General features: G+C 73.5%; 44 protein-coding genes and 2 pseudogenes (1 of these 46 only partly in view). 30 read left to right on the forward strand and 16 right to left on the reverse strand.

The window, feature by feature from the left end:
• Positions 1-475: 475 nt before the first annotated feature.
• Together groES and groL are read left to right on the forward strand one after the other, a co-directional pair.
• A complete protein-coding gene (groES, locus tag ACYVJE_RS10605) occupies positions 476-766 on the forward strand; it encodes a co-chaperone GroES (protein WP_459157310.1) in 291 nt (96 codons plus the stop codon).
• A 111-nt stretch (positions 767-877) separates the two neighbouring features.
• Positions 878-2,491 (forward strand): chaperonin GroEL, encoded by a 1,614-nt coding sequence (gene groL, locus ACYVJE_RS10610; protein WP_461144318.1) that lies wholly within the window; start codon positions 878-880, stop codon positions 2,489-2,491.
• A gap of 548 nt (positions 2,492-3,039) precedes the next feature.
• On the opposite strand, the pseudogene ACYVJE_RS10615 reads toward groL, so the two are convergent.
• Positions 3,040-3,333, reverse strand: a pseudogene (locus ACYVJE_RS10615) (WhiB family transcriptional regulator); the annotation flags it as partial.
• Between the two features lie 212 nt (positions 3,334-3,545).
• On the opposite strand from ACYVJE_RS10615, the gene ACYVJE_RS10620 reads away from it, so the two are divergent.
• From ACYVJE_RS10620 to ACYVJE_RS10635, 4 genes are all read left to right on the forward strand, one after another.
• Positions 3,546-4,724 (forward strand): MerR family transcriptional regulator, encoded by a 1,179-nt coding sequence (locus ACYVJE_RS10620; RefSeq protein WP_461144357.1) that lies wholly within the window; start codon positions 3,546-3,548, stop codon positions 4,722-4,724.
• A 273-nt stretch (positions 4,725-4,997) separates the two neighbouring features.
• Complete coding sequence (locus ACYVJE_RS10625) at positions 4,998-5,594, forward strand: response regulator transcription factor (RefSeq protein WP_459157308.1); 597 nt, start codon at positions 4,998-5,000, stop codon at positions 5,592-5,594.
• A 984-nt stretch (positions 5,595-6,578) separates the two neighbouring features.
• Complete coding sequence (locus tag ACYVJE_RS10630) at positions 6,579-7,151, forward strand: sigma-70 family RNA polymerase sigma factor (RefSeq protein WP_459157307.1); 573 nt, start codon at positions 6,579-6,581, stop codon at positions 7,149-7,151.
• Positions 7,152-8,417 (forward strand): anti-sigma-D factor RsdA, encoded by a 1,266-nt coding sequence (locus ACYVJE_RS10635; protein WP_461144319.1) that lies wholly within the window; start codon positions 7,152-7,154, stop codon positions 8,415-8,417.
• Positions 8,418-8,718: 301 nt separating this feature from the next.
• On the opposite strand, the gene ACYVJE_RS10640 is transcribed toward ACYVJE_RS10635, so the two are convergent.
• Complete coding sequence (locus tag ACYVJE_RS10640) at positions 8,719-9,126, reverse strand: DUF5319 domain-containing protein (protein WP_459160080.1); 408 nt, start codon at positions 9,124-9,126, stop codon at positions 8,719-8,721.
• Between the two features lie 245 nt (positions 9,127-9,371).
• Between ACYVJE_RS10640 and guaB the strand changes: the two genes are divergently transcribed.
• From guaB to guaA, 4 genes are all read left to right on the forward strand, one after another.
• The gene (gene guaB, locus ACYVJE_RS10645; protein ID WP_459157305.1) at positions 9,372-10,883 is read left to right on the forward strand and encodes an IMP dehydrogenase; all 1,512 of its coding nucleotides are present in this window, start codon (positions 9,372-9,374) and stop codon (positions 10,881-10,883) included.
• 136 nt (positions 10,884-11,019) lie between these two features.
• Positions 11,020-12,150, forward strand: a complete 1,131-nt coding sequence (locus ACYVJE_RS10650; protein ID WP_459157304.1) for a GuaB3 family IMP dehydrogenase-related protein — start codon at positions 11,020-11,022, stop codon at positions 12,148-12,150.
• Positions 12,151-12,361: 211 nt separating this feature from the next.
• Entirely contained in the window at positions 12,362-14,116 is a 1,755-nt protein-coding gene (locus ACYVJE_RS10655) for a GMC family oxidoreductase N-terminal domain-containing protein (RefSeq protein ID WP_461144320.1), read from the forward strand.
• A gap of 198 nt (positions 14,117-14,314) precedes the next feature.
• Positions 14,315-15,895, forward strand: coding sequence for a glutamine-hydrolyzing GMP synthase (gene guaA / locus ACYVJE_RS10660; RefSeq protein WP_461144321.1), 1,581 nt, complete (start codon positions 14,315-14,317; stop codon positions 15,893-15,895).
• Between the two features lie 27 nt (positions 15,896-15,922).
• Here guaA and ACYVJE_RS10665 read toward each other — a convergent pair whose 3' ends face one another.
• On the reverse strand, positions 15,923-16,126 hold the full coding sequence (locus tag ACYVJE_RS10665) for a hypothetical protein (RefSeq protein ID WP_461144322.1): 204 nt from the start codon (positions 16,124-16,126) through the stop codon (positions 15,923-15,925).
• A complete protein-coding gene (locus ACYVJE_RS10670) occupies positions 16,119-17,696 on the reverse strand; it encodes a PspC domain-containing protein (protein ID WP_461144323.1) in 1,578 nt (525 codons plus the stop codon). The genes ACYVJE_RS10665 and ACYVJE_RS10670 overlap by 8 nt, the downstream gene beginning before the upstream one ends.
• A gap of 120 nt (positions 17,697-17,816) precedes the next feature.
• Between ACYVJE_RS10670 and ACYVJE_RS10675 the strand changes: the two genes are divergently transcribed.
• Both ACYVJE_RS10675 and ACYVJE_RS10680 read left to right on the forward strand, forming a co-directional pair.
• Positions 17,817-19,265 (forward strand): PspC domain-containing protein, encoded by a 1,449-nt coding sequence (locus ACYVJE_RS10675; protein WP_461144324.1) that lies wholly within the window; start codon positions 17,817-17,819, stop codon positions 19,263-19,265.
• Entirely contained in the window at positions 19,262-19,945 is a 684-nt protein-coding gene (locus ACYVJE_RS10680) for a response regulator (protein WP_461144325.1), read from the forward strand. Before ACYVJE_RS10675 ends, ACYVJE_RS10680 begins: the two co-directional genes overlap by 4 nt.
• Before the next feature lie 30 nt (positions 19,946-19,975).
• Here ACYVJE_RS10680 and ACYVJE_RS10685 read toward each other — a convergent pair whose 3' ends face one another.
• Positions 19,976-20,185, reverse strand: a complete 210-nt coding sequence (locus ACYVJE_RS10685; protein WP_461144326.1) for a hypothetical protein — start codon at positions 20,183-20,185, stop codon at positions 19,976-19,978.
• Positions 20,186-20,336: 151 nt separating this feature from the next.
• On the opposite strand from ACYVJE_RS10685, the gene ACYVJE_RS10690 reads away from it, so the two are divergent.
• Positions 20,337-21,257, forward strand: coding sequence for a LysR family transcriptional regulator (locus ACYVJE_RS10690; RefSeq protein ID WP_461144327.1), 921 nt, complete (start codon positions 20,337-20,339; stop codon positions 21,255-21,257).
• 168 nt (positions 21,258-21,425) lie between these two features.
• Here the strand turns inward: ACYVJE_RS10690 and ACYVJE_RS10695 are convergent, their stop codons facing one another.
• The 6 genes from ACYVJE_RS10695 to ACYVJE_RS10720 all read right to left on the reverse strand — a co-directional run bounded on the left by ACYVJE_RS10695 (position 21,426) and on the right by ACYVJE_RS10720 (position 28,596).
• A complete protein-coding gene (locus ACYVJE_RS10695) occupies positions 21,426-23,009 on the reverse strand; it encodes a serine/threonine-protein kinase (RefSeq protein ID WP_461144328.1) in 1,584 nt (527 codons plus the stop codon).
• 529 nt (positions 23,010-23,538) lie between these two features.
• Complete coding sequence (locus tag ACYVJE_RS10700; RefSeq protein WP_461144329.1) at positions 23,539-24,984, reverse strand: serine/threonine-protein kinase; 1,446 nt, start codon at positions 24,982-24,984, stop codon at positions 23,539-23,541.
• A 512-nt stretch (positions 24,985-25,496) separates the two neighbouring features.
• A complete protein-coding gene (locus ACYVJE_RS10705) occupies positions 25,497-26,237 on the reverse strand; it encodes a hypothetical protein (RefSeq protein ID WP_461144330.1) in 741 nt (246 codons plus the stop codon).
• Positions 26,238-26,300: 63 nt separating this feature from the next.
• Positions 26,301-26,921: a hypothetical protein gene (locus tag ACYVJE_RS10710; protein WP_461144331.1), complete on the reverse strand. Its 621-nt coding sequence runs from the start codon at positions 26,919-26,921 to the stop codon at positions 26,301-26,303.
• A gap of 293 nt (positions 26,922-27,214) precedes the next feature.
• The gene (locus tag ACYVJE_RS10715; RefSeq protein ID WP_461144332.1) at positions 27,215-27,928 is read right to left on the reverse strand and encodes a PIG-L deacetylase family protein; all 714 of its coding nucleotides are present in this window, start codon (positions 27,926-27,928) and stop codon (positions 27,215-27,217) included.
• A 344-nt stretch (positions 27,929-28,272) separates the two neighbouring features.
• On the reverse strand, positions 28,273-28,596 hold the full coding sequence (locus ACYVJE_RS10720) for a hypothetical protein (RefSeq protein WP_461144333.1): 324 nt from the start codon (positions 28,594-28,596) through the stop codon (positions 28,273-28,275).
• A 196-nt stretch (positions 28,597-28,792) separates the two neighbouring features.
• On the opposite strand from ACYVJE_RS10720, the gene ACYVJE_RS10725 reads away from it, so the two are divergent.
• Together ACYVJE_RS10725 and ACYVJE_RS10730 are read left to right on the forward strand one after the other, a co-directional pair.
• On the forward strand, positions 28,793-29,602 hold the full coding sequence (locus ACYVJE_RS10725) for a 3-hydroxybutyrate dehydrogenase (protein ID WP_459157289.1): 810 nt from the start codon (positions 28,793-28,795) through the stop codon (positions 29,600-29,602).
• Positions 29,603-29,655: 53 nt separating this feature from the next.
• A pseudogene (locus ACYVJE_RS10730) lies at positions 29,656-30,976 on the forward strand (MFS transporter).
• 111 nt (positions 30,977-31,087) lie between these two features.
• Here the strand turns inward: ACYVJE_RS10730 and ACYVJE_RS10735 are convergent.
• Entirely contained in the window at positions 31,088-31,450 is a 363-nt protein-coding gene (locus ACYVJE_RS10735) for a chorismate mutase (RefSeq protein ID WP_459157287.1), read from the reverse strand.
• Positions 31,451-31,797: 347 nt separating this feature from the next.
• On the opposite strand from ACYVJE_RS10735, the gene ACYVJE_RS10740 reads away from it, so the two are divergent.
• Positions 31,798-34,287: a UvrD-helicase domain-containing protein gene (locus ACYVJE_RS10740; RefSeq protein WP_461144334.1), complete on the forward strand. Its 2,490-nt coding sequence runs from the start codon at positions 31,798-31,800 to the stop codon at positions 34,285-34,287.
• Positions 34,288-34,354: 67 nt separating this feature from the next.
• Here the strand turns inward: ACYVJE_RS10740 and ACYVJE_RS10745 are convergent, their stop codons facing one another.
• On the reverse strand, positions 34,355-35,254 hold the full coding sequence (locus tag ACYVJE_RS10745; RefSeq protein WP_461144335.1) for a M23 family metallopeptidase: 900 nt from the start codon (positions 35,252-35,254) through the stop codon (positions 34,355-34,357).
• 501 nt (positions 35,255-35,755) lie between these two features.
• On the opposite strand from ACYVJE_RS10745, the gene ACYVJE_RS10750 reads away from it, so the two are divergent.
• The 10 genes from ACYVJE_RS10750 (at position 35,756) to ACYVJE_RS10795 (ending at position 49,421) form a co-directional block, all read left to right on the forward strand.
• The gene (locus tag ACYVJE_RS10750; protein ID WP_461144336.1) at positions 35,756-37,486 is read left to right on the forward strand and encodes a hypothetical protein; all 1,731 of its coding nucleotides are present in this window, start codon (positions 35,756-35,758) and stop codon (positions 37,484-37,486) included.
• Between the two features lie 374 nt (positions 37,487-37,860).
• Positions 37,861-39,027 (forward strand): ADP-forming succinate--CoA ligase subunit beta, encoded by a 1,167-nt coding sequence (sucC, locus tag ACYVJE_RS10755; protein WP_459157283.1) that lies wholly within the window; start codon positions 37,861-37,863, stop codon positions 39,025-39,027.
• Positions 39,028-39,033: 6 nt separating this feature from the next.
• Positions 39,034-39,918 (forward strand): succinate--CoA ligase subunit alpha, encoded by an 885-nt coding sequence (gene sucD / locus ACYVJE_RS10760; protein WP_459157282.1) that lies wholly within the window; start codon positions 39,034-39,036, stop codon positions 39,916-39,918.
• A gap of 206 nt (positions 39,919-40,124) precedes the next feature.
• Positions 40,125-41,765, forward strand: coding sequence for an amidohydrolase (locus ACYVJE_RS10765; protein ID WP_461144337.1), 1,641 nt, complete (start codon positions 40,125-40,127; stop codon positions 41,763-41,765).
• Positions 41,766-41,858: 93 nt separating this feature from the next.
• A complete protein-coding gene (locus ACYVJE_RS10770; protein WP_461144338.1) occupies positions 41,859-43,319 on the forward strand; it encodes an MFS transporter in 1,461 nt (486 codons plus the stop codon).
• Positions 43,320-43,880: 561 nt separating this feature from the next.
• Positions 43,881-44,633 (forward strand): DUF5336 domain-containing protein, encoded by a 753-nt coding sequence (locus ACYVJE_RS10775; protein ID WP_461144339.1) that lies wholly within the window; start codon positions 43,881-43,883, stop codon positions 44,631-44,633.
• Positions 44,634-44,954: 321 nt separating this feature from the next.
• Complete coding sequence (locus ACYVJE_RS10780) at positions 44,955-46,358, forward strand: cell division protein PerM (RefSeq protein WP_461144340.1); 1,404 nt, start codon at positions 44,955-44,957, stop codon at positions 46,356-46,358.
• A 175-nt stretch (positions 46,359-46,533) separates the two neighbouring features.
• On the forward strand, positions 46,534-47,142 hold the full coding sequence (purN, locus tag ACYVJE_RS10785) for a phosphoribosylglycinamide formyltransferase (protein ID WP_461144341.1): 609 nt from the start codon (positions 46,534-46,536) through the stop codon (positions 47,140-47,142).
• Complete coding sequence (gene purH, locus ACYVJE_RS10790; protein ID WP_461144342.1) at positions 47,139-48,719, forward strand: bifunctional phosphoribosylaminoimidazolecarboxamide formyltransferase/IMP cyclohydrolase; 1,581 nt, start codon at positions 47,139-47,141, stop codon at positions 48,717-48,719. Before purN ends, purH begins: the two co-directional genes overlap by 4 nt.
• Before the next feature lie 246 nt (positions 48,720-48,965).
• Positions 48,966-49,421: a universal stress protein gene (locus ACYVJE_RS10795; protein ID WP_459157275.1), complete on the forward strand. Its 456-nt coding sequence runs from the start codon at positions 48,966-48,968 to the stop codon at positions 49,419-49,421.
• Between the two features lie 105 nt (positions 49,422-49,526).
• Here ACYVJE_RS10795 and ACYVJE_RS10800 read toward each other — a convergent pair whose 3' ends face one another.
• Positions 49,527-52,511, reverse strand: coding sequence for a glycohydrolase toxin TNT-related protein (locus ACYVJE_RS10800; RefSeq protein WP_461144343.1), 2,985 nt, complete (start codon positions 52,509-52,511; stop codon positions 49,527-49,529).
• 359 nt (positions 52,512-52,870) lie between these two features.
• Between ACYVJE_RS10800 and ACYVJE_RS10805 the strand changes: the two genes are divergently transcribed.
• The 4 genes from ACYVJE_RS10805 to ACYVJE_RS10820 are packed head-to-tail and all read left to right on the forward strand — an operon-like array spanning position 52,871 to position 56,305.
• Entirely contained in the window at positions 52,871-54,121 is a 1,251-nt protein-coding gene (locus tag ACYVJE_RS10805; protein ID WP_461144344.1) for an MFS transporter, read from the forward strand.
• Positions 54,118-55,095, forward strand: coding sequence for a DMT family transporter (locus ACYVJE_RS10810; RefSeq protein WP_461144345.1), 978 nt, complete (start codon positions 54,118-54,120; stop codon positions 55,093-55,095). The genes ACYVJE_RS10805 and ACYVJE_RS10810 overlap by 4 nt, the downstream gene beginning before the upstream one ends.
• 24 nt (positions 55,096-55,119) lie before the next feature.
• Positions 55,120-55,974, forward strand: a complete 855-nt coding sequence (locus ACYVJE_RS10815) for a bifunctional methylenetetrahydrofolate dehydrogenase/methenyltetrahydrofolate cyclohydrolase (protein ID WP_461144346.1) — start codon at positions 55,120-55,122, stop codon at positions 55,972-55,974.
• A 37-nt stretch (positions 55,975-56,011) separates the two neighbouring features.
• Entirely contained in the window at positions 56,012-56,305 is a 294-nt protein-coding gene (locus tag ACYVJE_RS10820; protein ID WP_459157270.1) for a DUF3017 domain-containing protein, read from the forward strand.
• 61 nt (positions 56,306-56,366) lie between these two features.
• On the opposite strand, the gene ACYVJE_RS10825 is transcribed toward ACYVJE_RS10820, so the two are convergent.
• Positions 56,367-57,248: a DUF4253 domain-containing protein gene (locus ACYVJE_RS10825; protein ID WP_461144347.1), complete on the reverse strand. Its 882-nt coding sequence runs from the start codon at positions 57,246-57,248 to the stop codon at positions 56,367-56,369.
• Between the two features lie 319 nt (positions 57,249-57,567).
• On the reverse strand, positions 57,568-57,671 hold the 3' portion of the coding sequence (locus ACYVJE_RS10830; RefSeq protein WP_459157268.1) for a DUF1918 domain-containing protein. The gene runs 97 nt beyond the window's last position; 104 of the gene's 201 nt are visible here — the last part of the coding sequence; its start codon lies off the right edge, out of view — the gene reads right to left on this strand; its stop codon occupies positions 57,568-57,570.

The raw sequence follows: 57,671 nt of genomic DNA on the forward strand, positions 1-57,671 counted from the left end.
AGCCATGTGGGTGAACCTAGGGGACCGGGACGGCTCGGGGGAAATTCGCAGGGGCTGCGGTGACATTTCACGCATGCCGATCTGCCTGCGAAGATCACGCAACGTGGATCACCTGTTACCGCTCTCGACGGCTGTGCGCACGGGCTTCACCGCGCCGGGTGGGCGAGTGGGGGTCGCGCGGGCGGCGGCGCGGTAGCGTTGCGGCATGCGCGGCCCCGCCGTCGCCGAGGGCGCCGGCGCGCGGGTGAGCGCGGGCCGGGAGCGGGGTCGGCCGCTGCGCCGGGCTCGCCCGGCCACCGCTTCGAGCGAAAACGCGGGGTTCGCCGGCGGCGGTAGTTGAGTACTGGCACTCGTGTCGGTAGAGTGCTAGACGAACGGCGCCGGAGCGCCCCGGCACCCGCGACGGCGGGGAGCCACGGTAGCCGTCGTGAATCCAGCCAATGCTTTGAAGGCCCCAGAAGGTGGAGGTCACACCGTGGCGAGCATCAAGCCGCTTGAGGACAAGATCGTTGTCCAGGCGAGCGAGGCCGAGACGACGACCGCGTCCGGCATCGTGATCCCGGACACCGCCAAGGAAAAGCCCCAGGAGGGCAAGGTACTGGCTGTCGGTCCGGGGCGGATCGACGAGAAGGGCAACCGCATCCCGCTGGATGTCAACGAGGGTGACGTCGTCATCTACTCGAAGTACGGCGGCACCGAGGTCAAGTACAACGGGGAGGAGTACTTGATCCTCTCCGCCCGCGACGTGCTGGCCGTCGTCAACTGAAGCCGAGCACCGTGCGAGTGATGCCGCCCCGGAGGTCCCCGAGCGGGATCACCGGGGCGGTTCGCGTGCGTCAATCCGCAACCGCTCTTCCACGCGAAAAGGCTGAAACACATGGCTAAGCAGATCAGCTTCGACGAGCACGCCCGCAAGGCGCTCGAAAGCGGAGTCAACCAGCTCGCCGACGCCGTCAAGGTGACCCTCGGTCCCCGCGGTCGGCACGTCGTGCTGGACAAGCAGTTCGGCGGGCCGCAGGTCACCAACGACGGCGTGACCATCGCTCGGGAGATCGAGCTCGAGGACCCGTACGAGAACCTTGGTGCGCAGCTGGTCAAGAGCGTCGCCACCAAGACCAACGACGTGGCCGGTGACGGCACCACGACGGCCACCGTCATCGCCCAGGGCATGGTCCGCGAGGGCCTGCGCAACCTGGCCGCCGGTGCCAACCCGGCTTCCCTGAACGCCGGCATCGAGGCGGCCGCCGACGCGGTCGTCGAGGAGCTCAAGGCCAAGGCCACCCCGGTCAAGGGCCGCGACAACATCGCGCAGATCGCCACCGTGTCCTCGCGGGACGAGAACATCGGCGCGCTGGTCGGCGAGGCGATGGAGCGCGTCGGCGAGGACGGCGTGGTGACCATCGAGGAGTCCTCCTCGCTGGCCACCGAGCTCGAGGTCACCGAGGGCCTGGAGTTCGACAAGGGCTACGTCTCGCCGCACTTCGTCACCGACGCCGAGCGGCAGGAAGCGGTGCTGGAGGACCCGCAGATCCTGCTGCACCAGGAGAAGATCTCCAACATCCAGGAGATGCTCCCGCTGCTCGAGCAGATCGCGCAGGACAACAAGCCGCTGCTGATCATCGCCGAGGACGTCGAGGGCGAGGCGCTGTCGACCCTGGTCGTCAACGCCGCGCGCAAGACGTTCCGCGTGGTCGCGGTGAAGGCCCCGTACTTCGGTGACCGCCGGAAGAACTTCCTGGCGGACCTGGCCGTGTCCACCGGTGCGCAGGTCGTCTCCCCGGACGTCGGCATGAAGCTCTCCGAGGTCGGCCGCGAGGTGCTGGGCAGCGCCCGCCGCGTCACCGTGACCAAGGACAGCACCACCATTGTGGACGGTCGCGGCAACGCCGACGACGTGCGCGGCCGCACCGAGCAGATCCGCAAGGAGGTCGAGGCCAGCGACTCCGACTGGGACCGCGAGAAGCTGCAGGAGCGGCTGGCGAAGTTGGCCGGCGGCGTGGCGGTCCTCAAGGTCGGCGCGGCCACCGAGACCGAGCTCAAGGAGCGCAAGTCCCGCATCGAGGACGCCGTTTCCGCGGCCAAGGCCGCCGCGGAGGAGGGCAGCGTCCCCGGCGGTGGTTCCTCGCTGATCCACGGCGCCAAGGTGCTGGAAGGCGACCTGGGCAAGACCGGCGACGAGGCCACCGGCGTCCGCCTGGTGCGCTCCGCGCTGGAGTCCCCGCTGTTCTGGATCGCGCACAACGCCGGCCACGAGGGCGCCGTCGTGGTCTCCCGCGTGCGCGACATGGAGTGGGGCTCCGGCTTCAACGCGGCCGAGGAGACCTTCGGTGACCTGGTCAAGCCGGGCGTGGTGGACCCGCTGAAGGTGACCCGTTCGGCCGTGTCCAACGCCGCCTCGGTGGCGCGGATGCTGCTGACCACCGAGAGCGCGGTCGTGGACAAGCCCGAGGAGGAGGACAACGAGGGCGGCGGTCACGGCCACGGCCACTGATCACGCCTCGTTCCCGCTCGACTTCGAGCGCTCCCCGATCCCGGCGGCCCCGGTGGGCCGCCGGGATCTTTTTTCGCCGCGGCGCGCTCGCGCGCCGCGGGCGTCCAGCTGCAGTGGCAACTGCACGTGCACCGGTGCGCTCGGACGGCGCTCGGCGCGGTGCGTCCCGCGGGGTCGCGCACCGGTGTCCGCGGGAGCACCGCACCTGCCGCGCGACCATTGAGCAGGGCCCGGCAAGCAGGTCCCCGCCTGTCAGGCCCCCGGGGGAGCACCTCGGGCGGCGGGGCCCCGCGCAGAAGGACTCCGGGCAGCCCGTGCCTGCCCGGAGTCCTTTCCGTCCGGTGTGGAGTTGTCGTGCGCGTGCGGTGGATGGCGCCCCTCGTCTGCGCGCGCTGTGCGCACTGCCATTCACCGCTGCCCGCGGGCGCGCGTGGTGGCGAACACCAGCGTCAACTCACCAACTGGGTCACGTCGTGCTCGGGCACCGCCTGCTGGGGCACCTCGGGAATCTCCTGCTGCTGACCTCCCTGCTGGGGGATCTCGTGCTGGGTCATCTGGTGCTGGCGCTTGCGGGCCTTGATGATCATCTCGCGTTCCGATTCGGACAAACCGCCCCAGATGCCGTACGGCTCCTGCACTCTCAGGGCGTGGTTTCGGCACTGCGCGATCACTGGGCAGCGTTGGCACACTTCTTTGGCCTTGGCCTCGCGGCGCGCGCGTGCCGGGCCGCGCTCGCCGTCCGGGTGGAAGAAGTACGCGCTGTCCATTCCGCGGCAGGAACCCCGTATCTGCCAGTCCCAGATATCAGCATTGGGTCCTGGAAGACGTCGAGTGTCCGCCATTGCGACAACCACCTCCTACTGGTGGGTTCCCCTCCCTGTCGGGCGCTGCCCGACCTCGCGAGATCCACCGTAAAACCGCGTCAAAGGTTGTTCAAGCATAATCGAGCCAAATATTGGTCAATCAAGCGAGTGGTGTCCGTTCGTGGGTGCTTGTCGCGGTTGCCTCGACTGAGTTGCTCTCGGCGTGCTAGAGCCGGAGCATGTCCCGCGTGATGACACGGCCGGAACGTGAGTACGACTCCGACGCCTCCCCGTCCCAGCCGGCCGAGCGCGAAGCGGCGCAGGTCGACGAATCCGATTCGCCGGAAGGGGCGGACACCGCGCGGCGGCGTTCAGCGCAGGGCGGCGAGCCGGAGGGCGAGCGGTCGCGTTCCGATGCGGACGAGTCGGCGGGGAAGTCCCCGCAGCAGCCCCGCCTGACGGTCGCCGCCGTCGCGCGCCGGCTCGGCGTCGCGCCGGCCACGCTGCGCACGTGGGACCGCCGCTACGGGCTCGGGCCCAGCGAGCACGCGAGCGGGCGGCACCGCCGCTACGCACCCGAGGACGTCGCGCGGCTGGAGCAGATGCAGCGCGCGCTGCTGCGCGGTGCCTCCCCGGCCGAAGCCGCGCGGTTCGCGCGCAGCGTCGACATCGACCCGAGCGATCCCGCCGACGCGGTCCGCGCGGAGCCGAGGTCGGGTGGCCGCGAACCGGTGCTGCACTCCGGGGTGCTCGACGACGGGCCCGTGGAGCAGCTCGACACCACCAGCACCGGCGGGCAGGGGCTGCGCCTGGCGGGGGCGGGTCCGCGCGCCCGCGGCCTGGGGCGCGCCGCGCTGGCGCTGGACGCCTGGGCGGCGCAGGGGCTGCTCCGCGAGGCGATCGACGCCGACGGCGTGGTGTCCACGTGGGAGGGGGCGCTGCGCCCGGTGCTGCGCGCGATCGTGGAGCGGCGGCAGCGCACCGGAAGCGGCATCGAGGCGCAGCAGCTGCTGGTGGACTGCGCCTCGACGGCGCTGCGCGCGGTCATCGCCGCTGCGCCGGAGCCGGTCACCCCTCGTCCCGTCGTGCTGGCTCCCGTGCCCGGCGAACCGCAGGGGCTGGAGTTAGTTGCGCTGGCCGCGGCGCTGTCGTCCGGGGGCGTGGGGCAGCTGCTGTTCGGCGCGGGAGTGCCGCGCGAGGGGCTGTGGGCGGCTGTGCGCCGGGCGGCTCCGGCGGCGGTGGTCCTGTGGGCCGACCAGCCGCACTACGCCTCGTCCCGGTTGCTCGCCGAGGTCCCCGCCACCCGGCAGAAGGCGCGGCTGTTCGCCGCCGGGGCCGGGTGGTCCACCGCGGAGCTCGCGGGTGGCACCGAGCACGTGGAGTCGCTGCGGGCCGCTGCCGACCGGGTCTCCGAGACGGTTCTCGCTTGATGTGACACAAATCACAATAACCGCTCTCATGTCGTACGAACGAGCGACAACAGGCCCCGAAAATACGTGCGAACGAGTGAGGATCGCAGGTAATCGGCTTGTGGGCGATCATGCGCCGGCGACGGGCGGCGCGATCGCGGGGGCGCGCTCTCCCGCGGCGGAGGGCCTCGAGGCGCGCGATGGACGAATTCGCCACCGGATCGGGTCAAGGTTTCCCGACCTCCCGGCGATAAGGGGAGGTGGAACGTCACTCGCCTGCAGGAAGGAGTTCCCGTGACGACGGTCCTGATCTGCGATGACCGACGGAGCGTCCGGGAAGGACTCACCCGCGTCATGTCCGCGGTGCCCGGGGTCAGCCGTATCGACTGCGTCGCTCACGGCGACGAGCTGCTCGCGCGCTACTCCCGGCAAGCTGTGGACGTGGTGCTCGTGGGGACTCAGCGCGCGGTGCCCAACGGCGTGGAAGCCACGCGGCGGCTCGTCTCGGCGCACCCCCAGGCCAATGTGATCGTGTTCGGTGCGCCGGACGACGCGGCGAGCATCGCCGCGGCGATCGCGGGAGGTGCGCGGGGCTACCTGCGTTGGGACGCCTCCCGTCCGGAACTGGTCGCGGCGCTCGCGCACACGCTCGCGAGCACCTCGGTGCCCACGCCGCGGCAGCCTTCCGACCCGGGCGTGCAGCTGACCGAGCGCGAGCTCCAGGTGCTGCGCGGCATGAGCCAGGGCAAGAGCAACGGCCAGATCGGCCGCGAGCTCTACTTGTCCGAGGACACGGTGAAAACGCACGCGCGGCGCTTGTTCCGCAAGCTCGGCGTGCGTGATCGCGCGCAGGCGGTGGCGCACGGCTTCCGGCGCGGTCTGGTGGCCTGAGAGCCCGCTCCTCGCCCTCGCGCTACTTGCGGAGGAGGTCGAGGAGCAGGCTCTGACGTGCCAGTGACCCGGCCGGGCGAAGCAGGTCCCACCGACCGGCCGGAGCCGCGCTCCTCGTGCGGCGACGGGCGTCCCCGAACCGCGAGGGGGCGCGTGCTCGGGAGTGGTTCCCGGCTGCCGCTTCGCGGTCCGCGCCGCTGTTGCCGGTGGTGCTGCCGCTGTTGCGGGTGGTGCTGGCGCCCGCTCGAAGCGTTCGCACCGGAGGTGGTTGCTGCGTCGGGGGCAGCGGCCGCTCCGGGAGGGCAGTGCCGGCGAGCGCCGTTTCCGAGGGCGCCGGGTCCGAGGGCGCCGTGTCCGAGGGCGCCGTGTCCGAGGGCGCCGTGTCCGAGGGCGCCGTGTCCGAGGGCGCCGTGTCCGAGGGCGCCGTGTCCGAGGGCGCCGGGTCGGGGAGCGCCTGTCCGCGGGCGCTGGTTCGGCCTGCCGCGAGCCCGGTGCGGCGCGAGCGGCCGGGGCAGTGCCGGAGTCTCGCCGCGCACCGTGCGCGGGCACCGGAGCGACCACCGGGCGGCCAGAGGTCACCGGTCTGCCGGTGCTTGCGGTGGTGTGACGCATGTCTCGGAACGCGGTGGTGCGGGTGCTACGTCCGGAAAGCGGGATCTGCGCGGCGCCGCTCGGGTGCGCGAAGCGGGAGGAATCGTGTGGCAACGCGGCGCGCCGCCGTCCGGGAACGAGGCGGCCGAGCGCGCGTGCCGCCGCCGTCCCGCGCCGCGCCCGGAGCTGGTGAGCTGCGGGAGATCGCAGCGCCGACCGGCGGGGCGCGTTCTCTGGTAAGTGTGAACAGGTGGTGGCGGCGGCTGCGCGCCCCGAGTCCCTGTTCAGTGGCCACTCGTGGCCCGGTACGGTGAATTCGGTGCGGCGTGCTGGAGACGACGTCCGCCGGAAATTCGAGTCGCTTAACGCGTAACACCAGGGCTGCTGTCTGCGATGACCAATGTGGGGGACGGGCTGGACGCTCTAGTAGGCGCCGCCGTCGACGGCGATCGTCAGGCGATCGAGCGCTTGCTGGCCGAAATCCGTCCTTTGGTGGTGCGGTACTGCCGCGCCAGAGTCGGACGCAACGAGCGGTCGTTCGCCTCGGCGGACGATGTCGCGCAGGAGGTGTGCCTCGCGGTGATCACCGCGCTGCCCACCTATCGCGACCAGGGGCGTCCGTTCCTGGCGTTCGTGTACGGCATCGCCGCGCACAAGGTGGCAGATGCGCATCGTGCATCCGCCCGCAATCGTTCGGAGCCCGTCGCGGACGTGCCGGAGACCCCGGAGTCGGAGGCGGGGCCCGAACAGCGAGCGATGCAGGATGAGCTCTCCGGCAGGATGGCGCAGCTGTTGCGTGTCCTCCCGGACAAGCAGCGGGAGATCCTGCTGCTCCGGGTGGTCGTCGGCTTGTCCGCTGAGGAAACCGCCGAGGCGGTCGGGTCGACGCCGGGAGCCGTGCGTGTTGCGCAGCACCGCGCATTGGCCCGGCTGCGCAAGACGCTGTCCGCGGAGGAGGTGGTCTGAATGGCTGAGCGGAAAGGGCCCGAAGGTGAGCGACCAGGGCACGAGCCCGTCGAATCCGGCCAGCAGGATGACCGCTCGCGCAGCGTGGGCGAGCGGAACGACGAACCGAACACCGAACCGAAGGGGACCGGCAGCACCGACCACGGTGACGGTGCCGCGGCGCGGGCAGTGACTTCCGAAGAGAACCCAGAACCCACGGGCCCAGACCCCGCGGGCGAGGACACCGCGGACGACTCGGCGACGGAGTCGTCCGACAACGTGCTGTCCTTCCGCCCGCCCGAAAGGACCCGGTCGGCCGAGGAGACCCGGTCGGCCGCGGACGCGGAGGAGGCCGCCTCGGAGAGCGGTGCGGCCTCGGAACGCCCCGGGACGAGCGGCGAGGCCGACGACGATCCCGAACTGCTCGAGCAGGACGAGATCGGAGAGTCCGTCGACCTCACCGCGCTGCGGGCCGATGACGCGTTACTGGACGCGCTCGGCGGCACGAATCCCGAGGTGCCCGAGCGCGCCGGCAGCGCACCGAACGTGGAGGAGCTCCTCGTCTCCTGGCGGCGGGACATCGATTCCGCCCCGGTCGAGGAGCTCGTTGATGCGGACCAGGCCGCGGAGGCGCTCGAGCAGGCCAAGAAGCCCCAGCGTCGCGGCTGGTTCCGCAGGCGCCACCTGGTGCCGGTGGCCACGGCCGCGGCCGTGCTCATGATCGGCTGCACCGGCGTGGGCGTGGCCGCGCGGGACGCGCTGCCCGGCGACATGCTCTGGGGCGTTGCCCAGGTGTTCTACTCCGACCACACGAAGGCCGTGCAGGCGGCCACGTCGGCCCGGGAGGACCTGCGCACCGCCGAGAACGCGCTGGACGGGGGGCGGACGAGCACGGCGGAGTCCGCGCTGCGCTCGGCGCAGGAGCAGATGGGCGCGGTGGACGACGAGCACGGGTTGTCGGACTTGCGGGCCGCGCACCGCTCGCTGACCGCGCGCGTGGACGAGGGCGTCGGTGAGCAGGATCCGACGGCACCGCCGGCGACCTCCTCGCAGGAACCGCCTTCCAGTTCGGTGACGGCCCCGCCGTCGAGCAGGCCGGAGCACCCGCCGACCGAGCACCCGACCACGACACCGCCGACGACCTCGGAGGGGTCGACGACCCCGCCGACGAGTTCGAGCGAGCCGAGCGGGACGTCGACGTCGGAGTCGTCCACGTCGGAGCCGGCGTGGGACCCGAGCAACCCGTTCTTCTCCGGCTCCTCGGAGGGTGATCAGCCTTCGAGCTGACAGCCCGGCAGCTGGCGGGAACCACCTCCGCCGCCCCGGTCCGACCCGCTTCGGGCCGGGGCGGTGTCGTGCGCGGGTGTCCGTGCGGAAGGCGGCCGCGCGCCGGGGACCGCGTGCCCGGGGTTGGTCGTGCGTCCGGAGTCCGGGAGCGGCGAGCTGGGCAGCGGGCGGGTCCGCCCGGTGGCCGCCGGAGGAGAGGAGCGGGGCACCGCGCGCGGCGCGGAGGATCCGGCACGCGGCGGGTGGTCAACAACCGCGGAGGCGCGGCGATCGGCGGTTGCGACCGCCCGGAGGCGCGGTGTCAGGCCTTGGGGTAGTGGCTCTCGGACTGGCTGACGCCGTCGACGAAGCCGCGGCAGTACTCCCAGGTGACGTACTGGTTCGGGCTCGGGTCGTACGCCGGTTCGTGCGGGCGCATCTTGCCGTTGTGCAGCAGCTGCTCGAGGCTGGCGCGCAGCAGGTCCCAGTCGTGGTAGTGCGCCTCGCCGCAATCGACGCAGTCCACGACGATGCCGCGGACGCCGCGGGGCTCCAGCAGCGCCTGGTACACGGCGAGGTCGGCCAGATCCGCGAGCAGCTCTGTCTGCTCCTCGGCGCCGAGCGGCGGGTCGGTCGGGTCCGGGTCGTTCTCGCCGAGGGCCATGCTCGGGTCGTCCGGATCCCCCGCGAACGGGTCGGGTGGCATCTGGTCGTGCGGCACGCACCGCACGGTACCCACCCGCGCAACGCGGTTCGGCGCGCGGGGGCCCTTCGCCGTGCGGTGTTTTGCGCCCGTCACATCAGGCGCTCCGGGCGGCGGGCCGCAGCTGCGGGTCACTATCATGGAAGGAATCCCGTTTTCCGCAGGTCGTGGTGCACTCGCGCCCCGCACGGTGCTCGTCCGTCCGCCAGTCGCGTGTGGCCGGCCTGCCCGCACTCCTTCGACCCGATCGGTAGGAAAGGCACACCGCCGCCATGACCAGTGAACTGAGCGCATCCAGCCTCCCGTCGAAGTTCGCCGCGCTGGGGCTGACCTTCGACGACGTCCTGCTGCTGCCGGACGAAACCAACGTCATTCCCAGCGAGGTCGACACGACGACCCGGCTGTCGCGCAACGTGGCGCTGCGCGTGCCGCTGGTCTCCGCGGCGATGGACACGGTGACCGAGGCCCGCATGGGCATCGCCATGGCGCGGCAGGGCGGTGTCGGGATCCTCCAGCGCAACCTGTCGGTCGAGGAGCAGGCGGCGCAGGTCGAGGTCGTCAAGCGTTCCGAGTCCGGCATGGTCACCGACCCGGTGACGTGCTCGCCGGAGGACACGCTCGCCGAGGTCGACGCGCTGTGCGCCCGCTTCCGCATCTCGGGCGTGCCGGTCGCCGACGCCTCCGGCCAGCTGGTGGGCATCATCACCAACCGCGACATGCGGTTCGAGATGGACCACACGAAGAAGGTCCGCGACGTGATGACCACCTCGCCGCTGATCACCGCGCAGGTCGGCGTCACCGCCGACGTCGCGCTCGGCCTGCTGCGGCGGCACAAGGTCGAGAAGCTGCCGATCGTGGACAACGCGGGCAAGCTGCGCGGGCTGATCACGGTCAAGGACTTCGTCAAGACCGAGCAGTACCCGAACGCCACCAAGGACGCCGACGGCCGGCTGCTGTCCGGCGCCGCCGTCGGTGTCGGCACCGACTCGCACGAGCGCGCGATGGCGCTGGTCGACGCCGGGGCCGACGTGCTCATCGTGGACACCGCCCACGGGCACTCGCAGGCGGTGCTCGACACGGTGGCCACGTTGAAGAAGGAACTGGGCCAGTCGGTGGACATCATCGGCGGCAACGTCGCCACCCGCGCCGGTGCGCAGGCGCTGGTGGACGCGGGGGCCGATGCGGTCAAGGTCGGCGTCGGACCGGGGTCGATCTGCACCACCCGCGTGGTGGCCGGTGTGGGCGTTCCGCAGATCACCGCGGTCTACGAGGCGAGCCTGGCCTGCCGCCCGGCCGGTGTCCCGATGATCGCCGACGGCGGTGTGCAGCACTCCGGCGACATCCCCAAGGCCATCGCCGCGGGCGCGAGCAGCGTCATGCTCGGCAGCCTGCTCGCCGGCACGGCCGAGGCGCCCGGCGACCTCGTGCTCGTCAACGGCAAGCAGTTCAAGGTCTACCGCGGCATGGGCTCGCTGGGTGCGATGCAGACCCGCGGGGAGCAGAAGTCCTACTCCAAGGACCGCTACTTCCAGGACGACGTGCTCAGCGAGGACAAGCTCGTGCCGGAGGGCATCGAGGGGCGCGTGCCGTTCCGCGGTCCGCTGGAGCAGGTGATGGACCAGCTGGCGGGCGGTGTGCGCTCCGGCATGGGCTACACCGGCGCGCGCACGATCCCGGAGCTGCAGGAGGCGCACCTGGTGCGCATCACCGCGGCCGGGCTCAAGGAGAGCCACCCGCACGACGTCACGATGACCGCGGAGGCGCCGAACTACACCACGCGGTGAGACCGCGGTGCGGTGCCGGTGGCGCGGCCGACCGGGCTCCGGTGCCGCACCCGGGCTTCACCCCGGTGCTGCTCATCCGGGGGAGGCAGAGAGAATGTCCCGTCGGACATCTGGGTCGTTGAGAAGGGGACTGACGGTGCGGGATCAGGTTGAGATCGGCATGGGCCGCACGGCCATGCGCGGCTACGACTTGGACGACGTGGAGATCGTTCCGTCCCGGCGTACCCGCTCGTCGAAGGACGTCTCGCTGAGCTGGCAGATCGACGCCTACCGCTTCGACATCCCCCTCGTCACCCACCCGACGGACGCGATCGTCTCGCCCGCGACGGCGGTGCGGATCGGCGAGCTCGGCGGTCTGGGCGTGCTCAACGCCGAGGGGCTGTGGGCGCGGCACGACGACGTGGAGGACAAGCTCGCCGAGGTCGTCGGGATCGCCGAGGAGAACGGTGACCCCGAGGCGGCGATCCGGCGCCTCCAGCAGCTGCACGCCGCGCCGATCCGGCCCGAGCGGCTGGCCGAGTCGATCAAGCAGGTCAAGGACTCGGGCGTGACCGTCGCGGCGCGGGTGAGCCCGCAGCACGCGGAGGAGCTCACCCCCGACCTGATCGCCGCGGGCGTCGAGGTGCTCGTCGTGCAGGGCACCATCGTCTCGGCCGAGCACGTGGCGGAGGGCCGCGAACCGCTCAACCTCAAGCGGTTCATCGGCGACCTGGACATCCCGGTGATCGCCGGGGGCGTGGGCGACTACCGCACCGCGATGCACCTGATGCGCACCGGCGCGGCCGGTGTGATCGTCGGTTTCGGGCAGTCCCGCGCGGCCACGACGACGCAGGTGCTGGGCATCGGTGTTCCGATGGCCACGGCGATCTCGGACGCCGCGGCGGCGCGGCGCGACTACCTGGACGAGACCGGCGGCCGCTACGTGCACGTGATCGCCGACGGCGCGCTCGGCTACTCCGGGGACATCGCGAAGGCGATCGCCTGCGGCGCCGACGCGGTCATGCTGGGCGAGGCGCTGACCGAGACGCACGAGGCACCGGCGCGCGGCTACTACTGGACGCCCGCGGCCGCGCACCCGAACCTGCCGCGCAGCGAGGTCATCGGCTTCGAGGGTTCGGGCGTGGACCTGGAGACGCTGCTGTACGGCCCGAGCAGCGACCCGTACGGCACGCTGAACCTGTTCGGCGCGCTGCGGCGCGCGATGGCCAAGACCGGCTACTCCGAGCTGAAGGAGTTCCAGAAGGTCGGCCTGATGCTCGGCCGCTGAGCCCCGCTCGCCCGCCGGGCACCCCGCGGTGGGGAACATTGCCCCAGGAAATCTCCCCACCCTCGCTCGGGCGGGTGAAGGGTGTCCGCGGGGAGCTCGGATCGCGGCGGGTGCTGTCCGCGCGCGGATGTCCGCGGGTGGATCGATCAACCCGTGCTGTTCGGCGGTGATGTATGGCTACTCGCCAGTAACGACGTCTAGTCTGTCGCGCATGGCTGGCTCCCGCGACCGCGACACGGATTTCGATGTGGTCGTCGTCGGCTCCGGGTTCGGCGGCAGCGTGGCCGCCCTTCGCCTCACGGAGAAGGGCTACCGCGTCGCCGTCCTGGAGTCCGGCAGGCGGTTCACCGACGACGAACTGCCCAAGACCTCCTGGGACCTGCGCACGTTCCTCTGGGCCCCTGACCTGGGCTGCTACGGCGTGCAGCGCATCCACGTGCTGCGCGACTGCCTCATCCTCGCCGGGGCGGGCGTCGGCGGCGGTTCGCTGAACTACGCCAACACGCTCTACCGCCCGATGGACGCGTTCTACCGGGACGCCCAGTGGTCGCACATCACCGACTGGAAGACCGAGCTCGCACCCTACTACGACCAGGCCAGCCGGATGCTCGGCGTGGTCACCAACCCGACCGAGACCCCCTCGGACACGGTCATCCGCCGCGTCGCCGAGGACATGGGATGCGCGGACTCGTACCACCACACCCCGGTGGGCGTGTACTTCGGCGAGCCCGGCGAGCAGGCGGAGGACCCGTACTTCGGCGGCGCCGGACCGGCGCGCACGGGGTGCACCGAGTGCGGCGCGTGCATGACCGGCTGCCGGGTCGGGGCGAAGAACACGCTCGTGAAGAACTACCTCTACCTGGCCGAGCAGAACGGCGCGCAGGTCTTCCCGATGACCACGGTCTCCCGGCTGGGGCAGGCGGCCGACGGCACGTGGCGGCTGGCCACGCACCGCACCGGCTCCAAGCTGCGCCGGGACTTCCGGATCTTCCGCGCCGACCAGGTGGTGCTGGCGGCCGGCACCTGGGGCACGCAGAACCTGCTGCACCGCTCGCGCGAGGCCGGCGACCTGCCGCACCTGTCCGACCGGCTCGGCGAACTCACCCGCACCAACTCCGAGGCGATCCTGGGTGCGCAGGTCAGCCGGGTCGACCCCGACCGGAACTTCTCCGAGGGGGTGGCGATCACCTCGTCGTTCTACCCGGACCCGGACACGCACGTCGAGCCGGTCCGCTACGGCCGGGGGTCCAACGCGATGGGGATGTTGCAGACCCTGCCGACCAGGGGCGACGATCCGCGTCCGCGGTGGCGGCAGTGGTTGGGCTTCCTCGGCAGGCATCCGCTGAAGTCGCTGCGCCTGCTGCGGGTGCACCGGTGGAGCGAGCGCACCGTGATCCTGCTCGTGATGCAGAGCCTGGACAATTCGCTGCGCACGGGACTGCGCAAGCGCTTCGGGCGGCGCTGGCTGACCTCGTGGCAGGGGCACGGCGCACCGAATCCGACCTACATCCCGGTCGGCGAGGAGGCCAACGAGCGCGCGGCGGAGAAGATCGGCGGCATGGCCGGCGGCGTGTGGTCGCAGCTGTTCGACATGCCGATGACCGCGCACTTCATCGGCGGCTGCCCGATCGGGGACACGCCCGGCAGCGGTGTGATCGACCCGTACCACCGGGCCCACGGCCACCCGGGGCTGTCCGTCGTGGATGGTTCGGCGATCACCGCGAACCTGGGGGTGAACCCCTCGCTGACGATCACCGCGCAGGCCGAGCGCGCGCTGTCCATGTGGCCGAACAAGGGCGAGACCGATCCGCGCCCGGAGCAGTCCGCCGGCTACGTCCCCGTGCCCGCGGTGCCGCCGCGGAATCCCGCGGTTCCGGAGGAGGCCCCCGCGGCGCTGCGACTGCCCGTGGTCGCGGTCGGACCGGGAGCCGGTGCCGCAGGAGCGGAGGTCGAGCGGGGCGAGTGAAGCCCGGGCGGCCGCCGGGCGGGCGCGGTCGCGGCGTGACCGAGTTCGCCCGGGGTCGCTGCCCCCGCGTCGGCGAGACCTGGGAGAATGAGGGGCGGCAAGGCGCTGCGCGGGCATCGGCGGGACCTCACCGCGGGGCTCGGCGCCCCGCTGGTGCGTTGCCGCCACGACATGTTCTGCAGGGGAGGTTGCCGCTCCGTGTCCGGTTCCGCCGGCCCCGGCCAGGGGCCCGTTCTGGTGCTCGACTACGGCGCCCAGTACGCGCAGCTCATCGCGCGCCGGGTGCGCGAGGCCCAGGTGTATTCCGAGGTGATCCCGCACGACACCCCGGTCGACGAGATCGTGCGCCGCGATCCGGCCGCCGTGGTGCTCTCCGGCGGTCCGGCGAGCGTCTACGCCGCGGAGGCGCCGCAGGTCGACCCCGCGCTGTTCGACGCGGGCATCCCCGTGTTCGGCATCTGCTACGGCTTCCAGGCGATGACCTCCGCGCTGGGCGGTTCCGTGGAGCACTCCGGGGTGCGCGAGTACGGCCGCACGGACCTGGGGGTCTCCGGCGACGGCGGCACGCTGCACGAGGACCTGCCGGCGCGCCACCCCGTGTGGATGAGCCACGGGGACTCGGTGAGCAAGGCGCCGGAGGGCTTCCGCGTGACCGCGGCGACCCAGGACACCCCGGTGGCCGCCTACGAGAACGTGCAGCGCCGGCTCGCCGGCGTGCAGTACCACCCCGAGGTGGCGCACTCGCCGCACGGGCAGGAGGTGCTGCGCCGCTTCCTGCACGACATCGCCGGCATCCGGCCGCAGTGGACGGTTTCCTCCATCGTGGACGAGACGGTGCGTGGGATCCGCGAGCAGATCGGCGACCGGCGCGCGCTGTGCGCCCTGTCCGGCGGGGTGGACTCCGCCGTGGCCGCGGCCCTCGTGCAGCGCGCCATCGGCGATCAGCTCACCTGCGTGTTCGTCGACCACGGGCTGCTGCGCTCCGGTGAGCGCGCCCAGGTCGAGCGGGACTTCGTCGCCGCGACCGGGGTGCGGTTGGTGACCGTGGACGCGGTCGACCAGTTCCTCGGCGCGCTGGAGGGCGTGAGCGATCCCGAGGAGAAGCGCCGCATCATCGGCCACGAGTTCATCCGCACCTTCGAGCGGACCGCGCGGGACCTGCAGAGCGGCGACGGCGCCGGCGGTCCGATCGACTTCCTCGTGCAGGGCACGCTGTACCCGGACGTCGTCGAGTCCGGCGGCGGCTCCGGCGCGGCCAACATCAAGAGCCACCACAACGTGGGCGGGCTGCCCGAGGACCTGCAGTTCGACCTCGTCGAACCGCTGCGCGCGCTGTTCAAGGACGAGGTGCGCCGCGTGGGCACCGAGCTGGGGCTGCCGGAGACGATCGTGCACCGGCACCCGTTCCCCGGACCCGGCCTCGCCATCCGCGTCATCGGCGAGGTGACCGCCGACCGGCTGAGCACGCTGCGGGCGGCGGACTCCATCGCGCGCGAGGAGGTCACCGCGTCCGGTTTGGACAACGACATCTGGCAGTGCCCCGTGGTGCTGCTCGCCGATGTGCGCTCCGTCGGCGTGCAGGGCGACGGCCGCACCTACGGCCACCCGGTCGTGCTGCGTCCGGTGTCCAGTGAGGACGCGATGACGGCGGACTGGACGAGGCTGCCCTACGAGGCCCTGGAGCGCATCTCCACGCGCATCACCAACGAGGTCTCCGGTGTGAACCGGGTCGCGCTCGACGTGACCTCGAAGCCGCCGGGCACGATCGAGTGGGAGTGAGCGGCTGACCGGGCCCCCGAGCCCCGGTCAGCCGCGGCGCGGCCGCAGCGAGAGCACCAGCAGCAGCACTCCGACGGCCACGATCGTGGCCCCCAGCAGCCACACCAGGTGTTCGACGAGCCCGAGCAGCACGAACGCCGACAGCGCCAGGGCCAGGCAGCCACCGGCCAGCGCCACCGGGTCCACGTCCCGCCAGGGGTGCTCGCCACCGCGGTTCGACGGTTCAGTCACGGACGACCTCCACATGTCCCGTTTCCGTGCGCGCGGTGATCGTGACCAGGCGGCCGTTGCGCGCACCCCCTCCGGACTCGGTCACCGTCTCCCGGGCCGGCGCGCCCGAACGTTCGGTGCCGAGGCAGTCCACCGTTCCGGCCCGGCTGGTGCAGTGCGCGGTGACGTCCCACGCGGGCGGCACGTGCACGGTCACGCTGCCCGCCCCGGTGCGGGCCTGCACGTGCCCGACCCGGGAGGCCTCCTGCGGAGGCATGCCGCGCAGGTCGACCGTCAGGTTCCCCGCGTCGATGCTGTGCGCGCGGTTCGCCCCGGCGGCGGTGGTCAGCTCGAGGTGCCGGTTCGCCGCGACCGGCGGGGCGGTGTGCACGGACCCGCTGTGCGGTGCTGCGCCCGCGGCGAGCACGGTCAGCACCGCGACCGGGATGGCGAGCACCACGAGTGCGCGTCCGCGGTGCAGCACCGCGCCGCCGAGCATCCCGAGCCCGAGCACGCCCAGCACGGCGGCCAGGATCTGCGCCGGGGGCAGGGAGAGGTACAGCCCGCCCGCCGCGGTCAGCGCGGTCAGCAGCAGCGCGATCGGGGTGAGCATCCGGTCGAACCGGGGGCGCTCCGGCACGGGCTCGGCCGGGGGTGGTGGTTGTGGGAGTTGCGGTTCCGCGGAGCTCGCGGTGGCGGGGGGCGCGTTCCACGGGTCCACCGCGGGCGGTTGCCACGCGGTGAACCGGTCGGTCCCCGCCTCGGCACCGCCCGCCTCGGCACCGCCCGGCGCGGAGGTCCCCGCGCCGAGGCGGTCCGGTTCGGCGCGGGTGCCTTCCGCGGTCTCCGGTGCGGCAACCCCCTCCTGCGGCGCGTCCGGCCGCGCGGTCCCCGGCTGCGGGCTGTCGCTCTCGGGGCCGGGGGCTGCCCGCGCCTCGTCGCCGGAGGCGCTGCCCACCTCGGCCTCGGCGCGCGCGGTCTCCACCGGGGCAGGTTCGGCGCGGGTGCCTTCCGCGGAGGGGGTGGTCGCGTCCGGTCGCGTCCCCGCGGCCGTGTCCCAGGAGGCAGCCGTGTCGCCGGAAGACTCCTCCCCGGGCGGCGGGGCCTCGGGTGCCGGCGCCCCCGAGGCGGGTTCCGCGGAACCGGCCGCGCCGCCCGGGCCGCTGCCACCCCCGCCGGCGCCGTGCTCGGCGCGGTTGCGGTGCAGCAGGTACAGCGCCACGCAGCCGACCACCGCGCCGATCACGCCGGGCAGGTTGCGCAACGCGTACAGCGCCGGGATCAGCAGCACCGCCAGCACCACGAGCACCGGCGTCGAGGTGGTCCGGGTGCTCACCTGCCCGGAGCCGTCCCGCTCTTCGCGCGGGAAGAGCATCCACCCCAGCAGGTACAGCAGCACCCCGGCCCCGCCGTAGAGCGCGGCGACCACGAAGGCGACGCGCAGCAGCACCGGGTCGACCGCGTAGCGGTTGCCGATCGCGGCGGCCACCCCGCCCAGCTTGCCGCCCGTCGCGGGGCGCACGGGTCGGGTCGCCCAGAAGTCCCGCACGGTGGTCTCGACGCTGCCCACCGCGCTCCGCGTCTCGCTCATGCCACCACTCTCCGCGCACCGCGGGGGCGGTGACATCGGGGACGACCCTGAGGCGGTCCCCGGTCCCCGGCCCGCACGCCCCGATGTGCCGGAGGGCGTCCGCGTGCAAGCATCGATGGTGTGAGACCCCGGTTCCGGGGGCGCCGGGCGCGCACAGCCTCCCGGGCCCAGCCCGCACCCCAGCAGCAGGCGCCCCAGCAGCAGGCGCCTCCTCCGGTCTCGGCGCAGCGGCCGGCGGCGGACGGCCCGCGGAGCGGCCAGCAGGCCGCTGCGCGCGGTGCACCGGAGGTGCCGCGGCTGCACCGGTCCCGCGAGGGGCGGCTCGTGGCGGGCGTGTCCGCGGGCGTGGCCGACCACCTCGGCGTCCCGGTGATGTGGGTGCGCGCCGCGTTCGCCGTGCTGGCGGGGTTCTGGGGCGCGGGCATCCTCGCCTACGCGCTGCTGTGGGTGTTCGTGCCGCAGGACGCCACCACCCCGCGCGGGCCCGCCAGCTCCCGCGAGCGGCAGCAGGGCGCGGCGCTCATCCTGCTCGGCCTGGGGCTGGTGGTCCTGTTCGGTTCGCTGGCCGCCCTGCCGATGTGGTTCACCGTGCCGCTGCTGGTCATGCTCATCGGCGCCGCCGTCGTGTGGCGGGAGGCCGACGAGCCGCGGCGGCGCCGGTGGTTCGAGGGGCGGGCCGGTCTGCTGCGTCTCCTCGTCGGCGCCGCGCTCGTCTTCGTCGGGATCTCCGCGTTCCTCGTCGGCAGCTCCTCGCTGAGCATGATCCCGTTCCTGCTGCTGGCGGTGCTCACCACGCTCGGCGGAGCGGTCGTGCTGACCGTGCCGTGGTGGATGCGCCTGGCCCGCGACCTCGACCAGGAGCGCGCCGGGCGCATCCGCTCCCAGGAGCGCGCGGAGATCGCCGCGCACCTGCACGACTCGGTGCTGCAGACGCTCGCGCTGATCCAGAAGCAGGCCGAGGAACCCCGCGAGGTGCGCCGGCTCGCGCGGGGGCAGGAGCGGGAGCTGCGGAGCTGGTTGTACGGGCCGGGCGGCTACCGCGGGGCGCGCTCCCGCGCGGAGGAGGCCCCCGGTCCCGCCCCGGAGGGGCCGCAGCAGCCGGTGGTGCTCACCGCGGAGCTCGCGAGGATCTGCGGGGAGGTCGAGGACCGGTTCGCGGTGAGCGTGCAGCACGTCGAGGTCTCCGACTGCCCGCTCGACGAGCGCGTGCGGACGCAGCTGGCGGCGGCGCGGGAGGCGGTGACGAACGCGGCCAAGCACTCCGGCGAGCGCGAGATCAGCGTCTACGCCGAGGTGGAGCCGGAGCGGGTGTCGGTGTTCGTCCGCGACCGCGGTGCGGGCTTCGACCCGGATGCCGTGTCGGCCGATCGGCACGGGCTCTCCGACTCGATCCGCGGGAGGATGGAGCGGTTCGGCGGATCGGTGCGGCTGCGCACGGCCCCCGGTGCGGGAACCGAGGTGCAGTTGGAGATGCCGCGGGAGGCGGACGAGCAGACCCCGTCGCAGCGGTCCGAGCCGTCGGGGGGATCCGACCCGGCGGCCGATGAACGAGGAGGGCGAGCGGTATGAGCGAATCGACCGCCGGCGAGCAGGCGGCGCGTCCGGTGCGGGTGTACATCGTGGACGACCACGCCCTGTTCCGCTCCGGCGTGCGGGCGGAGCTGGCTTCCGCACCGGAGGAGGTCGACGTGGTCGGCGAGGCCGGTTCCGTCGGCGAGGCGGTCGCCGGGATCGGCCACTACCGGCCCGCGGTGGTGCTGCTGGACGTGCACATGCCGGACGGCGGGGGAGCGGAGGTGCTGCGCCGCACCCGCGGCGAGTTCCCGGACGTGGTGTTCCTGGCGCTGTCGGTCTCGGACGCGGCCGAGGACGTGATCACGGTCATCCGCGGCGGGGCGCGGGGCTACGTCACCAAGACGATCTCCGGGCGCGAGCTCGTCGACGCGATCCTGCGCGTCGCCGGGGGCGACGCGGTGTTCTCGCCGCGGTTGGCGGGTTTCGTGCTGGACGCCTTCGCCGAGGGGCCGAACGCCGCGCCGGTGGGGGATCCGGAGCTGGACCTGCTGACGCGGCGGGAGCGGGACGTGCTGCGGCTGCTCGCGCGGGGCTACGCGTACAAGGAGATCGCTGCCGAGCTGTTCATCTCGGTGAAGACGGTCGAGACGCACGTCTCCAGCGTGCTGCGCAAGACGCAGCTGTCGAACCGCTACGAGCTGTCCCGCTGGGCCTCGGACCGCCGTCTCGTGTGACGGCGCGCTGCGGGGCACCGGTGCCCGACCTCACTTCATCGGGTGGTTGCGGGCCAGCGAGGCGTAGGCCGCGGAGGTCCGCAGCAGGACACCGGCGATGCGGCGCAGCGCACCGCGCGGTCCGGCTGCTCCGCCGGCGGGAGCGGGACCGGGGTCCGCCCCCCGCCGGGGCGGAGGTGGCTGCTGCGGCGGTGACGACTGCTGGGGTGCGGGGTGCTCGCGGCACGGGGTGCTGTTCATGGCATCGCTCCGGATGTGTCGGTCCGCAGGAACGGGTCGGTGAGTTCCGCGACCGGTGGCGCCATCCGATCCACCCCGAGACTGCCCGCCCCGTCGCACAACCACAAGCGAATTGTTGTGGACCGACGTTTAAGCAGTGCTATAAAGAAGGATGCTCGACGCTCGCCGCATGCAGATCCTGCGCTCGGTCGTCACCAGCGGGTCCGTGAGCGCGGCCGCGGCCAACCTGGGCTACACGCCCTCGGCGATCAGCCAGCAGGTCGCCGTGCTCGAGAAGGAGGCCGGAACCGCGCTGCTGGAGAAGCACGGACGCGGGCTGCGGCCCACCCCGGCCGGTTCTTACCTCGCAGAGCAGGCCGCGCGGATGACCGCGCTGCTCAACGACACCGAGGCCGAGCTCGCCGACATCCGCGCCGGGCGCACCGGGAGGTTGCGGTTGCGGTTCTTCCACACCGCCAGCACCGGGCTGGTACCGCGCGCCGTGGCGAAGTTCCGCGCCGACCACCCCGACGTGCACCTGGACCTGGAGATGTTCGAGCACGGGGTGCTCGACGCGCTCGCGGAGGGGGAGGCCGACGTCGCGGTCATCGTCCTCGGCCGCCAGACGCCCGCGCGGGAAGGCGTGCGGATCGTCCCGCTCGCCGAGGACCCGTACCGGGTGGTGCTGCCGCGCGGGCACCGGCTCGCCGCCGCGGAAGCGGTCGACCTGGCCTGGCTCGCCGAGGAACCGTGGATCGACAGCAACCCCAGCACCACCGACACCTGCGCGGAGTCCCTGCAGGACGCCTACGCCAGCGCGGGGTTCACGCCGCGGACGGTGATGCGGGTCGACGGCAGCTACACCGCGCAGGGCTTCGTCGCCGCCGAGCTCGGCGTGTCGCTCGTGCCCGCCCTCGGCATGGAGATGACGCACCCGGACGTCGTCGTGCGTCCGCTGCGCAAACCCGCCGCGGTCCGGCCGCTGCACATCGCCGTGCGGGAAACGGTGGCCGACCGGCCGGCGACCGAGGCGCTGCTGCGGACGCTGCGCGAGACCGCGCGGGCCGCGCTGGAGGCCGGGCAGGGGTGGTGAGCCGCTGAGAGCCCGTTCCTCGACCTCGCGTACCTGCTGCGCGGGGCCAGCGCGGCGCCTCGCAGCGTTGTCGTCGGTTGACGTGGCTCCGCCACGCCGCCCTCCTCCGCCTCGCGATGCATCCACGCTGAACCCCGCTCGCAACGGAGGAGGTTCAGGAACGGGCTCTTAAACGACGGAGTCGGTGTTGATGCGCAGGTCGCCGTTCTTCTCGACCAGGCCCAGCCGGTGCTTCTCGGTGCTGGTCTCCCCGTCGGTGGTGGTGAACTTCAGCTTCACCGCGACCGTCTTGCCGGAGGCCTTCGGCTTGCCCTTGACCTCGACCGACTCGATGGACTTCCAGAACTCGCGGTAGCTGTCCTCGCCTTGCGAGCGCAGCTGGGGACCGAGCATGGACCAGCCCGCGTCCACGTCGCCCGGCACCGCGTCGTAGTACTCCTCGACGAGCTCGACCGCGTCCTCGGTGGCGACCTCCGAGCTGGAGGTGGTGCTCGTCGGCGACGAGGACGTCGTGGTGCTCGTGGTCGTCGTGCTGGTGCTCGTCGGAGCGGTCGTGGACGCGGCGGTGGTCGTGGGTGCGGCCGCCGTGGTCGAGGTCGCCGCGGGGCCTGCGGGCTGCTCGGACGGGGAGGCAGCGGAGTCGGAGGGCCCGCCCCCGCCGCCGAGGGCGTTGGCGCCGAGGACACCGAGCAGCACGGCCGCGATCAGGGCGAGGGCCCAGAGCCCCGCCCGCACCGGCCGGGGCAGGCCCCTGCGCGACGGTGCGGAGGCGGCGGCAGGGGCGGAGGCGGGGGCGCCCGCTCCTGTCCGCGTGGGCGGGGAAGCCTTCGTCGCGGCCGGGCCGCCGACCCGGGTGGGGTGCGGTGCCGGGGCCGCCGCGGCAGCGGCGGGGCGTTGCCAGCCGGCCGTCGGGGTGGCGTTCGGGATCGGGCGGCCGTCCACCACCGCCTGCAGCAGGTCGCGCGCCTGCGCCATCGTGGGCCGTTCCACCGGGTCGGCGCGCAGCATCTGCATCAGCGCGGGTGCCAGCGGTCCCGCCTGGCGCGGTGGTTCGACGTTGCCCTGCGCGACGCGGTGCAGCAGGCTGATGGCGTTCTCGTCCGTGCCGAACGGCGGGGCCCCTTCCACCGCCGCGTAGAGCGTCGAACCCAGGGAGAACACGTCCGAGGCCGGTGCCGGGTCGCGGCCGGTGGCGACCTCCGGTGCCAGGTAGGCCGGGGTGCCCGCGAGGATCCCGCTCTTGGTGACGGCGACGTCACCGATGGCGCGGGAGATGCCGAAGTCGGTGATCTTGGCCTGGCCGTTCTCGCCGAGCAGGATGTTGCCCGGTTTGAGGTCGCGGTGCACGATCCCCGCCATGTGCGCCGCTGCCAGCGCACCGGCAACCTGCACGCCGATGTGCGTCACGTGCATGGGGGGGAGCACGCCCTGGTCGGCGACCACCGACGCCAGGCTCTGCGAGGGCAGGTACTCCATGACGAGGACGGGCTGGCCCTCGTCCTCGGCCACGTCGAACACGAGGATCGCGTTCTGGTGCTGCAGCCGGGCGGCGATGCGGCCCTCCCGCATCGTGCGCTGGCGGGCCTCTTCGGTCTCCTCCCGCGTGTACCCGGGCTGCAGCAGCAGGAGTTTGACGGCGACGGTCCGGTGCAGCCGTTCGTCGACGGCTTGCCAGACCACGCCCATGGCGCCGCTGCCGATCCGCTCGACCAAGCGGTATCGGCCCGCGATGACCCGATCCTCGGCGCTCACCGGTGTCTCTCCCCTGGTGGCTGCTCCGACACGACTGACCGGACCCCCGTGGCCAGCTCTTCCGACTCACCGACACGTCGGTCCGAGGCTTCCGGACCGGCGACTCGTTTCACGGCATGCAACGTTACTGGGCGTTCCCAGGGGCACGACACACCGGGGTGCGCCCGCACCAGACCCGTTCACGCGCCGTGCACGGGGTGATGCCGTCACCGCGCCGGATCCCCGTGCCGTGCGCACGACGATTGCTGTGCAGCAGCGCTCCGCGGCGATCACGCGCACGACGCGTGTGAATACTCACACTACCGAGTGATATTGCGGTCCCGGCGAATCCGGCTGCGGTGCTGGACATTTCCCGCGAAAAGTTCAAAGCGCTCGAAGGGATGAGGTGCTTGCCGGACCGGGCGAAGGGGAGGTAGGGCGTTGCCTCCTGCGGAAGGCGCGCAGACCCCGCGCCCGTGAACGCGGAGCGGGGCCGGGACCCGCAGGTCCCGACCCCGCTCGAGCGTGCGACCGCGCGGGCCCGCGAGGGCTACGGCCCCGACGTCGAGGCCGCCTGCGACTCGGTGGAACCGCCGTCCGTGGTGGTCGGTTGCTCCTGGGTCGTGGTGGTCGGCTGTTCCTCGGTGGTCGTGGTCGGTTGCTCCTCGGTGGTCGTGGTCGGCTGTTCCTCGGTGGTCGTGGTCGGTTGCTCCTGGGTCGTGGTGGTCGGCTCCTCCTCGGTCGTCGTGGTCGGAGCCTCCTCCTCGGTCGTCGTGGTGGTCGGCTCCTCCGACGTCGTCGGCGCCGGCGGCGGCACGTTGTTCCGCGTCGGCGACGGCCGGTTGTTGGCGGGATCCGCGGGACCGTCGCCGTTGTTGCCGAGGAAGGCCGAGGTCAGCAGCACGCTGGCGACCGCGACCGCGAGCAGCGCCAACCCCGAGATCAGCACCGGGCGCTTGCGCTTGCGCGGCTCCTCGTACAGCGCGTCATCGCCCCGGGTGTCCGCACCCATGTAGGAGGTCGCGTTCTCGTACGCCTGCTCGGAGTACGGGTCCTCCTCGTAGGCGCCGCCCTCCGACGCGACCGCCGTGGGTGCCGGGTCCTGCTGGCCGGCCGACTCGGGGGCGAGCGCGGAGGGGATCGGGGCCGCGGCCGTCGGCACCGACGTCACCGAGTGCCCGTCCGCGACCGTCTGCAGCATCTCCACGACCTGCGCCATCGTCGGCCGGTCCTCGACCCGGGCGTTGAGCATGGCCATGAGCGGTTCGGCCATCGGCCCGGCCTGCTGCGGCGGTTCCACGCGGCCGGCGGCCACGGCGTGCAGCAGCGCCAGCGTGTTCTCGTTCAGGCCGAACGGCGGCCGGCCCTCGATCGCCGCGTACAGCGTGGCGCCCAGCGAGAACACGTCGGAGGCGGGCGTGGGCTCCTGGCCCATGGCCACGTCCGGCGACAGGTACGCGGGCGTGCCCGCGAGCATCCCCGTCTTCGTGACCTGCACGTCGCCCTGCGCCCGGGAGATCCCGAAGTCCGTGATCTTCACCGTGCCGTCGTCGCCGAGCAGGATGTTGCCGGGCTTGATGTCGCGGTGGATCACGCCGGCGGAGTGCGCCGCCCCGAGCGCCGAGGCGACCTGCGACCCGATCCGGGCCACCTCGCGCGGAGGCAGCGGCCCGTGCTCGGACATCATCTTGGCCAAGCTGGTGGAGGGCAGGAACTCCATGACGAGGACGGGCTGGCCCTCGTCCTCGGCCACGTCGTAGACCGAGATCGCGTTCGGATGCTGGAGGCGCGCGGCGATGCGCCCTTCCCGCATGGCGCGTTGCCGTGCTTCGTCAGCCTCGCCGGGATCCAGCCCGGGTTCGAGCAGCAGCTGCTTTACCGCGACAGTGCGGTGCAGGCGCTCGTCCACACACTCCCACACCACGCCCATCGCGCCGCTACCGATGCTGCGCTGCACCCGGTAGCGTCCGGCGACCAGGCGACCTTCGTCGCTCACCGACGTCTCCCCGTACTGCTATCGATGCCCGGTGGGCCGGGGTCGAGCGGGCGGCCACGCCACCCGGACCCCGGTGCCACCGGCCAAACGGCGGTCTGCACGAACCGGCCGCACCGGTCCGCGATGTACACGTTGCTGGCGAGCCCTGCGGCGACCGCACAGCCTGTCACTGGGTCGTTGGTCGCGGTCGTCCGGGGCCGCGGTACGGCAGCCTAGCCGACGCGCGTGTCGCGTAGGTCCGAAGTCCGCAGATCCCGCACACTGATTTCGCCGCGATCCGTCACGGTGCGGATTCCCGCCGGAGCACACCGCCCGGTGCGCCCGTTTGTCCAGGTAGTGCTCGGAATCACCGGGTGCGCGCCCGCGCGTGGCCGACGGCGTTCGCACCGCGCGTCCACCAGCCTACGCGCCGGAGCGGGTCGAACGGGGAGTTCGGATCCGCGGTGCAGGTTGTTGCCGCATCGTTGTCTCGCCCGGGGCGGAGGGCCCTGACCGGCTCCGCGCCGCGCGGCTCACCGCTGTTGCGTGCGGCTGGCCGACAGCAGGCGCGCGTCGGTGATCCGCGGTGTGCCCGGCTCGTTGCTGACCGCGAACGACTGCCGGAGCGTGACGCGCGAGCCGTCCGCGCAGCGCACGACCGCACTGGCGACCACGCGGCCGTCCCGGTGCGCCCGCGCGCCGGTGAGCCGGACCGCCTCGGCCCCGGACCACGCCGGCACGAGCTCGTGCTGCGCACCGGCCCGCAGCCGCGGGTGCAGCCACGGCAGGGCCGCTGCCGGATCCGCCGCCAGGGCCCGGTAGAAGCTGCGCACGGTGCGGACCGCGGAGGCCGCGCTGCCCGCGGCCGGATCGGCCACCTGCCCGGGATCGCCGGGGGAGGCGGGCAGCGGTCGTTCCGCAGTTCCCCGTCCGGGTCCCGTGCACGACGCGCCCTCGGGGTGCAGCACGTCCGGCAGCAGTGCGGGCGCACCGGTGACCGGTGCGGCCTGCGCGGGCTCCGCCTGCGCGGGCGAGGTGGCGCTCGTGCCCAGGCGGAGGATCAGGGCCATCGCCGTCGTCGCCGTGCACAGCAGCGTGACGCCGACGATCGCGATGGTCGTGCGCGCGGGTCCGGGGGAGTGCGCGGAGCCGCCGTGCTCACCGCTGAGCACGGCGCGGGCGAGCCGCTCGTAGCGACCGCTGCGGCGCAGGAGGTCGGTCACGCGCACGCCGCCGGGGCGGTTGTGGCGGGGTGTCGAGTCGGAGTCCGGCACGGTGGCCTCATTTCCCCGGATCGCGCTGTTCCACCGGATCGCGCTGTTTCGCCGGATCGCGCGTCACGCCGCGGCGTCCCCGGCCGCGGTGGCCGCCGGTGCGGCGGTGTTCGCCGGTGACCAGCCGTCGGAGCCGAGTCCGGGCTCCGGGAGCAGGGACGCCGGCAGGACTCCCCGCTGCGGCGGGAAGAGGGGCCGTTGAACGACGTCGAGCACCGGGGGTTCGGGCACCGCGGGCGGTTCCGGTGCGATGGAGGGCGGTGGCGCGGGCTCGGGCCGGGGAGCCGGATCCGGTGCCGGGGTTCCGGGAGTTGGGGGCTCGGGCGCCGGGTGGTCGGGTGCGGCGCCTGGTGGCGCGGTGGGCGCCCCGATGCCGACCGGTGGGGTCGTGCCGGGGGCGTCCGCCGCGGGCTCGGCGGTGGCGGGGCTGTTCGCGGCAGGCGCGGGCGGGGCCTGCGCGGTGGCCGGGTGCTCGGGTTCCCCCTCGCGCACGACGGTGTGCGGTGGGTGCGGCCGGCCCGCCCGCTCTCCTGCCGGCGCGTCGTCCTGCGGTGCGGCGAGCCCGAGCTGCGGGTCGCCGTGCGGGAGGCTCGGGGGCGGCAGGTGCTCGGGGGCGGGCGTCCGGTTGTGCGCGGCGGTCGCCATGACCGACATGGCGCTGAGCACGACTGCTGAGGTGGTCACGGCGAACCAGGCGGCGCGGCGGGAACTGCGCGGCGGGGTCACCGAAGCGGGCACCGTGCCGAGGTCGAAGGCGCGGAGCCCGGCGGCTTCGGCCTCCGGGCGCCCGGAGGCCGGGGGCGGTGCTCCCGCCCGGAGCGGGGCGCTCCCCGCGGGCGGGGCGTGGGGCCCTGCCGGCGCGACCAGCGCGCGTCGCGCCGCTCCGGAGGGGCCCCCGGATCCGGAGTGACCTCCGGCTCCGCTGCAGCGGGATCGCCCGTCGGCCATCGGTACCGCCTTCCACCTCGGGACGGTCGCTACCCGGTGTTGACGACCTGGAACGACTCGGCCAGCCGTCCCGGCATGCCGTGCTGCTCGGCGATGCGCGCCAACCCCGGCCGCAGCATCCCGGCCAGGTCGGTCAGGTGCGACGTCTGCGACGTGTGCGCGGCCAGTGCTGCGACCTTCGTACGGAAGTGATCGGTGATGTCGACGGCGCGGTTGATCCGACATTCAGGTGAAGCGACCAGCCACAGCTCAGGCACGCTCCACGGCTGCAGGCCCTCGGACACCAGCTCGGGGTGGGCGAAGGCGTTGCGGGCGTCCGGGTAGACCGCCGCCAGCGCCGCTTCCCCGACGGCGCGGTGGTCGGGGTGCGAGGCGGGGATGTGCTCCCAGTTGATCTCCGGCGAGTGGGTGAGCACCCGGTGCGGCCGCACCTGGCGGATCACGCGGCTGACGTCCAGCCGCAGCGCCATGTCCGGCTGCAGCGAACCGTCCCGGTGGCCGAGGAAGCGCACGTCGCGCACTCCGACGGCGGCCGCGGCCGCGCGCTGCTCCGACTCGCGCAGGTGCGGCACCGCCTCGCGCGGGGTGTCGTCGAAACCTCCGGCGTCGCCGGAGGTGCACACGCAGTAGGTGACGAGCTCCCCGGCCGCCACCCAGGAGGCGACGGTCCCGGCGGCGGCGAAGTCGGCGTCATCCGGGTGCGCGGTCACCACCAGGACGCGATCGTGATCCACGGCGCCCATGGTTCCCGGCATGCACCACCCGGGCAACTTGCGTCTCTACCCGCACCACCAGCGGAGCTCACAAGTGCCGCCGGAGCACTGGCAGTACTTTTTACGTGACTGTCGGTCGCCGCCAGGGGGCTGCAAGCGTTTCGTCATCTCGGCGCGACAGCTCGCAGCTCGCGGCTGCCTCGACCGCCGACCCCGCATCGCAGCCGGGCCCACTGCGGGTTCTCCTGTGCGGCTCTCGCGAGGAAGGCGAGACGTGGTGTAGGTGGCTACTCGAGGTCGAGCACCCGGAGCGAGAGCCGTGCGGGAGGTTCCGCCACGGGAGTCCGCACGCAAAACGGTTTGACGACGTCCTCCTAGTCGAGCTCACCGCGGCGGAACTTCGCCTGGCTGCTCTGCAGCGCCTTGAGCGAACCGAAGCCGGCCCCGCCGCCGAGCAGGATCGCGAAGATGTCCGCGCCGGCCCCGCCGCCGAGCGCGATCAGCAGCGCCACCGCCGTCACGCCGAGGCCGAGCCCGGCCATCGGATAGCGCTTGCGCGCGAACTCGGCCGCGGGCTGACCGCCCGCGCGCTTCTTCGCCGCGGCGTTCAGCATCGCGAGGTAGCCCATGTGCCCGGCCGCGACGCCGAGCGCGGCCAGCGTGATCAACAACGCGACAACACCGATAACTGCACCCATGACTCCAGTCTGCCTCGCCCGCTGCGCTTCCGGTATGGGGACTTCTCCTGAGTTCGGGGGCGAGGGGTGGGAGCGCCGCGCCGAACCGGCAACGGGTACCACGTCCGGTGGGCGGGGGACGGGGTCGTCACCGCGGAGCGGAAAAGACGCCGCCCACGTCTGGATCACCGCGGCGATCGCGCATAGTTTCCCGGTCATGACCGATCGTCGGGACCCCGGCCCCGAACCCGCGGCACCGCCCGCCGCCGCGAGCCCCGCACCCGGCAGCGGGATCGCCGGGAAGCGCGTCGTCATCACCGGTGCGGCAGGCGGGATCGGCGCGGCTCTCGCCCGCCGCTTCGCCGCCGAGGCCGACGTGCTCGTGGTCGACCGCGACGCCGAGCCGCTGCACCGGCTCGCCGCCGAGCTCGGCGCGCAGGCGCGGGTGGTCGACCTGTCCGACCCGGACAACGCGAGCGGTCTCGGCGAGGGCGCCGACATCGTCGTCAACAACGCGGGTTTCCAGCACGTCGCCCCGATCCAGGAGTTCTCCCCGGACGTGTTCGACACGCTGCTGCGCGTGGTGGTCTCCGCCGCCTTCCGGGTCGTGCGCTCCGCGCTGCCCGCGATGTACGAGCGCGGCTGGGGACGCGTGATCAACATCTCCTCGGTGCACGGACTGCGCGCCTCCCCGTTCAAGAGCGCCTACGTGGCGGCCAAGCACGGGCTGGAGGGGCTGTCCAAGACGATCGCCGTCGAAGGAGCGCGCCACGGCGTCACCGCCAACTGCATCTGCCCCGGGTTCGTCCGCACACCGCTGGTGGAACGCCAGATCGCCGAGCAGGCGGTGCTGCACCGCGTTCCCGAGGAGGAGGTCCTCGAGGACGTGCTGCTGGACCGGACCCCCACCAAGCGCCTCGTCGAACCGGACGAGGTCGCCGATCTCGCCCTGTGGCTGTGCGCCCCGGCCGCGAAATCCGTGACCGGGGCCTCGCTGTCCGTGGACGGGGCGTGGTCGGCCAACTGACCGACGCGGGCGGCCGCCGAGGAGCAGCCGGTCGCCGAGGAGAGGTGTGAGTGATGGGTGTTTCGACGCGGAGCGCCGTCGGCACGGGGCGGTTCCGGATCGTCCTGGCGAGCCTGGTCGGCACCACCGTCGAGTGGTACGACTTCTTCCTCTACGGGTCGGCCGCGGCGCTGGTGTTCAACCAGCTGTTCTTCCCCGCGGGCGACGCGCTCACCGGCACCCTGCTGGCGTTCGTGACCTACGCGGTCGGGTTCGTCGCGCGGCCGCTCGGCGGCCTCGTCTTCGGCCACTACGGCGACCGCCTCGGCCGCAAGAGGCTGCTCGTGCTCAGCCTGACGCTCATGGGGTTGTCCAGCTGCCTCATCGGCCTCGTGCCGACGTACCAGGCGATCGGCGTGGCCGCCCCGATCGCGCTGACCGTGCTCCGACTGGTGCAGGGCTTCGCCATCGGCGGCGAGTGGGGCGGTGCCGTGCTCATCGTCTCCGAGCACGAGGGCGCGAAGCACCGCGGGTTCTGGGCGTCCTGGCCGCAGTGCGGCGTGCCGCTGGGGAACCTGCTCGCCGTGGCGGTGCTGGCGGTGCTGGCCGCGGTGCAGAGCGAACAGGCCTTCCTCGCCTGGGGTTGGCGCGTGGCGTTCCTGCTGTCCGGTGCGCTGGTGCTCATCGGGCTGTGGGTGCGGTTCAGCATCGACGAGTCGCCCGTGTTCCGGCAGGCCCAGGAGGAGGCGCGCGCCACCGGGGCGGAGGCCAAACCGCCGGTGCTGGAGGTGCTGCGGCGCTACCGCGGCGCCGTGCTCACCGCGATGGGAGCGCGCTTCGCCGAGAACGTCGTGTACTACGTGCTGACGTCGTTCGTGCTCACCTACGTCGTCACGCACCTGGAACTGCCGCGGGCGATGGCGCTGAACGCCTCGCTGATCGCCGCCGTGATCCACTTCGTCACGATCCCCGGCGTGGGGCGCGCTGTCCGACCGGGTGGGGCGCCGCCCCGTGTACCTGTTCGGCGCGGTCGGCACCGGGGCGTGGGCCTTCGCCTTCTTCGGCCTGCTGGACACGGGGTCGTTCGTGCTGATGAGCCTGGCGATCACCGTGGGGCTGGTGCTGCACGGCGCGATGTACGGACCGCAGGCGGCGTTCTTCTCCGAGCTGTTCGGCACGCGGGTGCGCTACTCGGGCGCCTCGATCGGCTACCAGCTGGCCTCGATCGCGGCCGGCTCGCTGGCACCGGTCATCGCCACCGCGCTGCTGCGCGAGTTCGGCTCGTCCGCGCCGATCGTCGCCTACCTCGTCGTGTGCGCCCTGGTCACCGCGGTGACAGTGCTGCTGTCCGCCGAGACGCGGGACCGCGGCCTGACCGCGGACCACGGGCTGTGACGCGGGCGGCCGGGGCAGCTGGGACGCGCCTGCGCGGCGAACTCGCCTGATCCGCTGCTCGGCGACCGGGACGCCCGCACCGGCCGCCGCGGCCGGCGCGGGCCGGCGGCGTCAGCCCTCGGACTCAGCGCCCTCGTGCCCGAGTCGGCCCCGACCCAGCCGCAGCAGGATCATCGCCAGCTCTCGGCCCTCCGGCCCGAGCTCGCGGTAGCGGGCGAGCACGTCCATCTCCCGGTTGTAGACGATGCGGGGACCGCCCGCGGCCATGCGCTGCTCGCCGACCTGCCGGGAGATCTCGGCGCGGCGCTTGACGAGCCGGAGGATCTCCGCGTCGATGTGGTCGATCTCCTCGCGGAAGTCGGAGATCGCGGTGGCGGCCTGCTCCGGGGCGTCCGGTGCGGCGGGTGCGTTCTGCGCGGACTGCGGCGCCGAGCTCTCCGGCCGCCCCCAGTCACCGTCCACAGTGGTGTTCATGGCACGTCCTCCGGTTCATCGGGCCCGGAGCGAGCGGCCCGGATGCGCGAAAGCCCCGGGTCCGCGGACTCCGGGGCGTCGTAGATGGTGAGTGCTCACGCGTCCACGGGCGCCGGAGCCTTCCGGTGCCCGTAGAAAAAGTAGTAGCGCGCCAGCACGGCGACCAGTGTGCCACACCTCCGCGCGGCCGGAACAGCGAGCACGCCTGTACGCCTCGCCACGAGCACCTGTTCGACTCCGCCGCGCCCCTGCCTGCCCGGCCCGCGGCGGCACCCGCGATCATCGGGGCGCACCAGCGGGCCGTCTGCGCGTGGACCGTCCGCCGCGCCCGGTAACGTGGAGGCACGATGAGCACCCTGTTCGACCTTCCGCACGAGTCCGAGGGTCCGGAGTCCGCCGGTCCGGCGCCGCGCGCGGAGCGGCGCGGGACCGACACCGACGCCCTGCTGGCGGGGATGAACCCGCAGCAGCAGGAGGCCGTGACGCACCGCGGCTCTCCGCTGCTGGTCGTCGCCGGCGCCGGATCGGGCAAGACCCGGGTGCTCACCCACCGGATCGCGCACCTGCTGGCCACCGGGGCGCACCCCGGGCAGGTCATGGCGATCACGTTCACCAACAAGGCGGCCGCGGAGATGAAGGAGCGCGTCGCCGAGCTCGTCGGACGCCGCGCCGGCGCCATGTGGGTGTCCACGTTCCACTCGATGTGCGTGCGCGTGCTGCGCCGGGAGGCGAAGACCCTCGGGCTCTCGTCGAACTTCTCCATCTACGACGCCGACGACTCCAAGCGGCTGATCACCCTCATCACCCGCGACCTGGAGCTGGACTCGAAGCGCTACCCGGCGCGCACCCTCGCGGGGCAGATCTCGAACCTGAAGAACGAGCTCATCGGGCCCGAGCAGGCGGCCGAGCAGGTCGGCAGCGACCTGGAGCGCGTCGTCGCCCGGGTCTACGCCACCTACCAGCAGCGCCTGCGCGAGGCGAACGCGCTGGACTTCGACGACCTGATCATGCGCGCGGTCGAGCTGCTGCAGGACCACCCGGGCATCGCCGAGTACTACCGGCGCCGGTTCCGCCACGTGCTCGTGGACGAGTACCAGGACACCAACCACGCGCAGTACGTGCTCGTGCGCGAGCTCGTCGGCACGGAGCCGACGGACAGCGGCGTGGAGCCGTCCGAGCTGTGCGTCGTCGGCGACGCCGACCAGTCGATCTACGCCTTCCGCGGCGCGACGATCCGCAACATCGAGGAGTTCGAGCGCGACTACCCGCAGGCGCGCACGATCCTGCTGGAGCAGAACTACCGCTCCACGCAGACGATCCTGTCGGCGGCCAACGCGGTCATCCGCAGGAACCCGAACCGCTGGGACAAGCGCCTGTGGAGCGACGCGGGCGAGGGCGAGCCGGTGGTCGGCTACGTCGCCGACAACGAGCACGACGAGGCCGCGTTCGTGGCCTCCGAGATCGACCGGCTCGTCGACGAGGGGTCGGTCACGTTCAACGACATCGCGGTGTTCTACCGGACGAACAACCAGTCGCGGGTGTTCGAGGAGGTGTTCATCCGCCTCGGCCTGCCCTACCGCGTGATCGGCGGGGTCCGCTTCTACGAGCGGCGCGAGGTGCGCGACGCGCTGGCCTACCTGCGCGTGATCGACAACCCGGAGGACGCGGTCAGCCTGCGGCGGGTGCTCAACGTGCCCAAGCGGGGGATCGGCGACCGCGCCGAATCCCTCGTCGCCGCCCACGCCGAGCGCGAGCGCCTGTCCTTCGCGCAGGCGCTGCGCGCCGCCGCGGCCGGTGACATCGCCGAGCTGAACACGCGCGCCGCCCGCGCGATCAACGGGTTCGTCGCGCTGCTGGACGAGTTGCGCGAGCTGGCGGCCGAGGCCGATGTCGGCGAGGTCCTCGAGACCGCGCTGGAGCGGACCGGCTACCGCGCCGGGCTCGACGCCAGCGACGATCCGCAGGACGCCACCCGCGTGGAGAACCTCGACGAGCTGCTCACCGTTGCCCGCGAGTTCACCGAGGCGCGCTCCGGCGGCGGAACCGAGGCGGAGGCGGCCGGGGGCGCGGTGGAGGCCCCCGCCGATGGGGAGCCCGCCGGCGGGCCGGTCGGCACCGAGGCCGCCGCGGCCGCGGAGGACGCGGCCGGTGACGACGGTCTGCCGCCGGAGGACTCGCTGGCCGCGTTCCTGGAGCGGATCTCGCTCGTGGCCGACGCGGACGCGCTGCCCGAGTCCGGCGACGGCGTGGTCACGCTGATGACGCTGCACACCGCCAAGGGGCTGGAGTTCCCGGTGGTGTTCAACACCGGTTGGGAGGAGGGCGTCTTCCCGCACAACCGGGCGCTGGGCGACGAGAAGGAGCTCTCGGAGGAGCGCAGGCTGGCCTACGTGGGCATCACGCGGGCCCGGCGGCGGCTGTACGTCTCGCGGGCGCTGACCCGGTCGGCCTGGGGGCAGCCGATGACGAACCCCGCGTCGCGCTTCCTCGACGAGCTGCCCGCGGAGCTCGTCGAGTGGCGGCGGGTGGAGCCGGAGCGCTCCGCTCCGCAGGCCCGGAGCACGTGGGGCGGGCGGGCCGCCGACCGCACCGGCGCGGACTCCGCCCAGGCGCGGCTCAGCGCGGGCGGCATGCGCTCGACCGGTGCGCAGGGCTGGAAGAACGAGGTGGCGATCAAGCTCGCCGCCGGCGACCGGGTCAACCACGACAAGTACGGCCTGGGCACCGTCCTGTCCACGGAGGGCGAGGGGCCGCGGGCGACGGCGACGATCGACTTCGGGGCGAACGGCACCGTGCGGCTGATGCTCATCGGCAGCGTGCCGCTGACCAAGCTGTGAGGTGCGCTACCGCCGCCGGGCCGCGCCGCTTCGGTGCGCGGCGGCCCGGCGGCGGTCGCGGGAGGGCCTACACCGGGGAGATGCCGTGCTCCTGCATCCACGGCAGCGGGTTGACCTTCGCGCCGCTCGGGTTCCAGACCTCGAAGTGCAGGTGCGTGCCGGTGGACAACCCGCGGTTGCCCATGGTCGCGATCTGGTCGCCGGCCTGCACCTGCTGGCCCTCCTCGGCGGTGATCGTGTCCACGTGGCCGTAGACGGTGATGGTGCCGTCGTCGTGCTGCACGCGGACCCACATGCCGAACCCGCTGGCCGAGCCGGCTTCGATGACCTCGCCGTCGGCGGCGGCGACGATCGGCGTGCCCGTGGAGTTGGCGATGTCGATGCCGTAGTGGGTGGTGCCCCACCGGCCGCCGAACCCGGAGGTGAAGTAGCCCTGCGCGGGCTGCGCGAACTTGGGCCGCGCTGCCTCGGCGGCCGCGGCGGCGCGCTCCTCGGCGATGCGCTCGCTCTTGGCGAGCTTCTCGACCTCGGAGCCGGAGTCGGTGGTCTGCTGCGCGGCCGGCAGCACCTCCGCGGCCGGAGCGGCGCTGCGCTCCGAGCGCTGCTGCGACTTCTGCGCCGGCCCCGCACCGTCCGAGGCCTCGTCGTTCGAGGCCTCCTCGGAGGTGGCGGTTCCGAACGAGGCGGCGATCCCGCCGGGGTCGAAGCCCTCGCGCTCGGCGGCGTGGCCCTCCTCGCTCGCGAGGGACTGCCCGGCGGCGGCGAAGGCGCCCGCGGCGACGGCGGCGACGACGATGCGTCCGCGCCAGACCGTGGCGGGCGTGCGCGTGGCCGTGCTCGTGCGGGTGTCCACGGCCTCGCCGGGATCACCGAACGGCTCGGCGGGGCCGCTGCGTGCTGCCGGGGACGCGGCCTCCGCGGTTGCCGGGGAAGATTGTTCGCCGCTGGGGGAGCGGTATCGCGACAATGCCTGCCCTTCCGTCTCGGGGAGTCCGAACACGTCGCCGGACGGGGGTTCCGGCTCGCCGGTCGGGGAACCGGCGCGGGGTGTTGTCGTGATCGGACTGTGACAACGGACCGGAGGAAGGTAACGAAGGTGATCGTCCGGGGGCAAGTCTCCATTCGTGTGCACGCGGACGCGTTCGGTGATCGCCAGCTCTTCCGCCGGGGTGGGCGCGGTTTCGATTCAGCAGCGGTGCGTGCCCGGAAGGTGCATCTTCCTGCGACTTCACGTGCGGGCGGGGGCCGGGCGGTGGTCCGGTGCGTGTCACTCCTCCGAGGTGCTGCACGTGCCAGCTCCCCGAAAAATGATGTAGATCACCCCGAAGGAGTGGGCGTGTCGGGTGGTGCGGTCGTACCCGGTCGCACCGGCCCCTCAGGCAAGCGGGAGACCGACAGCGATGCGGCGGAAAGCGACGTGCCGGCCCTGGGCGCGGCCCGGCGGAGCGGCGCTACTAGCGTTTGCGCGGTGACTGAGCGGTCTGCTTCCCCCGCCCGCGGTTCCGCCCAGGCGGAACGGAACGAGCCCCTCGGCCGCACGGCCTTCACCGCCGCGGTGGTGCTCGCCCTGAGCGGTGCGCTGCTGCGCGGACTCGGCCCGCTCGCGGGGCTGGTGGTCCCCGATCCCGCACCCGCCTATCCCTCGTGGCCGCTGCTGCTCGTGCTCGCACTGCTCGCCCCGGCCGCCTCGCTGTGGCTGCGGGCGCGCGGGCGGGACGTCGTCGCCGCCGCCGTGCTCGTCGGGCCCGCGGCGCTCGCCCCGGGGCGCGCCGTCCACGACGCGCAGCTGGCCCTCGACGCGAGCGCGCTCGCGCGCCCGGAGCTGCTGCGGCCGGAGCGCCTCGCCGCCTTCACCCCGGGAACCGGGATGTGGCTGCTGCTGGCCGGGCACGTCGCGGTGCTCGCCGCCGGTGTCCTCGCCGCGCGGTCGATCACGCGGGACACCGCCGGTGACGGACCGCAGCGCCAGGGCCTGCTCGCCGTCGGGCTCGTCGCCGGGGCGCTCGCCGCGGTGGCCGCGCTGATGGCCTCCTACAGCTCCGATGATCCGTACGTCGTGCCCACCTCGGCCGTCGACGGCCCGCCGGCCGTGCTCGCCGGGAGCCTGCTCCTGGCGCTCGCGGTGCCGGTCGCCGCGGGGCTCGCCGTCGGATCCACCGATCCCGACGTCGCGCGCGGCGGGCTGCTCGGGCTGGCGCTGGGGCTGGTCGGCGTGTTCGCGCCCGCGCCGGTGACGGCCGCGGTGCTCGCCGACTTCCAGGCGGGCTGGGGGCCGGTGCTCGGTTCGCTCGCCGCCCTCGCGCTGGCCGCGCTCGCGGTCCCGGCCGGGCGCCGGCTGCGCGCGGCGGGGGAGCGGCGCCGGGAACTGCAACTGCCCGCGCACGGCCGGCTCCTCGCGCTGACCGCGGTGCTCGCCTGCCTGTCCGGGGTAAGCTGCCTGGTCGCGGCCGCCACGAGCCAGCTGCGGCTGCCCGGCGGCATGGAGGACCCCGCTGAGTACCCGGCGCGCCTGCTCTGGGTCGCGGGCGGGTTGCTGCTCGTGCTCGGCGCGGCCGTGCTCGTGCGCGGCTGGGCCGAACGGATCCGGCCGGTCCTGGCGGTCGCCTGGGCGGTGGTGCCGCTGTCCTGCGCCGCCGTGCTCGACTCGGTGTTCACCGCCGTGCAGGTCGCCGACGCCGCGGCCGGTCCCGGCGCGTGGGCGTGCGGGGCCGCGCTGGTGCTGGCCGTGCTCGCGGCGGTGGCCGCGGCGCTGGCCGGGGCGGTGGAACGCGACGAGGTCGACCTCACCGAGATCGCGATGCGTCGGGACGTGCTGCCGCCGTGCCTGGTGGCGCTGGTGCTCGGCGCGGGCGCGTTCAGCTTCCCGGTGGTCGACGCCCCCGACTACACCCCGCCGGGGGTGTTCAGCGCGTTCGGGACGACCTCCTGGGGGCTGCTCGTCGCGGTGATCGCGGTCGTGGGGGCGAGCGTGGTGGCCCCGCTCTCGCGGCCCGCTCGGGCCGCGTCGCTGCTGACCGGAGCGGCCTCGGTGGTGGCGGTGCGCGTTGCCCAGTACCCGCTGACCGTCGGCCGGCTCGAGGGTTCCTGGGCCGGTCCCGGACTGTGGCTGGGCCTGGCGGCGCTCGTGGTGCTGCTGGTCGCCGCGGGGCTCGCCGGGCGGGCGCAGCGCCCCGCGGCCGCGCGCCCGCCGGGGAGCTGATCGCCGGGGCGTGCGCGCGGGGCCTGGTCGCAGGCCGTGGGAGCGGGTTTCCGGCGCCGCCGCGGTGCGGGCGCGCGCCCGCCGGTGGGACACTGGCCCCGAAGGGGAGTGACCAGCACGGGGACCGGGGCGGTCCCGGTCGACCGGAGCAGGACCCGGGCGCGCCGCCCGATCGGGCGGCGCGCGGCTGTTCCGTTCGTCACGGACCAACCGCGGCGCGGTACGTTCCGCTGCGGACTGCGCCCGCGCTGCATTGATTCACCCCCGGTAGCGGGGGCCTGCGGGTGAGGCAGTTCACCGGGTGCGCTGCCCCGTTCGTCGTCGCAGGTCGATATGGTCTTCACCGTCCGACACCGACGTCGCAGGAGACTCGAGTGGACCTGTACGAGTACCAGGCGAAGGAGCTCTTCGCCGACCACGGAGTTCCCACGCTGCCTGGCTCCGTGGCCACCGATCCGCAAGGGGCAAGGGCAGCCGCTGCAGAATTGGGCGGGCCGGTCGTCGTCAAGGCCCAGGTCAAGGCCGGAGGCCGGGGCAAGGCCGGCGGCGTGAAGCTGGCCGAGAGCCCGGACGAGGCCGAGCAGAAGGCCGAGGCCATCCTCGGGCTCGACATCAAGGGCCACACGACCCGCCAGGTGCTGGTGACCAGCGCTTCCGACATCGCCGACGAGTACTACTTCTCCTTCCTGCTCGACCGCGCCAACCGGAACTTCCTGGCCATGGCATCGGTCGAGGGCGGGATGGAGATCGAGGAAGTCGCCGCGACGAAGCCGGAGGCCCTGGCCCAGGTGCCGATCGACCCGATCGAGGGCGTGGACAAGACCAAGGCGCGGGAGATCGTCGACGCCGCGAACTTCCCCTCCGACGTCGCCGACCAGGTCGCCGACGCGGTCGTCCAGCTCTGGGAGACGTTCGTCGCCGAGGACGCCACGCTGGTCGAGATCAACCCGCTGATCAAGGACCCGCAGGGCGAGGTCATCGCGCTCGACGGCAAGGTCAGCGTCGACGACAACGCCTCCTTCCGGCACCCGCAGCACGCCGAGATGGCCGACTCCGCCGCGGAGAACGCGCTGGAGGCCAAGGCCAAGGAGAAGGACCTGAACTACGTCAAGCTGGACGGTCAGGTCGGCATCATCGGCAACGGCGCCGGTCTGGTCATGTCCACCCTGGACGTCGTCGCCTACGCCGGTGAGCAGCACAACAACGTCAAGCCGGCGAACTTCCTGGACATCGGCGGCGGCGCCTCGGCCGAGGTGATGGCTGCGGGGCTGGACGTCGTCCTGGGCGACCCGGACGTCGAGTCCGTGTTCGTCAACGTCTTCGGCGGGATCACCGCCTGCGACGCGGTCGCCAACGGCATCGTGCAGGCGCTGGAGATGCTCGGCGGCGAGGCCACCAAGCCGCTGGTGGTCCGCCTCGACGGCAACAACGTCGAGGAAGGCCGTCGCATCCTGGCCGAGGCCAACCACCCGGCCGTGACGATGGTGGACACCATGGACGGTGCGGCCGACAAGGCCGCCGAGTTGGCTGCGGGGGCGTGACGCGCGATGGCGATCTTCCTCAACGAGAACAGCAAGGTCATCGTTCAGGGCATCACCGGCTCTGAGGGGACCAAGCACACCGCCCGGATGCTGCGTTCCGGCACCAACATCGTCGGTGGCGTGAACGCCCGCAAGGCGGGGCAGACCGTGGAGATCGAGGGCCAGGAGCTCAACGTCTACGGTTCGGTCAAGGAAGCGATGGCCGAGACCGGCGCGAACGTCTCCGTCGTCTTCGTCCCGCCGAAGTTCGCCAAGGACGCCGTGATCGAGGCCATCGACGCCGAGATCGGCCTGGCCGTGGTGATCACCGAGGGAATCCCGGTCCACGACGCGGCCACGTTCTGGGCGCACGCGCGGGCCACGGGCAACAAGACCCGCCTGGTCGGGCCGAACTGCCCCGGTGTCATCTCCCCGGGCAAGTCCAACGCGGGCATCATCCCGGCCGACATCACCGGGTCCGGCAAGATCGGCCTGGTCTCCAAGTCCGGCACGCTGACGTACCAGATGATGTACGAGCTGCGGGACATCGGCTTCTCCACCTGCGTGGGCATCGGCGGTGACCCGGTCATCGGCACCACGCACATCGACGCGCTGCAGGCCTTCGAGGACGACCCGGAGACCGAGGCGATCGTGATGATCGGCGAGATCGGCGGGGACGCCGAGGAGCGCGCCGCGGACTACATCGAGGCGAACATCAGCAAGCCGGTCGCCGGCTACGTCGCCGGTTTCACCGCGCCGGAGGGCAAGACGATGGGTCACGCGGGCGCCATCGTCTCCGGCTCCTCCGGCACGGCGCAGGCGAAGAAGGAGGCCATGGAGGCCTCCGGGGTCAAGGTCGGCAAGACGCCGAGCGAGACCGCTCGCCTGATGCGCGAGATCGTGCAGGGCTGACGGCTCCGCCGTCCGGTTCTCACCGGGCCGGGTGCTCCGCGGGAGCGCCCGGCCCGGTTTCGTTCGGGGCGTCGGTTCGCGCCGCTGCCCGGTGTTCTGCCCGGCGCCCGGGTCGGGTCGAGATTTCTCACGGTGCTGTGCCGTGGTGCGCTCGACGCCGAGCGGACTACTCTTTCGTTAGGCAATCTAACTAATGGGAGGTCTGCATGGCACCCACGGCTGATCTCGTGTTCACCGGCGGCACCGTGCGCACCATGTCCGCGGGAACCCCGGTGGCCACGGCGCTGGCCGTCGCGGACGGACGCGTCCTCGCCGTCGGCGACGACGCCGAAATCGCCCGGTGCGCGGGCCCGGGCACCGAGCGGGTGGACCTGGCCGGCCGCACCCTGCTCCCCGGCTTCGTCGAAGCGCACGGGCACCCGACCATGGAAATGGTCATCACCGGGCCCGACATCATCGACATCCGACCGGTCGTCCGCCCCACCGCCGGCGAAGCCCTCGCCGAACTGCGCCGGGCCATCGCCGAGGCCGAACCCGGCCGCTGGCTCGGCGCCTTCGGCTGGGACCCGCTGCTGCAGGAGGAGCTGCCCGCGATCAACCGCGCCCTGCTCGACGAGCTCGCCCCGGACAACCCGCTCACCGTCATGCACAACAGCGGGCACAGCGCCTGGGCCAACTCCGCGGTCGTCGAACGCGTCGGCCTGACCGAGCAGACCCCGGACCCGGTGGGCGCGCACTTCGAGCGGGACGCCGACGGGCGCCCCACCGGCGCCGCGTTCGAGAGCCCCGCCACGCTGCTGCTCATGAGCGGGGCGCTGCGCCGCCCCGAGGGCGAGGACTTCACCGAGCTGATGTCCGGCGAGCAGGACCGCCTCGCCCGGGTCGGCGTGACCACCACCTCCGACATGGCCTTCGACCCGGACACCCGGCGACCGCTGCGGAACTTCTACCGCACCGCCACCCCCAAGGTGCGCATGCGGGTGTACGAGAAGAGCACCGCCGAGATGCGCACCGGCGCCACGCCGGGCCAGGACGCCGGCGACCCGCTGCTGCAGCAGGTCGGCATCAAGATCTGGGCCGACGGTTCGCCGTGGGTCGGCAACATCGCCACCAGCTTCCCCTACCTGGAGACCCCGCAGACCCGCGCGCTCGGGCTGCCCACCGGTCACCGCGGCTGCGCCAACTACACCCGCGAACAGCTGGAGGAGATCGTCGCCGCCTACTTCCCGCAGGGCTGGCAGATCGCCTGCCACGTGCACGGCGACGACGTCGTCGACACCGTGCTCGACGTCTACGAGAACGCGCTGCGCGCCCACCCGGAGCGCACCGACGCCCGGCTGCGGCTGGAGCACTGCGGCACGATGACGTCCGAGCAGTACCGGCGCGCCGCGCGGCTGGGCGTGACCTGCAGCCTGTTCGTCGACCACATCTACTACTGGGGCGACGTGCTCGTGGACGGCCTCTTCGGCGAACGCGGCGAGTCCTGGACCGCCGCCGGCGCCGCCGTCGACGCGGGCGTGCCGATCTCGCTGCACAACGACCCGCCGGTCACCCCGGAGGAGCCGCTGCGCAACATCCAGGTGGCCGTCACCCGGCAGAGCCGCAGCGGGCGCGTCCTCGGTGAGCAGTACCGGATCTCGGTGGAGCAGGCGCTGCGCGCGCAGACCATCGACGCAGCCTGGCAGCTGTTCGCCGAGGAGGAGATCGGTTCGCTGGAAGCGGGCAAGCACGCCGACCTCGTGGTGCTCGACGCCGACCCGCACGCGGTCGACCCCGCTGTGATCGGCGACATCCCGGTGCACGCCACCTACCTCGACGGCGTCGCCACCCACCGGGCGGGGAAGTGATCGCCATGACCGCCACGGGCACCGGGAGCCCGGTGCCCCAGCGCTGGCCGCGCGCGGTGGTCGGGCTGCCGCACCGCCGGCGGCCTCGCGCTGGTGGCGCTGTCGCTGCTGTCAGCGCTGCAGGTGCTCGACCCCAGCGTCAACTCGCTGGCCCTGCCCGCCGTGTCCGCCGAGCTGGACATGGACCCGGGCACCACGTCGTTCGCCTCCAGCATCGGCACGCTGCTGCTGGCCGCGGCCATGCTCGGTGTGGGCATACTCGGTGACCTGCACGGCCGCCGCCGAGTGCTGCTGCTGGGCACGTGGGGCATGGTGCTCGGCGGGGTGCTGTGCGCGGCCGCCCCGCACGGGGCCGTGTTCGTCGTCGGGCGGATGGTGATGGGGGTGAGCACCGCGGCCAGCTTCGGCATGAGCCTGGCCATCCTGCCCGCGCTGTTCGGCCCCGGGGAACTGCCCCGCACCTTCGGCGCCTGGCTGGGGGTGCAGTCGGCGGTCAGCCTGCTCGGCACGCTCGGTGGCGGACTGCTGCAGTCCGCGCTGAGCTGGCGGGCGTGCTGCCTGATCATCCCCGTGCTCGGGGTGGTGTTCCTCGCGTTCGGAACGGCCACCGTGCCGGAGAGCCGCGCGGCGCACCACCGGCGGTTCGACACCGTCGGCGTCGCCACCTCCGCGGTCGGCCTGCTGTGCCTGATGGGCGGGCTCACCTTCGCCGGCGATGCGGGCTGGTCCAACCCGTTCGTGCTCGGTGCGCTGGGGCTGGCCGCGGTGCTGCTGGTGTCCTTCGGCGCGTGGGAAGCGCGCCGCCGCGACCCGGGATTCCCCGTGCGCCTGTTCGCCGTGCCCGCGTTCACCGCCGCCTGCGTGGTCGGGGTGGCGTTCAACTTCGGCAACGGGGTGGTCGCGGTGCAGCTGCCGCACGTCCTCGAGTCCACGCTCGGCCGCTCCGCCTTCGTCGGATCGCTGGTCATGGCCGCGATGTCGGTGGGCATGCTGCTGGGCACGCTCTCCGCCGGGGAGGCGCAGAAGCGGTGGCGGGTCGGGGCGCGCGCCGTGTTCACCAGCGGCCTGCTGGTCATCGCGCTCGGCATCGGACTGCTCCCCGCGATCGGCAGCACGACCGGCTCGTGGTACTTCGGCCTCGCCGCCTTCCTCGTGGGATTCGGCATCATGTGGGCGCAGAACTCCGAGTCGGCCGTGATCATGTCGGCCTCGCCCAAGGAGATGCTCGGCTCCGTGGGGGCCGTCAAACCGGCCGTCGGGCAGCTCGGGATGGGATTGGGCATGGGGGCCGTCGGACCGGTCATCCTCGCCGTCACCCGCGCGGCCTCGGACGGCGCTCCCACCACTGCGGACGCGGTGGACGGTTTCGCGCTCGTGATGGGCGGGGTGGCCGCGTTCATCGCGCTGTGCGCGCTCGCCGTGCACGTGCTGCTGGGGTGGGGCGAACGGCTGCAGAGCTCCGCCCCGCCTTCCGCCGACCCAACCCCGCCGTCCGCCGACCCCGCCCCGAGCCGGCCCGGGGTGCCAGCGGGAAATCCGGACTCGTTCCAGTGAGGAGCCGCGCGGATTGGTGGCCATGTGCTCGACCGCACCGGCCCGTCAGGCAAGCGGCGCAGCCGCTTCCTCCCCATGTATGCAGACCGAGCCGCTGCGGGTTCTCCGGCGCCGCCTCGCGAGGACAGCCCCGACGATGCTGCTCCCGTCCGCTGTCCGGGGCGGGTGGTCGGGGGCAGCTGGGAGTAGGTGGCTACCCGATGTCGGGGATCCCGGAGCGAGGTGCCGCCGGAGGTTCCTCCCAGCTACCCCCATCCACCCGCCCTCAACAGCCAATCCGCGGACTCTCTAAGCGCGGTTCTCGGGAAACGGGAAGCAGTCCCCGCACGAGTGGAGCTCGAATTCTCCCCGGGCGATCGGGCGAGTCCTCGGGTGTGTCCGGGGTTCTCGGCTGCGCTGGACGCGGAGCGCACCACCCGCAGCGCGCGGTGGTCGTCCGGGAAGACCGGCAACGGCACCAGCGGCGGGGCGCGGTTGCTGGCGCGTCGCCGGCATCACCCGATCCGGTACCGTCGCGGTGGTCCCGACAATCGAACGCTCTCCGAGGAGACAGTCGACACCATGCCCGAGCCGTATCCGCCGCCCCCGAAGGCCACCGCGTCCGGACGGTTCCAGCTCGGAACCCCCGAGATCCTGCTCCTCGTGGCGTTCGGAGGAGGAGTCCTCGGCTACCTGATCGGCTTTTTCAACGACGCTGCGCGCGCCCACTTCGCCGGCCCCGCCGGCGCGGCGTCGCTCCTCGCGGCGCTGCTGGCCGGATTGCGACTGGCGGCTACCACGTTCGGCGGCGGCAAGAGCGCCCCGAACGTGCTGCAGGCCGCGGCGCCGCTGTCGGTGTACGCCTCGCTGGCCCTGGTCCACGCGCTGTTCGGCAGCGGTTCGGTGGGCATCACGCTCGTCGTGCTCGTGCTGAGCGCGGTGCAGAGCGCCGCCCTGGTCGTCCTGCTGCTCGATGAGCTGGGGGTCACCGCGGTCAGCGGGGCGGGCTCGGACAGCTCCCAGCCGCCGCCACCCCCGTTCGCCCCGCCCGGCCAGTTCCAGCAGGGATCCGGATGGGGACCGCAGGGCAAGCCCGTGCCCGGGCACTTCGGGCAACCGCCTGCCGCGTCGCAGGGCGGGTGGGGCTCCGGCGGTCAACCGCAGGGCGCACCCGGCCAGGGCGGGCCGGCCCCGTCGGCGTCACCGCAGCAGGCACCGGGCCAGCAGCAACCCGGCCAGCAGCAACCGGGCCAGCAGGCACCGGCTCCGGGTGCGGGGCAGGGCGGCAACAGCGGCCCGCAGGGCACGCAGCAGATGCCGCATCCCGGGCAGTGATCCAGTAGTCCCGGCCTGATCTCCGCGACCCGGGGTGGTTCCGCAGCGCGGCGCCACCCCGGGCCGCTGCGTGCGGGGCCGGCACCTCCATCTCCCGCATCGCCCGATCAGGAGACATGATCGACGGAGTGGCGTGTTGCCGCCCGCCCGGAGCGCGCGCGGTGCGAGATTCACGCCGTGTCCGAAGCCGATGCACTCGCGGAACCAGCCCGGCGCACCACGGATGCGGACCCGTCGGCCGAAACCGGAGCAACCGGGACCGGGGCAGCGGGGACCGGAGCAGCTCCGGCGCGCCGGCGCGGGACGCGCGGGTGGCTGCTCGTGGCCGTGTGCCTGGCGACCCTGCTGCTGAGCTACCTGCTCGTCGCCGCACTGCTCGCCTGCGTCGTGGGCGCGGCGGAGGGGTCGCAGTTCGAACCCCCGATGATCCTGCTCGGCGCCGTGGTGGCGTGGTTGTCCTGCTTCCAGGTCCCGCTCACCCTCGACGGCCTCGCCCTGGGCGTGCTGCCGCTGCTGCCCACCGCGCTCGTCGCGGTGCTCATCGCCACCGCCGCTTCCGCGTACGCGCGCCGGTGCCGCCTGCGCCGCCCCGACCAGGCAGGACCCGTGGTGCTGACCTTCGGCGTCGGGTACGCGATCCCGGCGGGGCTGGCGGCCTTCCTCATCGGCCCCCACGCCGCGCCTGCTCCGGCGTTCGCGTGCGCGGGCCTGCTGGCCACCGCCGCGGCCGCCGCCGGCGTCGCCCCCCGCTGCGGCCTCCTCTACCAGCTGTGGGCGCACGTCCCGGAGGACGTGTGGGCGGGCGTGCGCGCCGGGCTGCTCGGGCTCGGCGCGGTCCTCGCGGCCGGTGCGGGGGTCGTGCTCGTCGCCCTCGGCGCAGCGCTGCCCGAACTGGCCGAGCTCTACGGTTCGGGCACGTGGGGCGCCGGCTTCGGGATGACCGCGCTGTCGCTGGTCTACCTGCCCAACGCGGTCGTGGCCGGCTGGTCCTTCGCCGCGGGAACGGGATTCGAGATCGGCCGCGCCTCGGTGGGCCCGTGGCACCTGGCTACCGGGGACGTGCCGCGCTTCCCGCTGACGGACCTGCTGCCCGCCGGCGGGCCGCACGCGTGGTGGTCGGCGATGGTGCTGCTCGCGGCCGCTGCCGGAGTGCTCGTGGGCGTGCTCTGCCGCCGCGCGCTGCTGGACGTGGTCGAGCGGCTGCGCGCGGCGGGAGTCGCGGCGGTGGTGATCGCGCTCGGCGTGCTGCTGCTGGCCTGGCTCGCGGGCGGGACCGTGGCGGACGGTCCGCTCAGCCCCGTCGACCTCGGGCCGGTGGTGCTGGCGCTGGCGACGTTCGGCTGGACTGCGGTGCCCGCGGCGGTACTGGCGTTCCTGCCCCCGGCGCCGGAGCTCGCCGACCCCGAGCTCGTCGGGGAACCGGAGGGCACCGGCGAGGATCTGCTCGACGAGGACGCCGCTGCGGAGGGGCCCGGCTCCGGGGACTCCCCGGCGGAGGAACTGCGCGAGGCACCGCCCGAGGAGCTCGCCCCCGAGCTCGTCGCCGAGATCCCCGCGGACTCCGCGGAGGAGGTCGCCGCAGGACCGGGCACCGCGGACGAGCCGGCCGAGGGGCCGGGAGGTGCCGCATCCCTGCGCGGTGAGAGGTTGACCACCCCGTCCGCCGCGGTCGAGCCGGAACCGGACGAACTCGATGCCGATCCGACCGATCGGCGCCTGAGCTGAGGCTTTCCGCCCCGGCGGGACCGCGACCGGTGAGACCCCTGCGCGTTCGCCCGGCGGTCGGCACCTACGCTGCATGCGGAGAACGCGTCGTGGAACGTCGTCAGGTCGCCGAAGAGGTCGGGAGTCCACGCTGAGCACCACGGTTGAACCGGGGCAGGGGAACGAGCCGCGGCGGTTGAGCACCGGAGCGCCCGCGCGCGTGGTCGTGCTGGTGTCGGGATCGGGCAGCCTGCTGCAGGCGCTGCTCGACGCCGGGTCGGACCGCTTCCGCGTCGTCGCCGTCGGAGCCGACCGCTCCGGGGTCGAAGGGCTCGCGCGGGCGGAGCGCGCGGGGATCCCCACGTTCGTGCGACGCGTGTCCGATCACGGTGCGCGCCAGGAGTGGGATCGGGCGCTGACCGAGGTCTGCGCGGAGCACGAGCCCGACCTGGTGGTGTCGGCCGGTTTCATGAAGCTGGTCGGCGAGGCGTTCCTCGCCCGTTTCGGCGGGCGGTACCTGAACAGTCATCCGGCGCTGTTGCCGTCCTTCCCCGGCATGCACGGAGTGCGGGACGCGCTGGAATATGGGGTGCGGGTGACCGGCTGCACGCTGTTCGTCGTGGATTCCGGTGTGGACACCGGCCCGATCCTCGCCCAGGAGGCCGTCGAGGTGGCCACCGGTGACGACGAGTCGAGTCTGCACGAGCGGATCAAGGCCGCGGAACGGCGACTGCTGGTGGACACCCTGGATCAGCTGGCGGAGCACGGGTGGACCGTGCAGGGACGGAAGGTGAGTATCCCGTGAGTACGAACTCCTCGCATCGTCCGGTGCGGCGTGCGCTGATCGGCGTGTCGGACAAGTCCGGCCTGTTGGAGCTGGCGACCGGGTTGCACGGCGCCGGGGTGGAGATCGTGTCCACCGGGGGCACGGCCCGGGCGCTCTCCGATGCGGGGGTTCCGGTCACTCCGGTCGAAGAGCTCACCGGTTTCCCCGAGGTCCTCGACGGCCGGGTGAAGACGCTGCACCCGCGGGTGCACGCGGGGCTGCTCGCCGACACGCGCCGGCAGACCCACGCGCAGCAGCTGCAGGACCTGGACATCGCAGCGTTCGACCTGCTCGTGGTGAACCTCTACCCGTTCGTGCGCGCGGTCGACTCGGGCGCCGACGACGAGGAGGTCGTCGAGAACATCGACATCGGCGGCCCGGCGATGGTCCGCGCCTCCGCGAAGAACCACGCCAACGTCGCGGTCGTGGTCGACCCGAGCAACTACGACTGGGTGCTGGAGCAGGTGCGCGGCGGCGGTTTCACGTTCCAGCAGCGCGCCGAGCTGGCCGCGGCCGCCTTCCGGCACACCGCCTCGTACGACGTGGCCGTGGCCTCGTGGATGAGCCAGCGGCAGGACGCCGAGGCCGAGCAGTCCGCGGAGGGGAGCCCGTTCCCCGGCTGGATGGGGCAGACCTGGCAGCGCCGGTCGCTGCTGCGCTACGGCGAGAACCCGCACCAGCCCGCGGCGCTGTACGTCTCCGGTGGGGAGGCCACGGGCCTGGCGGCCGCGGCGCAGCTGCACGGCAAGGAGATGTCCTACAACAACTACGTGGACGCGGACGCGGCGTGGCGGTCCGCGCACGACCACGACGACCCCTGCGTGGCGATCATCAAGCACGCCAACCCGTGCGGCATCGCCGTGGCCGAGGACATCGCCGAGGCGCACCGCAAGGCGCACGAGTGCGATCCGGTGAGCGCGTTCGGCGGGGTGATCGCGACGAACCGCGAGGTCTCGGTGACCATGGCCGAGCAGATCGCGGAGGTGTTCACCGAGGTCGTGGTCGCCCCGGGGTATGCGGAGGGCGCCCAGGACGTGCTCATGCGCAAGAAGAACATCCGGCTGCTCACCGCGCAGCCGCCGAAGAGCGGCCGGGTGGAGATGCGGGCCATCTCGGGCGGTCTGCTCACCCAGGGCGCGGACGCGGTCGACGCCCCGGGCGACGACCCGGCGAACTGGGAACTGGCCGCCGGCGCAGCGGTGGACGCGGCCACCTTCGCCGATCTCGCCTTCGCGTGGCGGACGTGCCGCGCGGTGAAGTCGAACGCGATCCTGCTGGCGGCGGACCGGGCGACGGTCGGCGTGGGCATGGGCCAGGTCAACCGCGTCGACTCGGCGCGGCTGGCGGTCTCCCGCGCCGGTGACCGGGTGCGCGGGTCGGTGGCGGCCTCGGACGCCTTCTTCCCGTTCGCGGACGGGCCGCAGGTGCTCATCGACGCCGGGGTGCGGGCGATCGTGCAGCCGGGAGGTTCGGTGCGGGACACCGAGACGATCGAGGTCTGCGCGGCGGCGGGCGTGGCGCTGTACCACACCGGCACCCGGCACTTCGCGCACTGAACCGGCGGAGCCCTCCCGCTCCGAACCGGCGGAGCGCAGCAACGGCCCCGGCCCCGCGGCCGGGGCCGTTCGCGTGTCCGGGGCGGGGTGGCAGCGGGCGCGGTGGATCCCCGCGGGGACCCCGGAGCAGCCCGGAACCCCTCCGCCGGCCTCGCGGTTCACCGCTGGAGCGGCGCGGTGCGCACCGGAGATTGCGAATGCGTCGCAGGCGTCGGACCCGGTGACCGCGGGCCATACCATCTTGGCGTGGCCGAACGCGACATGACCGGTTTCGAGATCGGCAAGGACGGGCTGGGCGGCATCGTCGTCGGGATGGACGGCAGCCCGGCGAGCTTTCACGCCGCGGCGTGGGCTGCGGGGCTGGCGCGGCGGGAGCGGGCGCGACTCGTGCTCGTCTACGTCGAGGCCGTGGGCGGGGTGGCCTACTGGTCGCCCATGGGCGTGGCCGTCGCCAGCGAGGCGGCGGAGAGCCTCGTGGCCGAGTTGAAGGACGAGGTGGTCGAGCACCTGCGGGACATCGACATCAACTGGGACTTCGTGCACCACCGCGGCGATCCCGCGGTGGGACTGGAGCAGGTCGCCGAGCAGTACCGGGCGGATCTCATCGTGGTCGGCCGCTCCCGCCGCCGCGGCGGGTTGCTGGGGACCGTGCCGGCCACGCTCGTCGTCGAAGCGGTGCGGCCCGTCGTCGTCGTGCCCTGACGTCCTCGCCCCGGGTTCCTGGCGGTCGAAACGCCGCCGCCCGGCCGAGAAGAGGAGCACACCGCGGAGGTCCCGCGGTGTGCTCCGGAGGTGCTCGCGTGCTCGTCACTCCATCGGCGGGCGCGGAACCTCGGTGGGGGGCATTTCCACCAGCACGCCCTCCGCCAGCAGCTCTTCGACGGAGGCGGGCAGCACGTACGCCGTGCCCCCGCCGGGCTGCTCGAACCACGGCACAGCCGAACCGCGCAGCACCTGCAGCGGCCGCTGCACGCGGTAGGCGTAGTAGTTGCGGCTCGACCACTGCGGCGGCAGCGACCGGTTGCCGTACGGCGTGCGGAACGCGTAAGTCACGTTGCCGCCCGGTTCGCCGAAGCGGTCCAGCTCGGTGCCCGGCTGCAGCATGACCTGCCGGCGGTCCCGGTACAGCGTCAGCGGCGGTTCCCCGCTCAACGGCTGGATGTTCATCTGCGCGGCCGGGTTCTGCACCGGCTGTTCGCCCGACGAGGGGTTCACCGGCGGCTGGCCCGGTGCCTGCGGCGGCTGCTGCCCCGCTGGTTGGGCCCCCGGCTGCTGCGGACGCGGCGGCACCGGTGCCTGCCCCTGCTGCGGCGGAGCTCCCAGCCCCGGCGCGCCGCCGGGGTGCACCCCGTTCGGTTGAGCCCCGTGCTGTTGAGCACCGTTCTGTTGGACCCCGTTGAGCTGGGCCCCGTTCGGCTGCTGCGGAGCGGGAGGCACACCGCCGCCGTCCTGCCGCGGTTGCCGCTTCGGCAGCGGTGGAACCGGTGCACCGTTGTTCGCGGCCGGCGGCTGGCCCGGTGCCTGCGGCGGTTGCTGCCCGCTCTGCGGGGAGGGCGGCGCGGGAGGCTGGCCGCCGTGCGCGGCGGGCGCCTGCGGCGCAGGAGGCATCCCCGGGGCCTGGCCGGCAGCGGGCGGCTGCGGTGCGGGAGCTGGCGGCTGCTGGCCCTCCTGCACTCCCGGCGGGACCGGAGGACCGTCCGGGCGCGGCGGTTGCGCCGGGGCGTCGGTTTCCAGGGCTTCGGCGACGTTCCCGACCGGCTCCGGTGGTTCGCTCGGCTGGTTGGCGGTGAACAGCGGATTGCCGCCGGAGTGCTTCGGCAGTTCCGCACCGGTACCGCCGTCGACCGCCCCCGCCGGTTCCACCGGTGCGGACGCGGCCTCCGGGCCGTCCGGGCCCCCGGCGGCCCGGAGGAGGTCCGGTTCGCCGGTCCCGGCGGCGGGGGACTCACCCGGCTGCGGCGAGTCGTGCTGGAGCAGCAGGGTACCGAGCAGGAACGCGGCGGCGTGGTCGACGCGGGTGAACCGCACCTCGGCGTCCTCGTCGGTGACGACCCACGCCGGACCGTCGGCGAACAAGCAGCGCGCCGTGTCCACGCGGCTGCCGATCCGGTACTCCTCGCTCCCCGCTCCGTGGGCGTTCAGCTTGTCGTGCAGCTGCGCGAACACCGCCTCGGGGTCGAGGTCCGGCTCGTCCGGCTCCTCTTCCGCGGCGGTCGCGCCACCAGCGGCACCGTCGAACGGGGCTCCGTCCGCGGCTTCGCCGAGCTCCGCCGCTTCGCCGAGCTCCGCGGTTCCGCCGAAGGCCTCGTGGGCCGGTTCCTCGCGTCCGAGGAGCCCCGGTTCCGCGAGCTCGCCGGTTCCCGCCTGCTGCGTTGCGGAGGAGTCCGCGGCGGTCGGGGCGCTTTCCGCGGTCTCGACCGCGAGCGACGCGGCGGCGGTCTCCGCGAGGTCGCCCTCCTCGGGGTGCCCCGCGCCGAGTTCCTCCGCGCCGAGTTCTCCCGCTGCCGGGGGCTCCTGCACCTGCGCGCCCGCGTGCGCAGCCGGGACCGGCTCGCCGTGCGCCCAGTCCTCCGATGGGACCCAGTCCTCCGATGCGGCCCAGTCCTCCGGCGCGGTGCCGTCCTGCTCCTCCGCGGCGGGATCCCCGGCGTGCGCGGTGGCGACCTCCTCGGCGGTTTCCCCGGCGGGGCCCGCAGCACCGTCGAGGAACCCGCGCACCGCGTCGAGCCGCTCCGGCGGCACCGCGGGCACGGTGAAACCGCGTTCGCGGATGTGCGCCAGCAGCTCCGGCTGCGGGGGGACGCCGTACTGGGCGAGGTAGTAGGGCACCGCGCCCGGCCAGAGCCAGACGCCGTCGGTGTGCCACGTGCCGGGCACGCTCAGCGAGCGCTCGGAGTCCAGTTCGTCGTGGTGCTCGTCCGTGCGCTGGACCAGCGGTGCGGTCTCCAGGTACTGCCGCAGCGAGGCGACCTCTTCCAGCGGCACCGGTGGGCGGCCGGAGAGCAGGGGGAGTCCCCGGTCGTCGATGTCGGCGAAGACCTCCGCGACGGCAGGGGCCCGCTCCGCGTCCGAGGATCCCCGGTCCGCGGCGGGGGCGAACCCGGAGCCCTGCCCTGGTGCGACCGCGCCGGGTGGACCGGGGCCGTCCGCGACCGCGGCGGCGCCGTCCTGCCCCGGCTCGTCCGAGTCGGCCAGTTCCGCGGGCGATGCCGGAACGGCGAGCTGCTCGGCCTCCTCGCCGCCGGGCGCCTCGGTGCCCGCGGCTCCGTCACCAGCGCGCTCGGCGGGTTGCGGGGCGGTGGGAGCGGGCTCCGCGGAGTCCGAGCGCTCCGGGGCGTCCTCCTCCGCGGAGGCGTCGGAGCCGTCGAGCTTCGCCCACATCCACTCCGGGATGTTCTCCTCGGCGCGCGGGTAGCGGCGCAGTTCGTCCGCGTACGCCCCGCGCGGCAGCGGCTGGCGCCAGCTCGGCTCGGAGTCGAAGTTGATGTCGATGCGGTAGGACGACGGGCGCTCGACCACGTACAGCGCGCTCAGCCAGGTCCCCACGTCCGGGCGGTACATGCCGTCCCGCAGGTTCTCGAAGATCCCCGGCAGCTCGGTCGGCGGTTCCCACTCCTCGGAGGTGCCGTCCTGCTTGATGATCTCGCCGAGCAGGTCGTGGTACTCACCGGTGGCGCGGTACTCCACGGTGATCTGCTGCCAGTCGTCGGGCACGGCCTGTAACAGCAGGACCCCGATCTGACGGGCGACCTGTTCCTGCTCTTCCGGGCTGATCGCTGTCGGACGCGACATGGGTGACATCCTCCCCCTCTGGGCCAAGCACAGCGTCCCCACCCCGCACTAGACGCTACTCGACACGAGTGAAGCAGTGTGCCGCGTGTGCCGTTCCGATCGTCGGTGCAGGGCACGCGCGCCTCTTGTCGGGGATGGGCGCCCGTCGGGCCGGTCCGCGGCGCACAGCTTCCCCCGTGACCGGGGTGGAACAACATCACACCACCAGGTGGGATTCGATCACAAACAGCCGGCGGCCGATGTGCACCGTCTCGCACGCGGTGCGCCGGCCCCCTTCCCCCGCCGGCCTGCCCCGCCGCGAGGGGTGCGCCGCGGAAACCGCTGGCGGCGCGCGTTCGCCGCACGCCATGGTGGAGGTCGTGTCGCAACCCCGGCTGCTCCGCCCGTACCGCATCCTGACCGGCGTGCCGCACGCTCCGGGCCTCATGGCGTTCAGCCTGCTCGGCCGCCTGCAGATGCCCGCCGTGCCGATGGTGCTCACCTTCCTGGTCGCGGAGTGGACCGGTTCCTACGCCTCCGCCGGTGTCGTGGTCGGAGCCGTCACGGTCGGCCAGGCCGCGGCGGGGCCGGTGCGGGGGCGTGCCGCCGACCGCCGATCCGTCCCGCTGCTCCTGACCGTCCTGGGCGCGCTGTACGCGGCGGGGCTGGTCGCGATCGTGCTCGTCGCCGCCGCGGTGCCCGCGCAGCACTGGTGGGCGGTGATCCCGCTCGCCGGGGTCACCGGGATGGCGCTGCCGCCGGTGGGGCAGGTGGGCAAGGCCATCTGGCCGCGGATCGCCTGGGGGACGGCCCTGGAGGCCGCCTACGCCGTGGAGGCCACGCTGCAGGAGCTGATCTACGTGGTCGCCCCGGTCTTCGCCGCGTTCGCCGTGACCCACCTCGGTGCGGACGTGGGCACGCTCGCGGTCGCGGCCGTGTCCGTCCTCGGGCCCGCGTCGTTCGCGCTGGCCCTGCGGCACGCGGGGCTGCAGCGCGCCCCCGCCCGCGCGGCGGGGGAGGCCGGTGAGGGGCGCAGCCTCCTGCGGACCCCGGGGATGCTGCGGCTGCCCGCGTTCGGCGCGGCGCTGATCGCCGGGCTCGTCGCGGGCGACCTGCTGCTCGTCGGCTGGTCCCAGGAACGCGGCACGCCGCAGCTGGCCGGGGTCCTCGCCGCGGTGTGGGCACTGGGGTCGCTGACCGGCGGGCTCCTCGCGGGCGGGCTGCCCGGCCGGCCGGTGCTGTGGCGGCGCGGGATCGCGGCGGCGGTCGGGCTCGCCGTGCTCGTGCCCGCGCTCCCCCCGGTGACGGCGGGGTCGCCGCTGGTCGTGGCCGTGCTGCTGGGGCTGGGCGGGATGGCGATCGCGCCGAGCCTGGCCGCGGCGAACAGCGCCGTGGCCGAGATCGCCCCGCCCGAGCGGCGCAACGAGGCCTTCGGGTGGTTCTTCAGCGCCACCACCGCCGGTGCCGCGGTGGCCTCCCCGCTGTCCGGCGCGATGATGGATCTCGTCGGGCCCGCAGCTGCGGCCGGGGCCGCCGCGCTGCTCGTCGCCGGCGGGGTCGCGCTTGTCGCACATCACAGCCTGCACGGCTCGCGTTCCACGCGTGCGGCGGAGGAGACTGCCCGCACGTGACCGTGTCCTCAGAACGCTCCACCACCACCGCCGGACGGACCGGCCGGCGCGCGATCGCCGGGGTCGCGGCCGCCGGCGTGGGCGTGCTGCTGGCGGTGCAGGCCCGGATCAACGGAACGCTCGGCGATCGGCTGGGCGACGGTGTGACCGCCGGTGTGATCTCGTTCGGCGTGGGGTTCGCCGTGCTGCTCGTCGCCGCCGCGGCCACGCCCGCGGCGCGGAGCGGAGCGCGCCGGGTCGCCGGGAGCGTGCGGGCCGCGGGAGGGCTGCGCCCCTGGGAGTGCTTCGGCGGCGTGTGCGGCGGTTACCTCGTCTTCGCGCAGGGCACCGCAGCCGCCCTGATCGGCGTCGCGTTGTTCACCATCGCGGTCGTCGCCGGGCAGGTGGTCAGCGGCATGGTCGTGGACCGGATGGGGCTGGGGCCGGCGGGCAAGCAGCCGGTCACCCCGCCGCGCCTGCTCGGCGCCGCGATCGCCGTGGTGGCCGTGGTGATCGCCGTGTCCTCCGAGCTGGGGAGCAGCCACGGGAGCTGGCTCGTGCTGCTGCCCGCCCTCGCGGGGATCGGCCTCGGCTGGCAGGCCGCCGTCAACGGGCTGGTCAAGCAGACCGCGGAGTCCAACGTTGCGGCGACGACGCTGAACTTCGGGGTGGGCACGGTGGCGCTGCTGCTGGCGCTCGCGGCCACCGCCGCCGTGCGCGGCCTGCCCGGTGAGTTCCCGCCGGAACCGTGGCTGTACGTCGGGGGGTTGCTGGGGATCTTCGTCATCGGCGGTTCGGTGGCGCTGGTGCGGCACACCGGCGTGCTGCTGCTGAGCCTCGGCATGATCTCCGGGCAGCTCATCGGCGCGCTGCTGCTGGACCTGCTCGTGCCGGCCCCCGGCACGCACGTCGGGGCGTCCACAGTGGCGGGTGTGCTGCTGACACTGGTCGCGGTCGGGGTGGCCTCGCTGCCCACTCCCCGTCTGCCGCGGTGACCGGCGCTCTGCCAGGATGTCACTGTGAGCGCGACGATTCTCGACGGCAAGGCCACGAAGGACGCGATCTACGGGGAACTGGGTTCCCGCGTCGCCCGGCTCGCCGAGCACGGGCACACCCCGGGCCTGGCGACGGTGCTGGTGGGTGACGATCCGGCGTCCCACTCCTACGTGCGCGGCAAGCACAACGACTGCGCCAAGGTCGGCATCACCTCGATCCGCAAGGACCTGCCCGCCGATGCGAGCCAGGCCGATGTCGAGGCGGTGCTCGACGAGCTCAACGACGATCCGGCGTGCACCGGCTACATCGTCCAACTGCCCGTGCCCGATCACCTCGACTCGGGGGCGCTGCTGGAGCGGATCGCCCCGGAGAAGGACGCCGACGGGCTGCACCCGATCAGCCTCGGGCGCCTCGTGCTCAACGAACCGGGGCCGCTGCCGTGCACGCCGCGCGGCATCATCGAGCTGCTGCACCGCTACGACGTGCCGCTGAAGGGCTCGCGGGTGACCGTCGTGGGCCGCGGCATCACCGTCGGCCGGTCGATCGGCCTGCTGCTCACCCGGCGCAGCGAGAACGCCACCGTGACGCTGTGCCACACCGGCACCACCGACCTCGCCGCCGAGGTGGGGCGCGCGGACGTGGTGATCGCCGCCGCCGGCAAGCCCGGTCTGATCACGCCCGACATGGTGCGCCCCGGCGCGGCCGTGCTGGACGTCGGCGTGACGCGCACCGAGTCCGGACCTGCCGGTGACGTGCACCCGGACGTGGCCGAGGTCGCCGGCCACCTCTCGCCGAACCCGGGCGGTGTCGGGCCGATGACCCGGACGATGCTGCTGACGAACGTCGTGGAGGAAGCGGAGCGCCGCCTGGGCCTGTGAGCGCGCCCGGTCGGCGCGTCGGCGCGGAAGGGGAGGTATGAGCGACCGGTTGTGGGACGACCCGCGGTTCCGCGAGCACCTCCCGTTCGCGTTCGTCGCGCTGATCGCGCTGCTCGGCTTCCTCCGCGTTGCGCTGCAGCACTGGCGGGAGGGCGCCGCGCTCGTGAGCGCGGCGCTGCTCGTGGCCGCCGTGCTGCGCGTGACCGTGCCCGAACACCGCGCCGGGTTGCTGGCGCTGCGCACCCGGGCGGTCGATGTCGCGCTGTACGGCGGGTTCGGCGTGGCGATCGGGTACGTCGCGCTGACCATCGAGGGCGGCCCGTTCGGGTGAGGCGCGGCCGGTGACCGCGCCGGTCACTCCGCCCCGCGCCGGTCACTCACACCCGCGCCGGTCAATCCCACCAGAACGACCAGGTCCGCCGCCCGCGGATCTCGCGCGCGTACTCGGCGATGCTGCCGGATTCCTGCACGATGCGGTCCGGGCAGAACGTCCAGTGCTCGGCGGCGACGGCCGCGGCGTGCTCGGCGTCCTGCGGCGGGGCGGACACGCTCAGGTCCAGCCGGTCCGGGCCGAGCCGCAGCACGCGGGCGCCGAACCGCTGCTCCCAGCTGCGGGCCATGGCGGACAACCCGGCCGTGCGGGACACGTGGTTGGACGCGCCCGACCACCCCAGGGCGGTGAGCACGTCCGAGCCGTGCCGCACGGGGACGAGAGCGAGCTGGGACTGCTCGTCGACGAACCGGGCGAGCTGCTGGTTGGCCAGGATGTCGGGGTCGGCCAGCAGGTTGCCGGGGACGGCCGGCCCCGGGCAGGAGTGGTCGAACGGGGCGAGCGTGTCCAGGTCGTAGGCCGGCCCGAGCTCACCGTCGGCCTGCACGAGCCCGTCCCAGATGCGAGCCATGACGTCCTCGATGGTCCACCGGTCGATGTGCTCGAGGGGTTCCGGCGGGACGACGCCGATGGTGCAGCGGTCGCCGTAGGTCTCGGTGCTGTCGCAGACCAGCAGCGGCCACAGCCCGGTCCGGCGGTGCTCGCCGCGCAGGGTGGCCACGAGCTGGGGTGCGGGCGGTTCGTCGCTGAGCCAGCACAGGGCGTTGCGGGAGTCCGCGTAGGCGGCCTGCTCGGTCATCAGGCCGCCCGCGGGCAGTTCCGCCGACGGGGCCGCCCCGGCACCGAGGGCGGCGAACGGCCCGTCCGCCGCGTCGCCGTCGCCGTCGGGGAACTCGCCGACCCGCGGGTCGGCCGGCGTTGCCGACGCCCAGTTGTCTCGCACCTCTTCACCGCCTCCTCGCCAAGCGCCCCTCATCGCGACCTACTCTAGGAAGTCGATCGCGGTCACGCGCGTGGGTGGTGCCTTCCGTTCGCGCCGTTGCCCGCGCTGGCGTTGCGCGTCCTGCCGGCGCGATGCGGCGGCCCGGCGGGAAGCGGTCGGACGGACGACGGCACCGGGACGATACCGCCCGGTGCCGCATCTGTGGAGTCGGATCAGTCGGCCGTGCGGCGTCGTGCCGCACAGGGTCAGTCGCGCGGGAGGCACCGGCGCTCCGCCGGTGCTGCCGGGACGTGCCTCGCTCCCGGGTCCCCGGGGCGGGTCAGTCCCCTTGACGGGGGCGGGGTGGTTCGACGACGCAGTCCCCGCCGGGGAAGACCAGCCGTTCGTGGCCGTCGTCGAAGCGCACGAGGTACGGCGGCCCGC

It is taken from the genome of Salinifilum aidingensis, assembly GCF_054782015.1.

Excerpts from the sequence above, each read along its gene's own strand:
- groL (WP_461144318.1), top strand. The coding sequence starts at position 878 with ATGGCTAAGCAGATCAGCTTCGACGAGCACGCCCGCAAGGCGCTCGAA.
- ACYVJE_RS10620 (WP_461144357.1), top strand. The coding sequence starts at position 3,546 with ATGACACGGCCGGAACGTGAGTACGACTCCGACGCCTCCCCGTCCCAG.
- ACYVJE_RS10630 (WP_459157307.1), top strand. The coding sequence starts at position 6,579 with ATGACCAATGTGGGGGACGGGCTGGACGCTCTAGTAGGCGCCGCCGTC.
- ACYVJE_RS10635 (WP_461144319.1), top strand. The coding sequence starts at position 7,152 with ATGGCTGAGCGGAAAGGGCCCGAAGGTGAGCGACCAGGGCACGAGCCC.
- guaB (WP_459157305.1), top strand. The coding sequence starts at position 9,372 with ATGACCAGTGAACTGAGCGCATCCAGCCTCCCGTCGAAGTTCGCCGCG.
- ACYVJE_RS10655 (WP_461144320.1), top strand. The coding sequence starts at position 12,362 with ATGGCTGGCTCCCGCGACCGCGACACGGATTTCGATGTGGTCGTCGTC.
- ACYVJE_RS10670 (WP_461144323.1), bottom strand. The coding sequence starts at position 17,696 with ATGAGCGAGACGCGGAGCGCGGTGGGCAGCGTCGAGACCACCGTGCGG.
- ACYVJE_RS10680 (WP_461144325.1), top strand. The coding sequence starts at position 19,262 with ATGAGCGAATCGACCGCCGGCGAGCAGGCGGCGCGTCCGGTGCGGGTG.
- ACYVJE_RS10685 (WP_461144326.1), bottom strand. The coding sequence starts at position 20,185 with ATGAACAGCACCCCGTGCCGCGAGCACCCCGCACCCCAGCAGTCGTCA.
- ACYVJE_RS10690 (WP_461144327.1), top strand. The coding sequence starts at position 20,337 with ATGCTCGACGCTCGCCGCATGCAGATCCTGCGCTCGGTCGTCACCAGC.
- ACYVJE_RS10715 (WP_461144332.1), bottom strand. The coding sequence starts at position 27,928 with ATGGGCGCCGTGGATCACGATCGCGTCCTGGTGGTGACCGCGCACCCG.
- ACYVJE_RS10720 (WP_461144333.1), bottom strand. The coding sequence starts at position 28,596 with ATGGGTGCAGTTATCGGTGTTGTCGCGTTGTTGATCACGCTGGCCGCG.
- ACYVJE_RS10725 (WP_459157289.1), top strand. The coding sequence starts at position 28,793 with ATGACCGATCGTCGGGACCCCGGCCCCGAACCCGCGGCACCGCCCGCC.
- ACYVJE_RS10735 (WP_459157287.1), bottom strand. The coding sequence starts at position 31,450 with ATGAACACCACTGTGGACGGTGACTGGGGGCGGCCGGAGAGCTCGGCG.
- ACYVJE_RS10740 (WP_461144334.1), top strand. The coding sequence starts at position 31,798 with ATGAGCACCCTGTTCGACCTTCCGCACGAGTCCGAGGGTCCGGAGTCC.
- sucD (WP_459157282.1), top strand. The coding sequence starts at position 39,034 with ATGGCGATCTTCCTCAACGAGAACAGCAAGGTCATCGTTCAGGGCATC.
- ACYVJE_RS10765 (WP_461144337.1), top strand. The coding sequence starts at position 40,125 with ATGGCACCCACGGCTGATCTCGTGTTCACCGGCGGCACCGTGCGCACC.
- ACYVJE_RS10775 (WP_461144339.1), top strand. The coding sequence starts at position 43,881 with ATGCCCGAGCCGTATCCGCCGCCCCCGAAGGCCACCGCGTCCGGACGG.
- ACYVJE_RS10800 (WP_461144343.1), bottom strand. The coding sequence starts at position 52,511 with ATGTCGCGTCCGACAGCGATCAGCCCGGAAGAGCAGGAACAGGTCGCC.
- ACYVJE_RS10820 (WP_459157270.1), top strand. The coding sequence starts at position 56,012 with ATGAGCGACCGGTTGTGGGACGACCCGCGGTTCCGCGAGCACCTCCCG.